This is a genomic window from Allobosea sp. 05T422_2, assembly GCF_056396265.1.
On sequence record NZ_JBFTLD010000018.1, the window covers coordinates 1 to 47,986 of the forward strand.

The window sequence follows — 47,986 nt, forward strand, 5'->3', positions numbered from 1 at the left end:
TGCTCGAACAGGGCAGCGGTGCCTTCATCGAGCCCATCGGCCCGCGCGCCACGCTCGGCAGGGCGACCGCGCCGTACGGGGAGGGCATCGGCCCTGAGCGCGATCGGCTCGCGTCCGAACAAGATGTCTTCGCCCTTCTCCGTCAGGCGGAAACCGCCATGTTCGGTGCTGGCTTCCGCGAGCGCGCCGGCGGCGAAGAGCTTGCGGGTCAGGGCTGCCCAGGCGGCCTTGGGCTTGTCGTTGCCGACGCCGAAGGTCTTCAGCCCGTCATGGTTCTGGCGGCGGACCGCTTCGCTCATCGTGCCGGTCAGGATATCGGCGAGATGCCCGGCGCCAAAGCGCTGTCCCGAGCGCGCCACTGCCGAAAGCAGCTTTCGGGCATCCAGCGTGGCATCCTGGAGCGTCGCCTCTCCAGCACAGAGATCGCAGCGGAATTGTGCTTCCCGATGCCGGCAAGGCGGCGTCTCCTCGCCGAAATAGGCAAGCAGGGAAGAGCGCCGGCAGAGCGCCGACTCGCACAGGTCGGTCATCGCGCTGAGACGCCTATGCTCGATGCGCCGGCGCTCGTCGTCGATCGCTTTCTCGTCGATCTGGCGGCGGCGCAGCGCCATGTCCTCGACGCCGTAGAGGGTGAGCGTATCGGCCGGCAGTCCGTCGCGGCCGGCGCGGCCGATCTCCTGATAATAGCCCTCGATCGAGCCCGGCATGTCGGCATGGACGACGAAGCGGACATCGGGCTTGTTGATGCCCATGCCGAAGGCGATGGTGGCGCAGATCACCACACCATCCTCCTGCAGGAAGAGGTCCTGGTTGCGGTTGCGCTCCTGCTGCTCCATGCCGGCATGATAGGCAAAGGCCTTGTAGCCCTGCTCGCGCAGGCCTTCGGCGAGGCGCTCGGTCCGGCCTCGCGACGAACAATAGACGATGCCGCTGCCGCCGCGATGTCGCTTCAGGAAATCGGCGATCTGGCGCCGCGGCTGGTCCTTCGGGGCGAAGGCGAGCTTCAGATTCGGCCGATCGAAGGAATGAATGACGGTGACAGGCGGCTTCGGGAACAGCTGCTGGGCGATGTCATCGCGCGTCTGCCGATCCGCAGTGGCCGTCAGTGCCGTGACCGGGACGCCGCCGAGCGCCTCGCGAACCTTGGCAAGCAGGCGGTATTCCGGGCGGAAATCATGCCCCCATTGCGAGACGCAATGCGCCTCGTCGATGGCAAGCCGGGCAACGCCGAGCCTGCGCAGCCGAGCGACCAGTCCCTCCCCCGCCAATCGCTCCGGCGAGACGAAGAGCAGACGCAGGTCGCCGGCGTTGAGCTTCGCCCAGGCGTCCGCCGCCTCGCTCTCGCTGTTCATCGAGTTGAGCGAAGCCGCCGCGACACCGGCCCGCGTCAACTGCCCGACCTGATCCCGCATCAGCGCAATCAGCGGCGAGACCACGAGCGTCAGCCCGCCCGTGACCAGTGCGGGCAGCTGATAGCACATCGACTTGCCGGAGCCGGTCGGCATCACCGCGAAGACGTCGTTTCCCGCCAGCGCGGCCGCGATGACCTCCCATTGTCCCGGGCGGAAATCGTCATAGCCGAAGACGGATTTCAGCGTCGCGCGCGCCTGTGATTCGCGAGATTGCGGCATGCCGAAGGGTTTGCCCGAGGCTGGCGGCAATGGCCAGCCCCAAGCCGCGACCATCCTGGGGGCGATGGAGCTGGTTTTCAGCCCCTAGCGGCGATAGCAGCCGCCGCACCGGCCATGACGCCGCCAGTCAGGCGATTGATCCGACGCATCGCCGTCGGGCTCGCCACCAGCCGCCGAGCCCGATCCGCGGCATAGGCATAGGCGAGCATCGTCGAGCCTATGATCAGGGTCAGCAGCAACGCAACCTCGACGAAGGCGAGCATCGTCATCCGGCCGAGATCGACGACAAGAGGCAGGATCGACAGGAAGAACACCATGACCTTGGGATTGCCGAGCGTCAGCGCGATGCCGCCGAAGAACAGCCGCAAGCCCTCCCCGCGGGCACTCGGCGGCTGACGCGGCGCCTCGGCCGGGGCGGTCCAGAGTTTCCAGGCGAGATAGAGCAAATAGGCACAGCCGGCATATTTGATCGCGACGAAGAGTCCATGGAAGCCCTGCGTCAGCACCGCAAGGCCAAGCGCCGTGCAGGAGAACCAGATCAGATCGCCTGCGACGATTCCCGCCGCAAAGGGAAGCGAGCGGCGAAAGCCGGTGCCGAGCGAGCGCGCAACCAGGGCAGCGACCGCAGGACCAGGCGAAGCGACCGCCAGAAAATAGACGCCGGCAAATACCAGAAGGCCTGTAAGTTCCATGGGAGCAGCCTCTTCAGAGCAGCGGCAACCCTAATGCACCCGAGGCGTCTCATTGCGACGCGTGATCTGACCGATCAGCCCAGCTCAAGCACGTCAGCCGATGGCCTCGACCTGCCCGGATGTCACGGTGAAACACTGCGCCCCTGCCGGCAGATCGGTGAACAACGCCGGATCGGCACCCGTCATCCAGACCTGCGAGCCCAGCTCGCCGAGTTCGGCGTAGAGCGCCGCGCGCCGACGCGGATCGAGATGGGCGGCGACTTCGTCGAGCAAGACCAGTGGCGGAAGCCCGCTCATGCTCCGGACCAGCCTCGCATGCGCAAGCACGAGCCCGATCAGCAGGGCCTTCTGCTCGCCGGTCGAGCCCTGCTCGGCCGGGATATCCTTGGCGGCATGGCGAACGAGGAGGTCCGACGCCTGCGGGCCGACAAGGGTGCGCCCGGCCGCGCGGTCGCGCTGGCGCCCCTGCCTCAGGATGTCGCGATAGCGATCCTCGGCATCGAGTGCCGGCAGCCCCGCCACAAGCCGGTCGATCTCGCCTTCAAGGCCGAGCGCGGCACGGGGGAAGGGAGATGCGTCGTCGCCATTGGCCGCGATGATCATCGCCAGTCGGCCAACCGTCTCGGCCCTCGCGGCAGCCACGGCCACGCCGAGTTCGGCGATCTCCCGCTCGATCGCTTCAAGCCAGGACGACTCTTGCGGAGTGTCCTCGAGGATCCGGTTGCGCGAGCGCAAAGCCCGTTCTAGCGCGTTCGAGCGTGTCGCATGGCCTGGATCGACCGCAAGCACGAGCCGGTCGAGGAAGCGGCGGCGGTCGCCGGCCGAGCCACGGAACAAGCCGTCGAGATCCGGCGTCAGCCAGACCACGCGGAGATAGTCGCTGAAAGCCAGCGCCGAGCCGACCTGGACCCCGTCGATGCGGGCAAGCCTTGCACGCCGCCCGTCGCTTTCGCTGCCAAGCCCGATGCCGAGGCGCGGCCCATCCTCCGCGAGCGCAATCGATACGGCGAAGGAGCCCGGGCCCGCCTGGCGCGCCATGTCGGAGAGATCGGCGCGGCGCAGCCCCCGGCCCGGCGCGAACAGAGACACGGCTTCGAGCAGATTGGTCTTGCCGGCGCCATTCTCACCGACAAGCGCAACGATTTGGCCCCCGATCGCGAGATCGAGGGCCTCATAGGAGCGGAAATCCTGAAGGATCAGGCGCGCGACCGTGGTCAAGATGCGAGCGCGGCCTAAACCCGCATCGGCATCAGCACATAGAGCGCAGACGCACCTTCGCGATCCTGGATCACGGTCGGCGAACCGGGATCGGCAAGCTTGAGGAGGGCCGTGTCGCCATCGAGCTGGGCGGCGATATCCATCAGGTAGCGGGCGTTGAAGCCGATATCGAGCGGGCTCGCATCATAATCGACCTCGACCTCCTCGGTCGCCGATCCGGAATCGGGATTGGTGACCGACAGGGTCAGGCGGCCATCGGCGATGGACAGCTTCACCGCGCGACCGCGCTCGGAGGAGATCGTCGAGACACGATCGACCGAGGCAGCGAAATCGCCCTTGTCGACGGTCAGGCGCTTGTCGTTTCCGCTTGGGATCACCCGCTGGTAATCCGGGAAGGTGCCGTCGATCAGCTTCGAGGTCAGCACCACCGCCTGCGTCGCGATACGGATCTTGGTGGCGGAGAGCTCGACCGAGACCTCGGTGTCGCCATCCTCCAGCAGCTTCTGGATCTCCGCCACGGCCTTGCGCGGCACGATCACGCCCGGCATGCCGGCAGCCCCGCTCGGAGCCGCGGTATCCACGCGGGCAAGCCTGTGCCCGTCCGTCGCAACGGCGCGCAGCAGGCTGCGGCCTTCGACTTCGATGGTGTGGAGATAGATGCCGTTCAAATAGTAGCGCGTCTCCTCGGTGGAGATCGCGAACTGGGTCTTGTCGATCAGGCGCTTGAGCTCACCCGCGGCGAGCGTGAAGCGATGCGCCATCTCGCCCGCGGTGATGTCGGGGAAATCGCCCTCGGGCAGGGTTTGCAGCATGAAACGCGAGCGGCCGGAGCGGAGCGTCAGCCCCGCTTCACCCGTCGTCTCGAGCGAGACCTGGGCGCCGTCGGGCAGCTTGCGCACGATATCGTAGAGCGTATGTGCCGGCACGGTCGTCGCGCCCGGCTCCGGGACATCGGCGGGCACCGTCTCGACGACCTCGATATCGAGATCGGTCGCCTTCAGTTTGAGGCCGGCACCGTCCGCGCTCAGCAAAAGGTTCGACAGGATCGGGATCGTGTTGCGGCGTTCCACCACGCGGTGGACATGACCCAGCGACTTCAACAGCGTAGAACGTTCGACCGTGACCTTCATCGTCTGTCTTCTGGCGTGCTAGCGCCCGAGCAGCGGCTGCACGGGCGACGGAATGGCCCGCGACATTGCAGGACGCGCGCCGGTGGCGCAAGGGCGCTCTCACAACCGGCCACAGCCAAAGCCGCGCTCGCCTTCAGGGCATAGCGCGGCAGGCAGCTCACTCCTGCAGCATCCGCTTCAGGAGATCGACCTCGTCATGCAGCAGGCGATCTTCGGCGATCGCCTTTTCGATCTTGCGCACGGCGTGCAGCACGGTGGTGTGATCGCGGCCACCGAAGCGGCGGCCGATCTCCGGCAGCGAGCGCGGAGTCAGCGCCTTGGACAGATACATGGCGATCTGGCGCGGCTTCACGACTGCCGCGGTGCGGCGCTCGGAGAGGATGTCGGCCCGGCTGACATTGTAGCGGGTGGCGACCAGCTTCTGGATGTCCTCGATCTTGACGCGGCGCGGCTCGCGGGTCCGGACCAGGTCACGGATCGCCGCCTCGGCCGTTTCCAGCGTCACCGCATTGCCGGACAAGGTGGCATGGGCCAGCAGCCGATTGGCGGCGCCGTCGAGATCGCGGCCATTGGCGGTGATGACGCGGGCAACATAGGCGATCACGTCGGAATTGACGTGGAAGCTCGAATGCGCCGCCTGCAGCGACTCGAGCCGGCTTCCGAGAATCTTCACGCGCAGCGCCTCGTCAAGCTCGCCGACCTCGACGACAAGCCCGCCGGCCAGCCGCGAACGGATGCGCTCGTCGAGCGCTTCGAGATCATTGGCAAGCCGATCGGCCGCGACCACGATCTGCTTGCCGGCATCGATCAAGGCGTTGATCGTGTGGCCGAACTCCTGCTGGATCGAGCGCCCCTGGATGAACTGTACGTCGTCGACGATCAGCAGGTCGATGCCGCGCAGCTTTTCCTTGAAGGCGAGCGCCGTCTGCGACTTCAGGGCCGCGACGAAACCGTACATGAAGCGATCGGCCGTGAAATAGGCCACGCGTTTGCCATGATTGCGCGCATCCTGAGCAATCGCCTGCAGGAGATGCGTCTTGCCGAGCCCGACCCCAGCATGAAGGTAGAGCGGATTATAGGGGGTCGATCCGGCCGGGGCCGCGGCAATTCGCTCGGCCGCTGCAAAGGCCAGCTGGTTCGACTTGCCGACGATGAAGCTCTGGAAGTTGAGGCGCCGGTCGAGCATGGTGCCGCAGGCGTCAACAAGCTCCTGCTCACAGGGCAGGGATCCGGCCTCCGCCGAGCGAAGGGCCATGACGGGCTCGGGTGCCGCCGCACGCGGGGCAGCCATGGCAGCCTCGCGGACMGCGGCCGGAATGGCATCCCGGGCAGCCTGGCGCACCGAAAGCAGGATGCCATTGGCAGCAGGCAACTCGGCCAGGCAATGCGCCCGCAGGCGCTCGGCATAATGCGCCTCCAGCCAGCTCTTCAGGAAACGGGTCGGCACGGTGAGATAGGCCACGCCATCGACGAGGCCGCCGATCTCGACACGCGCAAACCAGCTGGAGAAAACATCCTCGCCGAGTTCGGCACGCAGGCGGCGGCGCACGCGGTCCCAGGCTTCAGTCAGGGAAAGCGCTGCTCCCTCCCCCTGGATGCTCGCAGTCGTGGTCGCGATCACAGACGCCGGCACAGCCTTCGCATCGGTAATCTCGTCCATGGCTTGCCGCTCGAACATTTCGTGCCCCATTTCAATATCAAGAGATGCGCTATCGGCGGCGGCTCTTGGTGGACCGCCTGCCGGAGCTGTTGTTTGGACAAAGAGAATGACGCCCACTCGACGGCATGCGCCGGCGGGTGACAGGCTCTCGATCCATTTCTGATTACGCTTAGAAGGCTCGCCGAAGGACGGAGCCGCTACTTCATCTCAACTCAAACAGACAAAGAGCCGCATCCTCTCCCCTCTGGGGCGTGAGCCAAAAACGCCGTTAATCTTTGGAAACCACCGGAGGTCATTGCTGTCCGCCCGGCGATGAAGGGACCTTACAGGGGCGCCTCGAACGGGGGCAATATCCCAGTCAGCCGGCTTCGGAGACTCAAGCCCTTTCAGAGCCCCCATGACCTATGGGCAAGGCAGGCCCAATAGGTTGGGGAACTTAACGTTTTTTTTACGGCGGAGGCTGCGCGCGGAGCGCGAATCTTTTTTTCGGGAAGCGACGGAGACGCAGGTAGAAGCTCCGGCGATTCCCGACAACAGATTCCTTTGCCCGCTAACGTCATGAAAAATATGGGATTTATTTGCGCGGCCAAAAGGCGAAAAAAGCACCTTTTGGCGCCCTGAAACCACAACCGAAGTCAACCCCATAACGCAGCGGAAAGATTACTGAATCGGCCCCGCAGATGAGATTTTTCTCGTCTGCGGCAGTCAGGCTTGCCTAACGGTCGGTTAACACAGCAAACAAAAAGCCCGACCTGACGGCCGGGCTTTTCTTAGTCCGAAACTGCTCTGCAGAACGCCGCTCAGGAAGCGAGAGCGCTGATCCGATGCGCCAGGCGCGAGACCCTGCGCGAAGCGGTGTTCTTGTGAACGACGCCCTTCTGAGCGGCGCGCATGATCTCCGGCTGAGCGGCCTTGAGCGCCTCCGCAGCGGCACCCTTGTCGCCCGAGGCAATTGCCTCCTCGACCTTGCGCAGGAAGGTGCGCATACGGCTGCGGCGCGCCTTGTTCACCTCGGTGCGCCGCGCGATCTTGCGCGTGGCCTTCTTGGCCGACGTCGTATTGGCCATCGATCGTCCTCGTCTTCATTGCGACCGAACACCCGGCGGATTTGCCTGGCGGGTTCGGGCCGCTACCTTGATTGAAATGCATGTGCGGCGGCGGTTGCTTGCGCTAGCCGTCGCGAGACGCTGGCCTATAGTATCTTGTGCGGGCCGCGTCAACGCCGGAATGGCCGTATCACGCCAGGAGCGCCAGATCAGCCCCTTCGGACCGCCACAGCCTCGATCTCGATCAGGTAGCCATGATGCAGCTCGGGCACCGGCACGACCGAGCGCGCAGGGCGGTGATCGCCGAAGGCCTCAGCGTAGATCCGGTTGAACTCGGGCCAGTTGCCCACCCCGACCAGATAGGCCGTAACCTTGACGACATCGGACGGCGCACAGCCAGCCGCCGTGAGGATCGCGAGCATGTTGGCCAGCGCCTGATGCGCCTGGACGGCGAAGGGCTCGGCCGAGCTATGGCTGCCGTCAGGGCGGGGAGCGAGCTGGCCGGAGACGAAGACGAGGTCCTTATAGGCCACGGCATGCGCATAATGCCCCGCCGGGGCCGGCACCTCGGGCGAGGCGATGGTCTCGATCCTGCTCATGCCGAAGGCCCTACGAAGCGTGCGAAGGCAGCAAGATCGACATTGCCGCCGCTGATGATGACGCCGACACGCTTGCCCGTGACCGGAACCGCCCCGGTGAAGGCCGCTGCAGCCGCAAGGCAACCGGTGGGCTCGACCACGAGCTTCATGCGCTCGGCGAAGAAGCGCATCGTCTCGATCAGCGCCGCATCCGGCACCGTGACGATATCCTCGACGAGGTTCTGGATGATCGGGAAGGTGTATTGACCGAGGAAGGCGGTCTGGGCGCCGTCGGCAATGGTCTTGGGCACGTCGATCTTGACGATCTTGCCGCTGCGCAGGGATTGCTGGCCGTCATTGCCGGCCTCCGGTTCGACGCCGAAGACGCGGATGCCGGGGTTGAGCGCCTTGGCCGCGAGAGCCGCGCCGGAAATCAAACCGCCGCCGCCGAGGGGGACCAGCAGGATATCGAGCGGGCCAGCCTCCTCGATCAGCTCCTTGGCGGCGGTGCCCTGGCCGGCAATGACATCGGGATGGTCATAGGGCGGAATCAGGGAGAGGCCGCGGGTCTCGGCCAGCTCGCGGCCGAGCGCATCGCGGTCCTGGCTGTAACGGTCGAAGAGCACGACCTCGGCGCCATAGCCACGGGTCGCCGCAACCTTCGCGGCAGGCGCATCCTGCGGCATCAGGATGACGGTCGGCACGCCGAGCAATTTGCCCGACAGGGCGATCGCCTGAGCGTGATTGCCCGAGGAGAAGGTGACGACACCAGCACGCTTCTGTTCGGCGCTCAGCGCCGAGATCGCGTTGAAGGCGCCACGGAACTTGAAGGCGCCCATGCGCTGCAGGTTCTCGGCCTTGAAGACCAGCGAGGMCTCGGTGCGGGCATTGGCCGTGCGCGAGGTCAGTGCCGGCGTCCGGTGTGCGATGCCTTGGAGGCGACCCGCCGCCGTCACGACATCCTCATAGGTCGGCAGGACGAGCCCGCCCGTGGCGGAAGGAGCGGCAGCGTTCATCTGGTATCCCTAAGCTTCGAAGAGAACCCCCATCGTGTCAGCAAGCGGGGCTGAGCCGCAAATCAAAGATCGTCGGCCCCGGCATTCGCCCCGCTCATGACTGGGTTCAGCGGTTCTTGAAATCCGGCGGCCGCTTCTCGGAGAAGGCGGCCATCCCTTCCTTCTGATCCTGCGTGGCGAAGAGCGAGGAGAACACGCGCCGCTCGAAGCGCAGCCCCTCGTTCAGGGTGACCTCGAAGGCCCGGTTGACGGATTCCTTGACCATCATCACCGAKGGCAGCGACTTCGCCGCGATCGCCTCGGCCGCCTTCAGCGCTTCCGTCATCAGGTCGGCCAGCGGAACGATACGGGCGACGAGGCCGGAGCGCTCCGCCTCGTTCACGTCCATCATGCGGCCGGTGAGGCAGAGATCCATGGCCTTGGCCTTGCCGATCGCCTTGGTCAGGCGCTGCGTGCCGCCGGCGCCGGGAATGACCCCGAGATTGATCTCCGGCTGGCCGAAGCGGGCATTGTCCGCGGCGATGATGAAATCGCACATCATGGCGAGTTCGCAGCCGCCGCCGAGCGCAAAGCCCGCGACCGCCGCGATGATCGGCTTGCGGCGCTGGCCAATGCGGTCCCACGGCTCGAACTTGTCGTCGAGATAGGTCTCGGGGAAGGTGCGGGACTGCATTTCCTTGATGTCCGCGCCGGCGGCAAAGGCCTTCTCCGAGCCGGTGATGACGATGCAGCCGATGCCGGCATCCTTCTCGAAACCATCGATCGCCGTGTTGACCTCGCCAATCAGCTGGCCGTTGAGCGCATTCAGCGCCTGCGGGCGGTTCAGCGTGATGACGCCCACCTTGCCCTTCACCTCGACGAGAATGGTCTCATAAGCCATGGCGGCCTCCCGGATGATGCTTCGCCTGCAGCATTAGCGGCGGCCGCGGGCGCGGTCCATGCGCGGCCGCGCAAAGGCGGCTTTCGAACCCTGCGGAAGCCGTGCCGCCGACACCGCTCCGCGCGCGATATGACGTTGGCTCAGCGCTTCGGTTGGCAGCGCTCGCAATAGAAAGTCGAGCGACCGGACTGGACGAGCCGCTTCACCAGGCCGCCGCAGCCGGGCGTGACACATGGGTCGCCCTCGCGGTCATAGACCTTGAAGCGGTGCTGGAAATAGCCGAGCGAGCCGTCGGCATGGGCGAAATCGCGCAAGGTCGAGCCGCCAGCGGCCACCGCCTCCTCGAGAACCTCGCGAATAATCTGTGCGAGCGCATGGGCTGCCTCGCGGGGCCGACCGGTTGGCGTCGTGATCGTACCGGCCGCCGCTTCCGGGTGAAGCCCCGCCCGGAACAGCGCCTCGCAGACATAGATATTCCCAAGGCCTGCCACGAGCCGCTGGTCGAGCAGCGCCGCCTTCAGCGGCGCGAGCTTGCCGGCAAAGAGCTTTGCCAGGACTTCGCCGGAGAGCTCGTTGCCGAGAGGTTCGATTCCCATTGCCGCGAAATGCTTCGAGCTCTCCAGCTCGGCCCGCGGCAGGAGATCCATGAAGCCGAAGCGACGGACATCATTATAGGTGACGCGCGCTCCCGATCCGAGATGGAAGACGACATGATCGTGCTGCAGGTGCCGGCCGATCTCGTTGTAATAGGCGCCAGGTTCGGTGGGTGGCGTGCCCGACGCCTCGACCACGAAGCGGCCGCTCATGCCGAGATGCATGATCAGCGCCTCGCCATCGTCTAGATCGGCGATCAGGTACTTGGCGCGGCGCGACAGGCCCTCGACCCGCCGCCCGGTCAGGCGCTCGACGAAATGCTCAGGCAATGGAAAGCGCAGATCAGGCCGGCGCTGCTCGACCCGGGCCAGCACCTGGCCGAGCATGGCGGGCTCCAGCCCACGGCGGACGGTTTCGACCTCGGGAAGCTCGGGCATTGCACTTCGCTCTTCAGCATGCGTCGAGACGGGCCGCGACAAGGCTCGCTCGTTTCGCTATTCATCCGGCTCTAGTTACCGCCTCACCAGAACACAAGCTCCGGGCCAAGCCGTGACAGCAGCCTCCGATACCACCCATTTCGGCTTCGAGACCGTGCCGCTCGCCGAGAAACAGGCCAAGGTCGACGACGTCTTCCACAAGGTCGCCGGCCGCTACGACCTGATGAACGACCTGATGTCGGCGGGTCTGCACCGGCTTTGGAAGGATGCCCTGATCTCGACGCTGAAGCCGCCGCGCGACCGGGCTTTCCACCATCTCGACGTGGCCGGCGGCACAGGCGATGTCGCCTTCCAGGTCCTGGAAGCCGGCGGCCCGGCAACCGATGTGACGGTGCTCGACATCAATGGCGAGATGCTGAGCGTCGGGCGCGAACGCGCGCAGAAGCGCTTTCCAGGCGATGGCCGCATCCGCTTCGTCCAGGGCAATGCCGAGGAGCTCGGCCTGCCGGACAACAGTTTCGACGCCTATACGATCGCCTTCGGCATTCGCAACGTGCCACGCATCGACAAGGCGCTGACGGAGGCGCATCGCGTCCTGAAGCGCGGCGGGCGCTTCCTTTGCCTCGAATTCAGCCATGTCGACGTGCCGGTGCTCGACAAGATCTACGAGACCTATTCCTTCAACCTGATCCCACCGATGGGCAGGCTCGTGACGGGAGATGCGGAGCCCTATCGCTATCTGGTCGAATCGATCCGCAAATTCCCGAAACCACAGGTTTTCGCCGACATGATCGCAGCAGCCGGCTTCCGGCGGGCGCGCTTCACGCCCATGACCGGTGGGGTCGTGGCACTGCATTCCGGCTGGAAGCTGTGACGGCCCGCCTTCCAGCATGATCTCCTCAATCGCCCATTTCACCCGCATGGCGCGGGTTGGTTTCGTTCTGGCTCGCGAAGGCGCGCTCGCGCTGGTGGATCCGTCGGTTCTGCCGCCCGCGGCACGTGCGCTGATCAGGGTCGGCCGGCTGATCGAGCGCCGGGGCGCCGGCTCCTCGGCCACGCGCCTTGCCGCTGCGATGACCCGGCTTGGTCCGTCCTATGTCAAGTTCGGCCAGTTTCTGGCGACGCGGCCAGATGTGGTCGGGATGAAGATCGCCGAAGACCTGTCGGCGCTTCAGGACAGGATGGCGCCGTTCCCGATGGAACAGGCCCGCGCCGCGATCGAAGCCGCGCATGGCGAGCCAGTCGAGGCGCTGTTCTCCGAATTCGGCGAGCCCGTCGCGGCCGCCTCGATCGCCCAGGTCCATCGCGCACGGTTGAAGGATGGCTCGGAGGTCGCGGTCAAGGTGCTTAGGCCCGGCATCCGTGACCGTTTCAACCGCGACCTGGCGGCGATGCGCTTCGGCGCCGAACTCGCCGAGAGCCGCTCGCACGAGGCGCGGCGCCTGCGTTTCTCCGGCGTGGTCGAGACGCTGGCGCGCTCCGTCACCATGGAGATGGACCTTCGCCTCGAGGCCGCAGCGCTCTCGGAATTCGCCGAGAACACCAGGGACGATGCCGATTTCCGCGTCCCGAAGCCGGACTGGCAGCTGACGGCGCGCGAGGTGCTCGTCGACGAATGGATCGACGGCATTCGCCTCTCCGATGTCGAAGCGCTGCGTACTGCCGGCCATGACCTCGTGGCGCTCGGCCGCACCGTCATCCAGTCCTTCCTGAAGCACGCGATCCGCGACGGCTTCTTCCATGCCGATATGCATCCGGGGAACCTGTTCGTCGATGCGCAGGGCCGGCTGGTTGCAGTCGATGGCGGCATCATGGGCCGGCTCGGCCTCAAGGAACGGCGGTTCCTCGCCGAAATCCTGCTCGGCTTCATCACGCGCGACTACGCCCGCGTGGCCCGGGTCCATTTCGAGGCCGGCTATGTTCCGGCCCATCACGATGTCGCTGACTTCGCCCAGGCGATCCGGGCCGTCGGCGAGCCGATCCATGACCGGCGTGCCGACGAGATCTCGATGGCGAAGGTTCTGACCCTTCTCTTCGAGATCACCGGGCTGTTCGATATGGCGACCCGGACCGAACTCGTCATGCTGCAGAAGACCATGGTCGTGGTCGAAGGTGTAGCGCGCTCGCTCGATCCGCAGCTCGATATGTGGAAGACGGCCGAGCCGGTGGTGCGCGAGTGGATCACCCGCAATCTCGGCCCTCTCGGCAAGATCGAGGAAGTCAGCCGAGGCGCCCAGTCCATGCTCTCGACGCTCGCCAGCCTTCCTGAAACGGCCGCTCGGGCCGAGCGTGTGCTGGGCCAACTCGAGGACGCCTCGCGCCAGGGCTTTGTCCTGGACGAACGCAGCATCCAGGAGATTGGCCGGGCCGAAGCCCGGCGCAACCGCTGGGGCAACTGGGCATTGTGGCTGATCGCGGGCCTGCTGGCCTACAGCATCTTCAGCTGACGCCCCTCAGCCGGCGACCGCCCGATAGGCCAGGACCTGGAATTCCTGGCCGAGGGCGGCGTCTTCCGGACCCTGCATCAGTCTCTGGCTCAGGAAGACCGTGACGAGGTTCCGATGCGGGTCGATATTGAGACTGGTGCCGAACCCGCCTTCCCAGCCATAGCGCCCGGGAACCGCCGAGATCGGATCGGGCTGCGTCGCGATCCCAAGACCGAAGCCCCAGCCCGTGCTCTCCCAGAAGCCCGGGAAGAACGGTGAAACCGCCTTCTGCTCCGGCGTGATCTGATCCCGCGTCATCTGCTCGACCATCCCTGGCGAGAGGATGCCCTGCCCGCCGTATTGCCCGCGCGCCAGGAGCACGCGCGCAAATCTCAGGACATCGTCGGCCGTCGAGACAAGCTCGCAGGGAAAGGCGGGCGCGCGGGCAAACGCGCTTCCGGCGCCGCGATCGAACAGGACGAGCCGGCCCGCGTCCGAATCGAGACGATAGGCGCTGGCCAGTCGTCCGGCCTGGCCCGCCGGCACGCTGAAGCCGGTATCGACCATGCCCAGCGGTCGAAACAGACGTTCCTGCATGAGATCATCAAGCGGCTTGCCGGAAACCCTGGCCAAGAGCACCGAGAGCACGTCGAAGCCGGTATGATACATCCAGACGTCCCCGGGTTGGTGGATCAACGGCAGGGAGCCGAGCCGTTTCATCCAGGCGTCGGGCGACATCTCGGGGCTCATTGGACCGGGCGCGACGCCGGCATCGGCCATTGCCTGCTGGATCGGGTAACGGCCCGGCGGCGCCATGATCGCGCCGATGCCGAGCCTGAGCGTCAGCAGATCGCGCAACGTGATTGATCGGCGGGYCGGCACGGTGTCGTCGAGCGGGCCAGCGATGCTGCGCAGGACCCGGCGGTCCGCCAGCTCCGGCAACCAAGGCTCGACGGCGTCATCGAGCCCGATCGCTCCATCCTCGACGAGCGACAGAGCCACCACCGCCAGCATCGGCTTGGTCATCGAGGCGATGCGGACGATCGCATCGCGACGCATCGGCGCAGCACTGTCGAAATCGGCCAGGCCGAAGGTCTCGACATGCACGTCATCCGCCCGGGCGATCAGCGTGACGATCCCGGCGACGGCACCGCGCGTGACATGGCCGCGCATCGCGGCGGCCGTGTCGGCGAGGGCCTTTTCGGAGAAGCCAGCGCTCATCCGTTCTTGAACTCGGCATTGACCATCCAATGCGTGCCGAAGCGGTCGGTCAGCATGCCGAAGCTCTTGGACCAGAAGGTCTCCCCGATCGGCATCTGGATCTGGCCGCCCTCCGAGAGCCCCTTGAAGATGCGCTCGGCCTCGGCGACCTCCTTAACCATGACGTTGACATAGACGCTGCGCATCGGGCCGCTGCTGCGGTCCGGCGGCGCATCGGACGCCATCAGCATCTGGCCGTCGAGCTCCAGGCAGGCATGGATGATCTTCTTGCGCCATTCCGGCGAGACGTCGTTCTCCGCCGGCGTGCCTTCATGGCTCATCATCGCGGTGATCTTGCCGCCAAGCACCTTCTGGTAGGTCGTGAACGCTTCTTCGCAATTGCCGTTGAACATCAGATAAGTCGAGAGCTTCATTGGGCTGTTCCCTTGAGAAATGGCCGGTCGCGCCGGCCTTGGATGGCTTGGTGGATCAGATTCTCTGGTAGCGAGCTCTCATGAACTCGCTCCAGTTGCCATCGGCACCGAGAACCTTCGAATAGAACAACCGCTCGGTCGGGCTGCCGATCTCGATGATGTCCCGATATTTCGACGTCGTGCCATCGCCGGAGAAGCTGGGCCCTTYGGATTCGAGCGTCAGKATCTTGCCGCTGTCGTCGAGAGAACCTTCATAGGTCCAGATCATCGCCATCATCGAGCCCAGCCAGGTTCCGACGAAACGGCCCTTTTGGGGGTCAAAGCCGAGCGTGATCTGCATGGTCGCGGGATTTCCGTCGGGCAGCTCGCTCTTGCTCTCCCCGACGATCCAGAGATCGCCGATGGAGCGAACGGTCTCCGAGCCCTTGAAGATCTCCTCCGGCTTGTCGGGCGAGCAGTTCGATTCATAAGCCCAGTTGCCGACGAGCTGCTGAAGCCAGCGATGTTCGTCCTGCGGTTCGACAGTCTGCATGGGTATAGCCTCCTCCTTGCTGGTTCTTCGGGAACTGAGATGGGTCTAGCGCTCGGCCGCCACTTTCAGATTGGCGAGTCCGGTCTCGAAATCGCGCCCCACCATGCGATCGACGTTGAAGAAGACATGCATGATCCGGGTGAGGAACGGCGCTGGGCCGGTCATGGTCCAGATCACCTCGGTGGCGCCGCCGCGAGGCTCGAGCGCGAATGTGACGTCGTTATGAGCCTCGAAGGGCTTGATGAAATCGAGCCTCAATCCAACCTTGCGGGGAGCCGAGGCCTCGACGATCTCCGTGCGGCCCTGCCCGACATTCTTGTCGCCGTCCCAGGCATAGACCGCACCGAGGCCGCTTTCCGCGCCGCTGAAGCTGCGCTTCATCGCCGGGTCCTTCTTCTCCCAGGGCGACCAGTCACCCCAGCTCCGGAACCCGTTGATCAGCGGAAAGACGTGCTCCGGCGGTGCGTTGATGGCGAGCGAACGCTGGACGCGAAAGCTGTCGGGCTTCATCGCGGCCAGGACGAGCACGACGACGATGGCGAGGGCGAGAATGGCGACAATGGCCCAAAGAAGGGTGCTGAGCACGGAACGCTCCTGTGACGGATCGAGAGGGAGTGGCGAAAGCTGCTAGGCGCTTCGCAGCGGGATGAGTGCGCGCAGCCTCGGATCGCGCAGGTAGAGTCCGCCCCAGGCCATGAGGCCGAGATAGAGCCCAAAGAAGAGGTGGCTGAAGAGCGGGCTGCCGACGCGCAGATGCGTCGCCATGGCGCCGCCAAGCAGCCCCGTAAGCAGCACGGCGCCAAGAATGGAGGTGCGGGGATAGGCATAGAGCAGCGCAATGATCAGCGTCATGGCGCCGAGCCCCCGGGCCAGCTCATTGCTTCCCGAATATCCCAGCTGCTGCAGGGTATCGTTGACCACCTGCAGGGGCGCCAGCTTGATACCGCCGTCGAACAGCAGGAACGCGACGACGACACCGCTCAGCACCCGTCCCGTCCAGAGCTTGGCTCTTGGCTCTGCGAAGGCGGGCTCGGTAATCGATAGAGACATGATGCTCTCCAAAGTTGTTTGATTGGGATCTAAGATCTCATTGCGAGCAGACAAGACCGCCTGGCGAGCAGGCAAAACCGCCTGGATTCCGGGGCGATGACGGGCCGCGATCATTGTCCGTCCGTCCCCTTCGAAGGCGGGCTCAACGACAGCGCCGCATTCTGGTCCTCAGTCCTCAGCTCCAGAATCATGCTCTCCAGCCTGTCCAGGCTCTGGTCCCAGAAGACCCGGTAGTGCTCGAGCCAGGCAGCCACATCGCGCAGCGGGCCGGGATCGAGCCGGCAGGGCCGCCACTGCGCCTCGCGGCCACGGGAGATCAGGCCGGCCTTCTCGAGCACCTTCAGATGTTTCGAGACGGCCGGGAGGCTCATCGCGAAAGGTTCCGCCAACTCCTTGACCGAGGTTTCCCCCAGCGCGAGGCGCGCCAGGATGGCCCGCCGGGTGGGATCGGCGAGGGCAGAGAGCGTGGCGCTGAGGTGGTCCGGCGACATCAACTAAACCGATCGGTTAATTAACTGACCGGCTTACTAATGCACCAAAGCCGTAACGTCAAGCGCCCGTTGCGAGACCGCTGAACGCCCGGCCTGCCGACCATCGGCCGGTGCGATGCCGGTTGTTGTCAGGAGCGCCCGCAGCCGGCTAGAGTCAGCCATGAGCTTCGAGATCGCCGCCACGCCGCATGACGCCATCAACCGGTTGGAGGCGCTTTATGCCGAAGCGAAGGACGCGCTCCGCGCCGATCTCCAACGCTTCTTCGATACGAGACAGCCGCCGACGCCGGAGGAGCGCGCCCGCTATCGCTACCCGATGCTGCGCGTCACCTATGAGCCGTCGAAGCTGCCCGCAGCGACACGCCGCGGCTTCGCCAAATTTGCGGCGCCCGGCATCTACTCGACCACGGTGACCCAGCCGGCCGAGTTCCGGACCTATCTGCTCGACCAGCTCGACCCCCTGGTGACGGAATACGGCGCCACCATCGAGACGGGCATCAGCACCCAGGAAATTCCCTACCCCTATGCAATCGAGGGCGGCGACGAACTGGGCGGCGGCCGGATCTCGCCCGCGGAGCTTGCGCGGCATTTCCCGACGCCGCTGCTCTCGCTGGTCGGCGACGAGATCGCCGACGGCACCTTCGAGATCATCGAGGGCGAGCCACGCCCGCTCTCGCTCTTCGATGCGGTGCGCGTCGATTATTCGCTGCGGCGGCTGGTCCACTATACCGGCACCGACTGGCGGATGGTGCAGCCCTGGGTGCTGCTGACCAACTACCATCGCTATGTCGACCAGTTCGTGCGGCTGGCATTGGCCGAGATCGAGGCCGGCACCGCCGAGGCGCTCGTCGCGCCGGGCGGGATCCGGATCGACCGCGAAGGCATCGATGTCAGCGCCGCCGAGCGCGTGATGTCCGCGCCCTGGCATCGCTTCCAGATGCCGGCTTATCACCTCATCCGCGCTGGAGGCGAAGGCGTCACGCTGGTCAATATCGGCGTCGGCCCGTCCAATGCGAAGAACATCACCGACCATCTCGCGGTGCTCAGGCCGAATTGCTGGTTGATGGTCGGCCATTGCGGTGGCCTCCGGCAGACGCAGATCATCGGCGACTACGTGCTGGCCCACGCCTATCTCCGCCAGGACGGCATCCTGGATGACCATGTGCCGCCGGACATTCCGATTCCGGCGCTCGCCGAGGTCCAGGTCGCCTTGCAGCAGGCTGCGGCCGAGGTCACTGGCGAGAAGGGCGACCGGCTGAAGCAGAGGCTGCGCACCGGTACCGTCGTGACGCAGGACGATCGCAACTGGGAGCTGCGCTGGACCAAGGAGCGCCGCCGTATCAACCTGTCGCGCGCCATCGCGGTCGACATGGAATCCGGGACCATCGCAGCACAGGGCTACCGGCTACGCGTGCCCTACGGCACCTTGCTCTGCGTCTCCGACAAGCCGCTGCATGGCGAGATCAAGCTGCCGGGCGCCGCCAACGCCTTCTATGAGCGCGCTGTCGGCGAGCACCTGAAAATTGGACTTGCAGCGCTGGAGAAGCTCAAGGAAGCCGGCAGCACGATCCATTCACGCAAGCTGCGTTCCTTCGACGAGCCGCCCTTCCGCTAGAGGCCCCTGCACGTCCGCCCCATGACAGCCGCGCCTCCGCGATGCTAGGTGAAGGGCTTCTTGCCTCGGGAGCCCGCCCTTGTCCGCATCTCGCTCCGTCCTGCTGATCATCGGCGGGGGTATCGCCGCCTACAAGGTGCTGGAGCTGATCCGGCGCCTGAAGGACCACGGCATCACCTCGCGCTGCATCCTGACCAAAGCCGGCGAAGAGTTCGTGACGCCGCTCGCCGTATCGTCGCTGGCGGGCGAACGCTGCTTCACCGATTTGTTCTCGCTGACCGACGAAGCCGATATCGGCCATATCGCGCTGTCGCGCTCGACCGATCTGGTCGTCGTCGCTCCCGCGACCGCCGACCTGATCGCCAAGATGGCGACGGGCCTTGCCAATGACCTTGCCTCGACGGCCCTGCTCGCCACCGACAAGCGCATCCTGATCGCGCCCGCGATGAACCCGCGCATGTGGGAGCATCCGGCGACACGGCGCAACATGGCGCAGCTCGAGAAGGACGGGGTGCTCGTCGTCGGGCCGAACTCCGGTGCCATGGCCGAGCGAGGCGAGAACGGACCCGGCCGCATGGCCGAGCCTCATGAGCTGCTGGCGGCGATCGAACAGGCGCTGGCCGGCGAAACCCGGCTCTCCCCGGGTGGAACGATCGGCTTCCTCGGTCGCAGTCCGGGCGGCGCGTCCGGTKCCCCCAAGCTGCTCGCCGGCAAGCGCGTGCTGATCACCTCCGGGCCGACGCATGAACCGATCGACCCCGTGCGCTACATCGCCAACCGCTCCTCCGGAAAGCAGGGTCACGCGATCGCAGCCGCCGCCGCGGCCGCGGGCGCCAGCGTGACATTGGTGTCCGGCCCGGTCGCGATCGCMGATCCGGAGGGGGTGACCACGATCCATGTCGAATCCGCCCGCGATATGTTGGCCGCAGTCGAAGGCGCGCTGCCGGCGGATATCGCGATCTTCGCCGCCGCGGTCGCCGACTGGCGCGTTGCGGAAGAGGCGCCCGGCAAGCTCAAGAAGCAGGCCGGCGCGAGCGCGCCTGCCCTCGCCCTCGTCGAGAACCCGGACATCCTGGCGACGATCGCCGCACGCGAGATCGATCGCCCCGCCCTCGTCGTCGGCTTCGCCGCCGAGACCGACCGCGTGATCGACTATGCCCGCGCCAAGCTGGCAAAGAAGGGCTGCGACCTGATCGTCGCAAACGATGTCGGCGGCACCGGAGTGATGGGCGGCGACGCCAACACCGTGCATCTCGTCACCTCCGACAATGTCGAAACCTGGCCGACCCTGCCCAAGGGCGAGGTCGCGAGCCGGTTGATTGCGCATCTGGCGCGMATGCCGCAGGCCAGCAAGACGGACCGCTGAGCGCCATGGTCACGCTTCCCATCAAGCGCCTGCCCCATGGCGCCGACCTGCCGCTGCCGGCCTATGAGAGCAGCGGCGCCGCCGGCATGGACCTCCGTGCCGCCCTGGCCGCCGATGAGCCCTGCGTTCTGGCGCCGGGCGGACGCGGTCTCATCCCGACGGGGATCGTGCTGCAATTGCCGCAGGGTTTCGAGGCGCAGGTCCGGCCGCGCTCGGGCCTCGCCTTCAAGCATGGCGTCACGGTGCTGAATTCGCCCGGCACCGTCGACAGCGACTATCGTGGGGAGATCAAGGTGATCCTGATCAATCTCGGCGCAGAAGACTTCGTGATCCGGCACGGCGACCGCATCGCCCAACTCGTGGTMGCCCCGGTCTCACAGGCGGCCTTGGTCGAGGCTGCCACACTCGACGAGACCGCGCGCGGGGACGGCGGCTTCKGCTCGACCGGCATCGCTGGGAGCAAGGCGACGGCGCAAGGTGGCGGCCAATGATGCCGCTCTCGCACCGCAGCCTCCTCGCCGTCGCCGCAGTCGTCGATATCGCGCTGCATGCTCGCCCGTCGCCCGTCGCCGCCAAATTCCTGGCTGCACGCCACGACCTGCCGCCGCGCCATCTCGAAACCATGCTGCAGGCGCTCGTGCGCGCCGGCATCCTGAAGGGCGTGCGCGGTCCGCGCGGCGGCTATGAGCTCGCTCGCGAACGCCGCCGCATCACCGCCGGCGATATCGCGCGTGCGGCCATGCAGGAAACGAGCGATGAAACCACGCCCCTGCCGCAGTCCCGCCTTATCGACGAGGTGGTCGGCCCGGCGCTGAGGCGGGCGACCGATGCCTTCCTGGCCGAGCTCGACAGCGTCACCGTCGAAGATCTCTGTCGCCAGTCCGAGCAGAAGTCGGTCTTCGGAGAGATCGCCCAGAGAGCCGATTTCACAATATAATTATGTTATTAAACTAATTATTCGACATAAGATGTGAAATACGTTAGCCCTTCCATCCTGACCATATGACGCAAKGGAGGCCGCTATGGCCGAAGCAGCACAGAAGCTCAATCCCGCACAGGACAAGGCGCCCGGTCGAGGCCGGGTCTATGAGTCGATCACCGATACGATCGGTGACACTCCGCTGGTGCGGCTGAACCGTCTCCCGGCAGAACGCGGCGTCAAGGCGACGATCCTTGCCAAGCTCGAATTCTTCAACCCGATCTCCAGCGTCAAGGATCGTATCGGCGTAAACATGGTCGATGCGCTCGAAGCCTCAGGCGTTCTGAAGCCGGGCGGCACGCTGATCGAGCCGACCTCGGGCAATACCGGCATCGCGCTCGCCTTCGTCGCTGCCGCGCGCGGCTACCGCCTGATCTTGGTCATGCCGGAGACGATGTCGCTGGAGCGTCGCAAGATGCTGGCCCTGCTCGGCGCCGAACTCGTGCTGACGCCCGGCCCGGGCGGCATGCGCGGTGCCGTGGCCAAGGCCGAAGAGCTCAAGGCCGAGATCCCGGGTGCGATCATTCCGCAGCAGTTCGAGAATCCGGCCAACCCCGAGATTCACCGCAGGACGACCGCCGAAGAGATCTGGAACGACACCAACGGCGAAATCKACATCTTCGTCTCCGGTGTCGGCACCGGCGGCACGATCACCGGTGTCGGCCAGGTGCTGAAGCCCCGCCGGCCCGGGCTGAAGGTCATCGCGGTCGAGCCTGAAGACTCCCCGGTTCTCTCCGGCGGCCAACCCGGTCCGCACAAGATCCAGGGCATCGGCGCCGGTTTCGTTCCCGGCGTGCTCGATCGCTCGGTGATCGATGAGGTGGTGACTGTCGGCAACCAGACCTCCTTCGACACGGCTCGCGCGCTGGCCCGCCTCGAAGGCATTCCGGCCGGCATCTCCTCGGGCGCGGCAGTCGCTGCCGCGCTGGAAATCGGCGCGCGTCCCGGCAACGAAGGCAAGACCATCGTCGTGATCATCCCCTCCTTCGCCGAGCGCTATATTTCGAGCGCTCTCTTCGAAGGCCTGTGATCTCCAGCGCGCTTCAGGTCGTCCGGCTCAGCGAAACGCTGCCGGACGATTTTTCTGCCCTGCAGGACGAAGCGGCGGCCGAAGGCTACCGCTTCGTCGACGGTTTGCGGGACGAGTGGCAATCCGGCCGTTATCGTGACGCCGACGAGCGGAATGCCCTGTTTGCGGTGTTTCGCGATGGGGTGCTCGCCGCGATCGGCGCGGTGACGCCGGACCCTTATGACCCAGCGCCCGACCTCCTGCGCATTCGCCATGTCTATGTCCGGCCGACCGGCCGGCGCCGAGGCGTCGGCCGCCTGCTGGCGAGCGCACTCGTGCAACAAGGGCTGTCGCTGGCGCCGAGGCTCTCGCTCAACGCTGCGGATTCCGGCGCGGCCGCTTTCTGGGAAGCCATGGGCTTCAAGCCCGATGGCGGCGGTACACGCCGCAGCCATCTGCTCACGCGCTAGGATCGAAGCCTGGATCGGCGTCCCGAAAACCGCACCCCACCTTTCGGGCCGAGGCTTTCGTGTTTGCATCGGCTTTCCCGAAAACCGCGCCCCACTTTTCGGGCCGATCCGTTAGCGACGCAGGATCAGACGGTTATTCCAGGGGTCGGCAACGGTGACGGTGCCTCCCTGATCACGACCGCCGGCAGCGATCATCCGCGTCCGCATCGCCGCGAAGGCCGGGTCGTCGGCGGCGACGAGCTCGAAGCTCGCGAGCCCCGCATCGCTGTCAGCCCGCAGGCCTGCCCCCCGGCTGCCCCAGACATTGACGGCGATATGGTGATGGTAGCCACCGGTCGCGAGGAAGCTGGCGCCGGGATAATGCACCATCACGTCAAAACCGAGCCCATCGCGGTAGAAGCCCTCGGCCTGCGCGGTGTCGCCGACGCGCAAATGAACATGCCCCATGCCCGTGCCAGTCGGCATGCCGGGATAGGCGGCTCCGTCCGACTCACGCAGGAGCAGGTCGAGATCGAGCCGATCGGTCGACATCTTGATGGCGCCGCCATCAAGTCGCGGCCATTCCGGCCGGCTGCGATCACGATAGATTTCGATGCCGTTGCCTTCCGGATCGGAGAGGTAGAGCGCCTCGCTGACGAGATGGTTCGAGGCGCCTTCCAGCGGCACTCGGGTCCTGGCCGCATGCGCCAGCCAGTTGGCGAGGTCACGGCGCGATGGCAGCAGGATCGCGAGATGGAAGAGGCCGGCGGCCGATACCGGTGCGCTCGCCCCCCCTTCGAGCCGCACCAGCGGCACGCCGTCGACACCGAGCACGGAGAGGCCGGGCTCTTCCGAGATCAGCGTCAGCCCGATCGCGTCGCGATAGAAGGCCGTCAGGCGCGGCAGATCGCGCACCCGCAAGGAGACCGCGCCAATGTGAAGGGGCGCGTCATAGGCCTCAAGCCGTACCGGTGACGAAACCTTGTCCTTAACCGTGAGCATCGCCGCCTCCGAAAATGATGCGGCCCGACGTCCGCCGCAGTCTTCAAATGGCAAGAAACCGAGCCATTGTCGCCCCTTGGCATGGCAAGACCAAGATTGCAGCCGCGCAATATCGCGGGGCCGTCAGACCGGGCTCGGCCGGTCGATCGCAAAATCAGAGAACCAGGCCTCCTCCCTGCCCTCTAGCAGGGCGCCGAGGAGACGAGACGCGAGGAAGCTGAAGGTGATGCCGTTGCCGCCATAGCCATAGGCCGCCAGCAGGCGTGGCTGGCCAGGGACCCGCCCGATCAGCGGCAACCCGTCCCCGGTCTGGCCGAAGGCCCCGGACCAGGTGTGAGCAAGCGAGAGCCGCGCAGCCGGCACAAGGGCCGCGAGCTTGCCGAGCAGCGCCTCTGTCTTCTCCGGCCCGAGACGCTCGCGCAGATCGGCGTCATCGCTCCCCTCGTCCTCGCCTCCGATGACGATGCCTCCATCGGCCGTGGTCCGGCAGTAGACATAGTCCGTCGAAGCCTCCCAGACGAGCGCACGCCGAGGCCAGAGCGCCTGTGCGGGCTGCGGCTGCGTCGCCAATGCCCAACTCGAGGCGATGCGATGCAGATCGCTCCGGACGCAATCTGGCATGACATAGCCGGCTGCCAGGACGACATGACCGGCTTCGATCGTGTGGCCAGCGCCGAGCTGGACCATGGCGGAGCGACCCTGGCCATCGAATGCCACCGCCTCGTCGCGGATAAGACGCGCGCCCCGCGCTGCCGCCACGCCGAGCAGGGCATGGCACAGGCTGAGGGGGTCTGCTTCCGCCGATCCGGGCGAGACGATGGCTGCCGCCCGGTCGAACCCGAACTCGCGCAGCAGCAGGTCATGGCCGAGCAGGGAGCCGGGCAGGCCAGCGCGCTCCCGCAGGAGATGCTCGTCCAGCAATTCACGCGCCCCGGTCTCGCCAGCTGCGAGATAGACCGTGTCACGGGGATGGAAGGCGCAGCGCAGTTGTTGGCCCAGGACCAGCTCACGAAGCCCCGCCACGGCCCGAAGGCTGCGCCGATAGATATCCGCCGCCCGTTCGAAGTCGTAGAGCGCCGAAAGCCGCCGCAAGGGCTGGTCGATCTCCCATTGCAGCATCGCAGTGCTGGCCACCGTGCTGCCGAAGCCTGGTCTTTCACGATCGACGAGCACGACCTGCCGCCCACGCGCGGTCAGATGTTCCACCAGCATCGCCCCCGTGATGCCGCCGCCGATGATCGCCACGTCGCAGCGAATATCCGCTTCGAGCGTCTCGCCTCGCGGATGTCCGGCATCTGTGCGCCAGGGGCTCGAACCGCTGCGCAGGTCGCTCTGGCGCGTGTCGTCGGGATCCAGCATCGCCTACTCGTCCGCCATGGCAGCACCGACCCTGTCCGCCATGGTCGCGCCCCTGCGGCCGAGAGGCTTGGGTCGCCCGATCGTGGTGTCGCGCTCGGTCTGATGCTCRAGTTCGGCATTGAGTTCGGCACCGGCGAGCACGATCATCGCCGACAGCCAGAGCCAGGTCATGAAGACCACCACCGTCGAGAGCGAGCCATAGGTCGCCGTGTAATTGCCGAGCGTGCCGACATACCAGGAGAAGGCCCATGACGCGGCCGCCCAGAGCAGCGAGGCGGCGATCGCGCCTGGCATGACCCAGGCGAAGCGCGGCCGCCGCCTGCTCGGTCCGATCCAGTAGAGGCAGGCGATCGCCAGCGTCGCCATCACGACGAAGGTCGGCCAGCGCACCAGCCGGACCAGTTGCTCGAGTTCGTAGTGGAACGGGAAGAACGCGGAGATGACCGGCAGGATGGCGATCGCGATCAGCGCCGCCATCAGCAGCACGACCCCGCTCAGCGTGGTCAGCAGCGAGATCAGGTTCAGCTTGAAGAAGCTGCGCTTCTCCCGTTCGCGATAGATGATGTTGAGCGCATCGAAGACCGCCTTCACCGCGGCGTTCGCACTCCAGGCCGCCACGAGCAGGCTGACAAGGACAGCAAGGGACAGGCCGGTGCTGGATTGTGTCGCAAGCCGCATCGCTTGCTCGCGGATCAACTCGCGTGCGGCAGTTGGAAAGACCGTGGTGAGGCTGTCGAGCTGGCCGGCGATGGTCAGCGGGTCGGTGAAATAGCGGTACAGCGCGACAAGGAGCGAGAGCGCCGGGACAAGCGAAAGCAAGGTGAAGAAGGCGACCGCACCAGCCAGAGAACTGAGACGGTTATCGGCAACATTGCCGGCAAAGCGCAGCAGGACATCCTTCCAGCCAAGCCAGGTCATCTCGAGCGGCGAAGCCGCGTCGCGGCCGCGTGCAACCTCCTCTCGCGAAGGCCGCGCACGCCAGCGCGAGATCGCCTCGGCCACGTAGCCCAGCGCCACCCCCGCGCCCGCTGCGCCCGTGATGCGTTTCAAGAAGGCCATGAAAAGTCTCCGCCGCCGCGGTGGGTCGACACGCGGCCTGGCACCAGCCTAGGGCAAACCGGGCGGACGACGAGTTTGTTCCCTGCGCGGCGGGCCACCCCAGGCCGCTTATCCGTTTGTTAACCTTAACAGTTCCTAATCAGAGCCAGAAAACGCGCGCTTCACATGCGTCAGCAAAGGCTTGCGACCTCCTCGTCCCGGATGACGGGAGGCACCGCATCTGGCCACCCGATCGGCGAACGACATACAGAGACCTGCGATGAAGATGTTCCTGAAAGCCGGCCTTGCGAGCCTCGCACTTCTGGCTGGCGGCGCGGCCTCCGCGGCGGACATGCCCTATCGCAAGGGCACGCTGCCGCCGGCTCCTGCACTGCCGGAATTCTTTTCCTGGACCGGGTTCTACGCCGGCGGCCAGATCGGTTATTCCTGGGGCTCGGAGCGCACCCGCTTCATCGCCGCCAACGGCATCGGCGCGGCTTTCACCTCCGATACCGATTCGGTGCTCGGCGGCGGACATGCCGGCTTCAATTACCAGTTCGGCTCCTATGTCCTCGGCATCGAAGGCGATATCGAGGCCCTGAATAGCGATGGGCGCTTCCGTCATGCCCTCGGCATCGGTGAGGTKAAACGCGACTGGCAGGCTTCGGTGCGCGGTCGCCTGGGCTTTGCGATGGACCGCTTCATGATCTATGCCACGGGTGGCGCGACTTTCACCGAGTTCGACCAGCAGCTCTTCGATCCGGCTTCGGGAGCACGTGACAGCGCCCAGACATCGCGCTCGGGCTGGAGCGTGGGCGGCGGTCTTTCCTTTGCGCTGACCGACCACCTGATCGCCGGCGTCGAATACCGCTACACCGATTTCGGCCGGTTCAACCGCCTGGCGCGCGGCGCCTTCCTTGGCGTGACGACCGATCAGGATTCGACGCTGCATAGCGTCCGCACGAGCCTGAGCTACAAGTTCTGACGKGACGAAGCCCGGATCAGAAGCCCGTGCGCTGGCGAATGGCGGCAGCGAGCGTGCCGTCGTCGAGATAGTCGAGCTCGCCGCCGACCGGCACGCCATGGGCGAGCTTCGTCACCTTGACCGGCAAATGGGCAAGCAGATCGGTGATGAAATGCGCCGTGGTCTGCCCGTCGACCGTGGCGTTGAGCGCCAGGATGACCTCCTTCACGGCCGGGTCGGAGGCACGGGCCACCAGCGCATCGAGCGTCAGGTGCTCGGGCCGGATGCCGTCGAGCGCCGAGAGCACGCCGCCCAGAACATGATAGCGCCCTGAAACAGCGCCCGAGCGCTCGAGCGCCCATAGGTCGGAGACGTCCGCGACGACGACGATCACCCCATCGTCGCGGCGGGCGTCGCGACAGACCGAGCAGGGATTGCTGGTATCGATATTGCCGCAGGTCGTGCAGACGACGATGCGTTCGCGCGCGGTCGCCATGGCCTCGGCGAGCGGGCCCAGAAGCTGCTCGCGCTTCTTGACGAGATGCAGGGCAGCGCGCCGGGCCGAACGCGGCCCGAGGCCCGGCAGCTTGGCGAGAAGCTGAATCAGCCGCTCGATCTCGGGGCCGGCAATGGCGCGTGACATGCGGGCCTGCAGCTCAGAACAGTTTCATGCCGGGCGGGATCGGCAGGCCCTTGGTGATCTCAGCCATGCGCTCCTGCATCACCCGCTCGGCGCGGGCGCGGGCGTCGGTGCTGGCCGCGACGATCAGATCCTCGAGTATCTCGCGCTCGTCGGCCATCATCAGGCTCGGGTCGATCCGGACCGACTTGAGCGCGCCCTTGGCGGTCATCGTCACGGTGACCATGCCGCCGCCGGAGGCGCCCTCGACCTCGATCGTGTCGAGCTCGGCCTGAACATCGGCCATCTTCTGCTGCATCTGCTGCGCCTGCTTCATCAGGCCCATCATGTCGCGCATGGTGTCTCTCCGTATGCGAAAGTGTCAGAAATCGACGCCGTCGAAATCCGGCTCGCTGTCGTCGAACAGCGGCTCGGCATCAGACATGTAATCATCGTCGGCCGAGCCCGAGGATTGCGCCTCGGCAGCTTCAGCCGCGCGCGGATCGCGCACGTTGACAATGCGGGCGCCGGGAAAGCGCTCCAGGACAGCCTTCACCGCTGGATGAGCGGCAGCGTCGCTCTCGCGCTGGTCTTTGGCGGCAACGGCCTGCTCGCGCAGCGTCGCGCCCCCCTCCGTATTGACGATGACGACCATCCAGGTCTGTCCCGTCCATTCCTTGAGGCGGCGCGACAGATCATTGGCGAGCGTGCGTGAACCACCTTCGACCAGGGCGAACTCGATCCGCCCCTGTTCGAAGCGAACGGGCCGCACATCGCGCTCGAGCGCAATCTTCAAGGTGATGTCGCGATTCTGCGAGGCGAGCGCGACGATATCTTCGATCGAAGCGACGAGCACGGCCKGGGCCGCAACCGCACGAGGGGCGGCAGCGGGCGCGGGGTTCGCGCTGGCGAGCACAGGCCGTGCCGCGAGCGCCGTGTTGCCGCCACCGGAGGGAGGGCGGGGCGCTGCGCCCCCCCCGCCATTGCCCGATCCGGCGGGAGAGCCATTGCCGTCGCGCAGCATCCGCATGGCCTCGTCGGGCGTCGGCAGGTCGGCCGCATGGGTGAGACGGACCAGCACCATCTCGGCCGCCATCACCGGCCTGTCGGCCTGTTTCACCTCAGCCATGCCGCGCAACAGCATCTGCCAGGCGCGGGCCAGCACGCGCACCGACAGTCGGGCCGCGAAATCACTGCCGCGCACGCGCTCGGCCTGGCTCAGGCCGTTATCCCGGGCGGCTTCGGGCACGAGCTTCAGACGCGTCACCAGATGGGTGAACTCGGCGAGATCGGTCAGCACCACGACCGGATCGGCACCGGCATCATATTGCGCCMTGAGTTCACCGAGCGCCGCCGCGATATCGCCCTTCATCACCGACTCGAACAGGTCGATGACGCGGGCCCGGTCGGCGAGKCCGAGCATGGAGCGCACATCCTCGAGCGTGATTCGGCCGGCCGCATGGGCGATGGCCTGGTCGAGGATCGAGAGAGAATCGCGAACCGAGCCTTCGGCGGCGCGGGCGACGGCACCGAGCGCCTCCTCTTCGGCGTCGACCCCTTCGGCCTTGCAGATGTTCGAGAGATGGCCGACGAGCAGGCTGCCATCGACCCGGCGCAGATCGAAACGCTGGCAGCGCGACAGCACCGTCACCGGCACCTTGCGGATCTCGGTGGTGGCGAAGATGAACTTTGCGTGCGGCGGCGGCTCTTCCAGGGTCTTGAGGAAGGCATTGAACGCCGCCCCGGTCATCATGTGCACTTCGTCGATGATGTAGACCTTGTAGCGTGCGGAGACCGGCGCATAGCGCACGCTGTCGTTGATCTGGCGGATATTGTCGACGCCATTGTTCGAGGCGGCATCGATCTCCATCACGTCGATATGCCTGCCCTCGATGATTTCGCGGCAATGCAAGCCGAAACGCGAGAGATCGGTGGTCGGCCCACCCGCCCCATCCGCGCTCTGGAAATTCAGGGCACGCGCCAGGATGCGGGCCGTGGTCGTCTTGCCGACACCGCGGACGCCCGTCAGCATCCATGCCTGCGGGATGCGGCCGGCGGCGAAGGCGTTGGTCAGAGTACGCACCATGGCGTCCTGGCCGATCAGGTCGCCGAAATGGGCCGGACGGTATTTGCGCGCAAGCACCCGGTAAGGCGCCGCGGTCGCGACGGGCGCTGGCGCGAGGCCGGGAAAACCCAGCTCTTCAACGGAATCGGCAGCGGCGGTCTCGTCGGTCATCCGCATGCTTTCGCCAATCGGGAGGCGACGGTCAACGCCGGACTTGCAATACTCCGGCCGGGACGAGGCAGGAGCGGCCCCGATCCAAGGCTTGGATCGAAGACCTGGCAAGCGGGAGCAGCGCGCAAGGCAGCCGCAAAGTGGGAGGCTGGACGAAGACCCGTTCGGTCTCGTTAGGGCTGCTTCCTTCCGGACCTGACCCGGTTGGCGAGTGAGACGTCCCTCGCCAACCTCCCGGGCGCTATATCGTGCATGTCGATCGAGAGCGCAAGCGCGAGCTACGCCTTGTCGCGCAGTTCGCCCGGGCGCTTCCCCTCCTACCGCGCGAAGAGATTTTGCCGCGCGAAGAGATGATTTTGCCGCGCGAAGAGATGTTGCGCATGGGCATCAAGGATCGCATCTGACCGAAACCAGCCGCTCGGCCGCCTCCCCAGCGCCGGCGCGAGCCGCTCTATGACAGAGCCGGCCCGATGAACCTCGGCGTCGTCAGCCTTGCCGCACGGGCGGCCCCTGGCGACGCCCTGCCTCTTTTCACGATCGAAGGCCCTCTGCACGCCGACTGCGTCGCGGCTCCTGATGATCAACGTCTTCAAGGCACGGGCGGGCCGAGGAGCCGGGCCTGTCGATCCGCGCGGCATCGTCGCAGGATGCGCCTTCGGCATTGACTCGCCCCCGCCCTTCCGCCATAAGCCCGCGACCTGCGCAGCCTTTCGGGCGGCGCCGCCCCTTTTGCATGACAGGCTTGGCCGGCCGATTTTCCCCAGCGGGAACCCGGTCGCCATGCCGGAACAAGGCCCCGGAGACGGACCGTGAAGAGAACCTATCAACCCAGCAAGCTGGTTCGCAAGCGCCGCCACGGTTACCGCGCCCGTATGGCGACAAAGGGTGGCCGCAAGGTCATCGCCGCCCGCCGGGCGCATGGCCGCAAGCGCCTGTCGGCCTGAGCGACCGGCGCGTGACCTGCGCGCCGTTTCCGGAAGACAGGCCCATCGCCATGCGCCACGCCCGTCTGACCGAACGCAAACAGTTTCTGGCGGCGGCCGAGCATGGCCGCCGTTTTCGTTCGCCTGCCTTCACGGCGCAGGTGCGCGATGCCGCGGGTGAAGAAGGCCGTCACGGCCTGCGCCTCGGCCTGACCGCTTCCCGCAAGGTCGGCGATGCCGTTGAGCGCAACCGCATCCGGCGCCGTCTGCGCGCCGCCGCGAAACAAGCCCTTGCCGCCCAGGCCGACCGGCCCTGCGATCTCGTGATCGTCGCGCGGCGCGAGGTGCTGACAGCTCCGTTTTCCGCGCTGATCGCCGATCTTTCCGTCGCACTCGATCGCGCCAGACCCGCAAAACCCGGCCGCAGGCCGACCGACAAGCGCCCCACCAGTGGTGGCACCCGTCCCCAGCCTTAGGCCAAAAGCCCTTCGGGGCATTCAGCGAGATCCGTTTCCGGTCATGATGAAAGAAGACAATCGCAACCTGCTTCTGGCGATCACCCTGTCGGTGGTCGTGCTGCTCGGCTGGCAGTTCTTCTACGGCGTGCCGCAGATGGAAAAGCAGAAGCAKGCCGCGCAGCAGAGCCAGCAGGCGCAGACCCAGACGGCCCAGCCGGGCTCGTCGGCTACTCCGGCTCCGGCGACCGTTCCAGGCCAGCCGGCAGCGACCGCCGCTCCCGGCACGGCCCAGGCCGTCGCTGCTGTCGAGACCCGCGAGCAGGCGCTCGCACGCGGTCCGCGCGTCAAGATCGACACGCCCAAGATCGCCGGCTCGATCTCGCTCACCGGCGCGCGCATCGATGACGTCTCGCTCAGGGCCTATCACGAGACCGTAGACCGCAGCAGCCCGAACATCGTGCTGCTCTCGCCGCTCGGCGGACCCAACGCCTATTATTCCGATTTCGGCTGGGTCGCCGCACCCGGCGCCAATGTGGTGCTGCCGAATGCGACGACCGTCTGGACCGCGGACGCCCAAGTGCTGCGCCCCGGTACGCCGCTGACGCTGACCTGGGACAATGGCCAGGGCCTGTTGTTCAAGCGGATGATCTCGGTCGATGACAACGCCATGTTCTCGATCCGCGACGAGGTCGAGAACAAGGGCGGTGCGCCGGTCACGCTGTATCCGTTCGGCCAGGTGGTTCGCCACGGCAAGCCGCATACGCTTGGCTACTACGTGCTGCACGAAGGCCTCGTCGGCAATCTCGGCGAGCAGGGCCTGCAGGAATACACCTACGACAAGATCGACAAGGAGCCGACGCTCTCGCCCGGCACCACCGGCAAGGTCTGGAAGGACGCCGTCGGCGGCTTCCTCGGCATCACCGACAAGTACTGGGCGGCCGCGGTCATCCCCGATCAGCAGCGCAAGTATGACGGGCGCTATTCCTCGGTCCAGACCGGCAATTCGCACACCTACCAGGCCGATTTCCTGGGCGAGGCCGTCACGGTCGCGCCGGGCGCCAGCGCGACCGCCAATGCCCGGCTCTTCGCCGGCGCCAAGGAAGTCGCGGCCATCGACGGCTACGAGAAGAATCTCGGCATCAAGCGCTTCGAGCTGATGATCGACTGGGGCTGGTTCTATTTCATCACCAAGCCGCTCTTCTTCGTGATGGACTGGGTCTACAAGCACGTCGGCAATTTCGGCGTCTCGATCCTGATCGTCACCGTGCTGCTCAAGGCCCTGTTCTTCCCGCTCGCCAACAAGTCCTACGCCTCGATGGCGAAGATGAAGGCGGTGCAGCCGGAGATGCTCGCCATTCGCGAGCGCTACGCCGACGACAAGATGAAGCAGCAGCAGGCTCTGATGGAGCTGTACAAGACCCAGAAGATCAACCCGCTCGCCGGCTGCTGGCCGGTACTGGTGCAGATCCCGGTCTTCTTTGCGCTCTACAAGATCCTGTTCATCACCATCGAGATGCGGCACGCGCCGTTCTTCGGCTGGATCAAGGATCTTGCCGCGCCCGATCCGACCTCGGTCTTCAACCTGTTCGGGCTGCTGCCCTTCGCGGTCCCCGCGATGCTGATGATTGGCGCTTGGCCGATCTTCATGGGCATCACCATGTTCATCCAGATGAAGATGAACCCGGAGCCGCCCGATCCGGTGCAGAAGATGATGTTCACCTGGATGCCGGTGTTCTTCACCTTCCTGCTCGGCTCTTTCCCGGCCGGTCTGGTGATCTACTGGAGCTGGAACAACCTGCTCTCGATCGTCCAGCAGGGCTTCATCATGCGCAAGCACGGTGTGAAGATCGAACTGTTCGACAATCTGAAGAGCATGTTCGGCAAGAAGCCGGCTGCGGCGGCAGCAACGGCGACGCCGGCGCCCGGAAAGCCGGCGAACAGCAACAAGGCGAAGTAAGCCTCCGGGCTGCGACGCGACGCCCCTCTCCCTCGGGAGGGGGGCTTTTTGCTTTTTTTTCGGACCTTGTTCACGCTGCCTTCGAAAGGGAGCCTCCATGCCGCTTCCCGATCCGCGGACCCTTCACCCGATCCCGGGCTGGAAGGGCACGGCCTTCCTGAAGGCCGTCGTCGACCACCCGCTGATCGAGGTCGGCGACTACAGCTATTATGACGACTCGCGCGGGCCGGAGCACTTCGTCGGCCGCTGCGTGCGCTATCACTTCGACTTCATCGGCGACCGGCTGATCATCGGAAAATTCGTCGCCATCGCCCAGGCGGCACAGTTCATCATGAATGGCGCGAACCACCCGATGGGCGGCTTCTCGACCTATCCATTCCAGATGTTCGGATTCGAGGGCGCTCCCGAGATGACGCCGGACAGGCTTGGCCTGCGTGGCGACACGGTGATCGGCAATGATGTCTGGATCGGCCGCGAGGCGGTGATCATGCCCGGCGTGACGATTGGCGACGGCGCCATCATCGGGACACGGGCCCAGGTCTCGCGCGATGTGCCAGCCTATGCGGTGGTTGTCGGCAATCCCGGTCAGATCGTAAAGATGCGCTTCCCGGCCGAGACGATCGCGGAACTCCTCGCCATTCGTTGGTGGGATTGGGATGCAGAGACAATCTCCCGCAATCTCGGTGCAATCGCCGGCGCCAACATCGACGCCTTGCGCGCCGCCGTGTAGGCAGGACCCATGACAGCAAGCACGACAACCCCCTTCACTCCGGACGAGATCGAGAGCGCTCGCAAGCTCTTCGAAGGTCCCTGGGATTTCGTCTGGGCCTCGACCAAGATCGACGACCTGCCCCCCATGGTMGGCCAGGAGATCGCCTTTGCCGGGCGCTCCAATGTCGGCAAGTCGAGCCTGATCAATGCCCTGACGCGGCGCAATGCGCTGGCCCGGACATCGCATACGCCGGGCCGTACCCAGCAGCTCAATTTCTTCCGTCAGGTCGGGCATGATGAGCGCCTGACCATCGTCGACATGCCCGGCTACGGCTATGCCGCCGTCGGGCGCGACAAGGTCGCAGCCTGGACCAATCTGATCCACGAATATCTGCGCGGCCGCTCCAACCTGATGCGGGTCTATGTGCTGATCGACGCCCGCCATGGCATCAAGGATGTCGACGGCGCGGTGCTGGAGACGCTCGACAAGGCCGCCGTCTCCTATCAGGTCGTGCTGACCAAGGGCGACGCGATCAAGAAGGCCGACCAGCAGTTCATGCAGGAAGCGACCTTCGACGAGATCAAGCGCCGGCCGGCCGCCTTCCCCGAGGTGCTGCTCACCTCGAGCGAAAAGGGCCTCGGCATTCCGGAGCTGCGCGCAGCGATCGCGCGCGTATTGGCAGAGCGGGCATAAGCCTCGCGGCTGCCGTGATGGCGAGGGAGGCGAGGCAATCCGGCCAGGCCTCCTCGCGAGGCCCCGCACGCCAGCATTTCGGTCCGGTCCAGAGAAAGTGATCCTGCCATGAGCGCCGCAAAGATTCATCTCACGCTGGCCGCGCTGATGGGCCTTGCGGGCGTGACGCTCCTGGCTGCGGCAGCGCATGGGCCAGGCACGAGCGGCCTCCAGACCGCCGGCCAGATGCTGCTGACCCACGCTCCCGTGATCCTGGGCGCAACGGCCGCACGCAAGGCCGGCCTGCTCTCCGATCTGCTGGCACGGGTCGCGCTCTCCGTCATCATCATCGGCGTCGCGCTCTTTGCCGCCGATCTCACCCGGCGTGGCTTCTATGACGAGCGGCTCTTTGCGGGCGCCGCACCTGCTGGCGGCTTCCTGATGCTGGCCGGCTGGCTCGCGCTGGCCTTCTCCGCCCTGTTCGCGCGGCGTAGCTGAACCGCGCCCGCCGGCTTCCGCCCCGGCCATTCTTCGGCTAGAAGGCCCGGCGCGCGATCCTCGCGTCCCGCGGAGCCTGCCGATGATCAATCCCGCCGTCCACCTGACGCCGTCGCAATCGGCAGAACTGCTGGTTCAGGCGCTGCCGCATATGCAGCGCTACGATCAGGAAATCATCGTGATCAAATATGGCGGCAACGCCATGGGCGATGCCGCGACCGCCGAGGATTTTGCCGAGGATATCGTCCTGCTCGAGCAGTCCGGCCTGAAGCCGGTCGTCTGCCATGGCGGCGGCCCGCAGATCGCCCGCATGCTCGACAAGCTCGGCATCAAGTCGGAGTTCAAGCAGGGCCTGCGGGTCACCGACCGCGCAACCGTCGATGTCGTCGAGATGGTTCTGGCCGGCTCGGTCAACAAGGAGATCGTCGGCTACATCTCGCGCGAGGGTGGCAAGGCGATCGGACTCTGCGGCAAGGACGGCAATATGGTGACCGCCCGCAAGGTGACCCGCACCGTCGTCGATCCCGATTCCAAGATCGAGCAGGTGCTCGATCTTGGCTTTGTCGGCGAGCCTGAAGCGGTGAACATCAGCGTGCTGGAGGCCGTGCTGAAGGCGGAGCTGATCCCCGTGCTGGCACCGGTCTGTGCCGCCGCCGACGGCCAGACCTACAACGTCAATGCCGATACCTTTGCGGGCGCGATCGCCGGTGCACTCAACGCCAAGCGCCTGCTGCTGCTGACCGATGTGCCCGGCGTGCTCGACAAGGACAAGAACCTGATTCCGGAGCTCACGGTGGAGCAATGCCGCCGCCTGATCGCGGACGGCACCATCTCCGGCGGCATGATCCCGAAGATCGAGACCTGCATCTACGCGCTCGAAAAGGGCGTCGAGGCGGTCGTCATCCTTGACGGAAAGATCCCGCACGCGGCGCTGATCGAGCTTTTCACCGATACCGGCTCGGGCACCATCATCAGAAGGTGATCCACCTTTGCCGGTGATGCGTGCCGGCAACGACAGGTTCATCATCCTCCCGGGGGGCGTCTCGGGAGGAGCGATCATGGATTACTCGATCACCATCGCGCTCGGCCTCGGCCTCTCGCTGGCCATGGTCGGTCTTGCACTCGTCCGCACCACATCACGACGGCGAGAGGATATCGCGCGTGTCCCGGCGCGAAGCGCCAGGTCGTTTCGGGACGAAAGGTAGGGAGACGGGCCGCATGAGTCTCAGGCGCGACCCGTTCACGCCACATGCGGCGCTTGAGAGAACGGCCTGATCATTGCTTTGATCGTGGGTCAGCAGCCTGACCGCCGATCGGCCGGTTTCGTCGCACGTCGGTAAACCTTTGCGGAAGACTTGCATGCTACGCTGACGTCGCCACATGACATAGCCCATGAATCAGAAACCGATCATATCCGCCGCTACGCCGCTCCTGCCAAATGCGGAAGCCTTTGCGCATGTCGAGCACTGGGTTTTCGATCTCGACAACACGCTCTATTCGCACGAGGCCAAAGTCTGGCCGCAGGTCGATGAGCGCATCACGCTGTTCCTCGGCGAACTGTTCGGGCTCGACGGGCTGTCGTCGCGGGCGCTGCAGAAATACTATTACCAGCGCTACGGCACGACCCTGAAGGGATTGATGGAGGAACACGGCGTCGATCCCGACGATTTCCTCGATTTCGCGCACCAGATCGACCTCTCCCTGCTCGATCCCAACCCCGCGCTTGGCGACGCCATCGCCGCCCTGCCGGGGCGCAAGCTCATCCTCACCAACGGCTCGCGCGGACATGCCGAGAATGTCGCGGGCAAGCTCGGTATCCTCCACCATTTCGAGGACATCTTCGACATCGTCGAGGCTGGCTTCCTGCCCAAGCCCGAGCGCGCGACCTATGAGCATTTCCTGGCGAAACATGCGGTCGATCCCAGCCGCGCCGCCATGTTCGAGGACATCGAGAGGAACCTGCTGGTCCCCAACGCGCTCGGCATGAAGACCGTGCTGATCCTGCCGCAGACGCCGGACCCATTCCGCGAAGCCTGGGAGCAGGCCGCGATTGAAGCCGGCCATGTCCACCACGTCACGACCGACCTCACCGGCTTCCTCACCCCGCTCGGGCGCCCGCCGAAACTGTCACGCTAAGGCGCAGATCTCGGGCGTTCCTTCCGGAGAATTTTTGTCCGTCTTTACGAACGATGGCTGAGCTGTTATTCCCCTTGTCCGTTATAACGAACGGCCGGAGTTCAGTTCATGTCAGGTCCAGACGCTGGCGCAAAGGCGCTGCATCCCGAAACGCGGCTGGTTCATGCCGGCACCCTGCGCTCGCAGTTCGGCGAGACGTCGGAAGCGCTCTTCCTGACGCAGGGCCATGTCTATGACAGCGCCGAGCAATGCGAGGCGCGCTTCCTGAACAAGGATCCGGGCTTCCAATATGCCCGTTTCTCGAACCCGACCGTGACCATGCTGGAACAGCGCATGGCCGCCTTCGAGGGTGCAGAAGCCTGCCGCGCTACGGCGACCGGCATGGCCGCCGTGACGGCAGCAGTGATGAGCCTGGTGCGTGCTGGCGACCACGTCGTCGCGGCGCAGGCCCTGTTCGGCTCCTGTCGCTATGTCGTCGAGGATCATCTGCCTCGCTACGGCGTGGAATCGACGCTGGTGAACGGCCCGGATATCGAGGCCTGGCGGAAGGCCGTGCAGCCCAACACCAAGGTCTTCTTCCTGGAAAGCCCCGCGAACCCGACACTCGAGGTCATCGACATCGCGGCCGTCGCCGCGCTGGCGAAGGAGGTCGGCGCCAAGCTCGTGGTCGACAATGTCTTCGCGACCCCGCTCTTCCAACGTCCGCTCGAACTCGGTGCCGACTGCGTCGTCTACTCGGCAACGAAACATATCGACGGGCAAGGCCGCTGCCTCGGCGGACTGGTCCTCGCCTCGGAGGAATTGATCCAGAGCGAGATCCAGACCTTTCTGCGCCAGACCGGGCCGGCGATGTCGCCCTTCAACGCCTGGGTGATGCTGAAGGCCCTGGAGACGCTGCCGCTGCGCGTCAACCGGCAGGCGCAGAGCGCCGCGATCCTTGCCGCCTGGCTGGCCAAGCAGCCCAAGCTGCCGAAAGTGATCTTTCCGGGCGACCCCAATCACCCGCAAGCCGAGATCATTGCGCGCCAGATGAGCGGTCCCTCGACCCTGATCGCCTTCGAGGTCAATGGGGGCAAGGAGGCCGTCTACCGCCTGCTCAATGCGCTCAAGCTGATCCGCATCTCCAACAATCTCGGCGACGCCAAGAGCCTGATCGTGCACCCCGCCACGACGACCCATCAGCGCTTCACGCCGGAGATTCGCGCCAGCATGGGCGTCACCGACGGGCTGGTGCGCTTCTCGGTCGGGCTCGAACATCCCGACGACCTGATCGCCGATTTCGAGCGTGCATTGGCGGCTGTCTGAGGGCCGCCCCTCAGCGAAGCGCAGAGCCGGGACCCAGGGCATTCCGGAATGGGTTCCGGAGCTCCCGTTCGGGAGAGGTCGGCGCGGCTATGCCGCGCGCTTCAGTCCCACCCTGCTCCAKATCTCGGTCAGCGCCACCACGAGCTGATCGATATCCGCATCGCTGTGCAGCGGCGACGGCGTGATGCGCAGCCGCTCGGTGCCGCGCGGCACCGTCGGATAGTTGATGGGCTGGACATAGATGTCGAAGCGCGCCAGCAGCTCGTCGCTGATCGCCTTGCACAGCCCCGCGTCGCCGACCATCACCGGGACGATATGACTGGGATTGGCGAGATGCGCGATGCCGACCGCGTCGAGCCGGCTCCTCAACGCCATGACCCTGTCGGCCTGGCGCTCGCGCTCGACTGAGCTCGTCTTGAGATGACGGATCGCGGCGAGCGCCCCCGCCGCAAGGTTCGGCGGCAGGGAGCTCGAGAAGATGAAGCCCGAGGCAAAGCTGCGGACATAGTCGCAGAGCGCGGCCGAGCCAGCGATATAGCCGCCCATCACGCCGAAGGATTTGGCCAGCGTGCCCTCGATCAGGGTCAGGCGATCGCTGAGGCCGTCGCGCTCGCTGATGCCGCCGCCACGCGGCCCGTAGAGGCCAACAGCGTGGACCTCGTCGATATAGGTCATGGCACCGAACTCGTCGGCAATGTCGCAGAAGGCGGCGACCGGGGCGATATCGCCGTCCATCGAATAAACCGACTCGAAGGCGATCAGCTTGGGCCGGGCCGGATCGATGCTCTGCAGCTTGCGGCGCAGATCGTCGGGATCATTATGGGCGAAGATCAGCTTCTCCGCGCGCGAATGCCGGATGCCCTCGATCATCGAGGCATGGTTCAGCGCATCGGTCAGGACGACGCAGCCCGGGAGCCGGGAGGCCAGTGTCGAGAGCGAGGCCCAGTTCGACATGTAACCGGAGTTGAAGAGAAGCGCTGCCTCCTTGCCGTGCAGGTCGGCCAGTTCCCGCTCAAGCAGCACATGGTAGTGGTTGGTGCCGCTGATATTGCGGGTGCCGCCGGCACCAGCGCCGCAACCGGCAAGAGCCTCCTGCATCGCGGCCAGCACGTCGGGATGCTGGCCCATGCCGAGATAGTCGTTGGAACACCAGACCGTGATCTCGCGGGGCCCGTCCGCGCCGTAGTAGCGCGCACGCGGAAAGCGCCCGACGATGCGCTCCAGATCGGCGAAGACCCGGTAGCGTCCCTCCTTGCGAAGCGCGTCGAGCTCCGTGCGGAAGAAGTGTTCGTAGTCCATCGGTGGCCTCCTGCGACGGGCCTCTCCTACGAGAGAGGAGCCTAACGCGAAATGGTGCGCGGTGTCGCGGGGGCCGTTACGGAACGACGGTTACGGCATGTACTGGCCGCCATTGACCTCGAGAATCTGGCCGGTGACGAAGCTGCCGAGTGTCTCGGAGGCGAGATAGAGGAACGCGCCGACGCATTCATCCGCCTTGCCGAGCCGGTCCATCGGGATGCCGGCCTGCATCGCGGCGAGTTGCTCGGGGGTCGAGTAGCGCTCGTGGAACGGTGTCATGATCACCCCGKGCGAAACGGCGTTGACCCGGATCCCGTGCTTGACCAGTTCGCGAGCCCAGCCGCGGGTCGCCGTCGAGATGAACCCCTTTGAGGCGGCGTAGAGCACGGAACCTGGGCCGCCACCAATGCGCGCCGCGACCGAGCTGACATTGACGATGCTGCCGCCCGTGCCCTGCGCGATCAGGGTCCTGGCCGCCTCGCGCATGAAATGCGCGACCTGGCGGATGTTGAGATCGATGATGTCGTCGATGATGCCATCGTCATAATCGGTGACCGGCACGCGCTTCACCAACCCGCCGGCATTGTTGATCAGCACATCGAGTCCGCCGAGGCCCGAAAGCGCCTCGGCCATGATGCGCGGAATCTCGCCGCTCTCCGTGACGTCGCCGCCAATCAGCACAGCCTTGCCACCGGCCGCCTCGATCTCGCGGGCCACCGCTTCCGCCTTGTCACGGCTGGCATTGTAGTGAACGCCGACGCGAGCGCCATTGGCACCGAAGGCCCGCGCAGCCGCCGCGCCAATGCCGGTGCTGGCACCGGTGATCAGTACTCTCTTGCCCCTGAGATCAGCCAATTGCGGCCAGTTCGGTGTCGAATGATCCTGTGTCATCGCGCTCGGCTCTCCCTTAATCGATTGAATTCTTGAGCACGCCTAGGAGGCGTTCCTGAACCATATCGCCTGGGGCACGGCATGCCAGCGCCTCGGTCGCAGGGCACCCGAGGCGTCGCGTCAGATCAGGCCTGCGAGAGCCTGATCAGGCTTGCGGGAGATAGGCAGCCCGCCCGCTCGCCAGAGCGGAGTCGAGGAGTTCGATACGGTCCTGGCCCCAGAAGACCTCGCCATCGAGCACATAGGAGGGCGCCCCGAAGACACCGGCGGCGATCGCGTCAACGCGATTGGCTTCATAGCGCTCAGAACTCGCCGCGCTCTCGGCGGCCGTCAGCAGGGCCTCGGCCGGAAGCCCCTCCGCGGTGGCCAGCCCGGCGATCACCGAGCGATCGCCCATGTCCCGCTCGTCCGACCAGATGGTGTGGAAGGCGCGGCGCAGGAACGCATCGGGATCATGGCCAGCCGCCACCACGGCGGTGACGAAGCGATCCGCCAGGGAAGGATCGAACGGCACATGCTTCGGCTGCAACACCAGCGGCAGGCCACGCCGTTCGCGCCAGCGCTGCAGCTCAACGAGACGATAGCGCTGGCGCGAGGGGTGGCGCTTCGGCAGCGGCAGTCCGCCCGTCTCGTCGAAAACCGCCCGCACCGGCATCGGCCGGTAGGTCACCGTCGCGCCATGGCGCTTGGCGGTCTCGAGGAAAGCCGCATGGCCGAGATAGGCCCAGGGCGAGGACAGCGTGAAGAAATAGTCGATCATGCGAGGCATTGGCAGGCGAATCCGTTGTCAGGAGCGCTCAAGATGAGGCGTTCGGCGCACAATGCGCTGCCGGGGGCTAAGCCACCAATTCCAAATCTTGACCTCGCCCATCAGTGCACGGCCTTTTTCATTGCTGYAGCCACGCCACAAGGACCGGCCGATTATTCACGAAACAGCAAAGCTGCTTGGTTTGAAACCTGAATCCGTCTTGGATCAAGGAGTTAGGGCGCAAAAACCGCCGGAAAGCCGGTTTCCCCTTTCGGATGCCATGCTCTAGACCAGAGGAAACAGAACGGACCACGCGGAAGGGACGAGCATGGCGGTTTCGATCGACGGGCGCACGCTCAAGGGCAAGCAGGTTCTCAAGGTCGCAAGGCCGGGCCCTTCCGGTCGCTACGAGAAGGCCGGCCTCGCCAAGGCGGCACGCGAGCGCATTGCGGCGACACGCGCCCATATCGATGCGCATTTCATGACCGACGATGCGCCGTTCATGTATTCCTTCAACACGGGTGTCGGCCTGTTCAAGGACCAGCGCGTGCTGATGTCGGAGATGACCGAATATCAGCGCAAGAGCGTCTACGCGCACGCGACCGGCATCGGAGAGCCATTCGCTGAAGACGTGACGCGCGCCACCATGCTGTTGCGCGCCAATGCCTTCGCCTCGAATTATTCCGGCCCCCAGGTCGAGCTCGTCGAGCGCCTGCTCGCCTGCCTCAATGCCGGCGTGCACCCGGTGATCCCGCAGAAGGGCTCGGTCGGCGCCTCCGGCGATCTCGCCCCGCTCGCCCATATGTCGGCGGCTGTCTGTGGCTTCGCCGAAGCCGAAGCGATCTACAAGGGCAAGCGCATGCCGGCGCGCGATGCGCTGGCGAAGGCTGGCCTCACACCGGATTTCCCGCTCGGCGCCAAGGATGCMTCTGCCCTGATCAACGGCTCGACGGTTTCGCTCGCGCTCGGCGTCCTGGCGAGCGAGGATGCCAAACGCCTGGTCAAGGCGGCCGATATCGGGCTCGCGCTTTCGCTGGAGGCGATGCGGGGCGAGCTTGCAGCCTTCGATCCGCGCGTCCACGCCGCGCGTCCCCATCCGGGCCAGGGGCTGGTGGCCCGCAATATCCTGAAACTGACGCAGGGCTCGAAGCGCTGCTCGGCTTCGGCCCGCGAGACGATCTACCCCGACGAGATCGGCCGCACCCCCGGCAAGCCGCCATCACCACGCGTACAGGATGTCTATTCGCTGCGCTGCGGCCCGCAGGTGCATGGTCCGGCACGCGAGGCGCTCGACTACGTGCTGCGCGTCATCGGCACCGAGACCAACTCGGCCACGGACAACCCGCTGATCTTCGAGGAAAGCGGCAGCTACACCGTGATCTCCGGCGGTCATTTCCACGGCCAATACGTCGCGCAGGCGATGGACCTACTCGCCATGGCCATGACCGATCTCGGCTCGATCTGCGAGCGTCGCCTCGCCCGGCTGATCGACCCGACGCTCAGCTACGGCCTGCCGCGCAACCTGCTCGCCGGCAAGCGCGGCCTGAATACCGGCTTCGCCACGGTGCAGTGCTCGATGTCGGCGCTGGTGATGGAGAACCGGACGCTGTCGTCGCCGGGATCCGTCGATTCGATCCCCGGCAAGTCGAATGCCGAGGACCATGTCTCGAATTCGACCTGGTGCGGCCGAAAGGCCCGCACCGTGGTCGAAAATGTCGAGATGATCATTGCCATGGAAATCCTGATGGCCTGCCAGGCGCTGACCCTGATCGCGGAGACCGCCAAGGGCCATCCGCTCGGCCGGGGCACGCAGGCGGCGCTCGACGCGTTGCGCGAGACGATCCCGCCCGCGCTCGACGGCGACCGCTGGTACGCTGCCGAGATGAATCAGGCGACGGCGCTGGTGCGCTCGGGCGCGATCGTCGAGGCGGTCGAGGCGGTGGTCGGGACGCTCGAGTAAGGCCAGCCGTCACGCGGTTTTTGCACGAAAATAGCTGCTCGGCGCGTACAGCCGAGCAGGACGAGGGGTTACCCCTCCTGCCGCGCCAGCTCCAGGACGGTCTCGAGCAGCACCCGGATCGCGATGCCGGCGTCGAGTTCGGTCATGTTCTCCAGCGGGGAATGGCTGATGCCCCTCTCGCAGCGGACGAAGAGCATGGCTGAGGGACAGAGCCGTGCCATCGCCATGGCGTCATGGCCCGCGCCGGACGGGAGACGGCGAGCACTGAGGTTCGAGCCCGTACGGGCGATGCCCGTCGCAAAGGCCTCCTGCAGCCGCTCCGCCATCGGCGTCGCATCTTCCTGCGAATAGGGCGTGATCTCCAACCCGACACCGCGCCGAGCCGCGATCGCGGCGAAGCGCTCGGCAATGGCCTTGTCCATGCTCGCCAGCGTCTCGTTGCGCGGCGAGCGGAAATCGACGGTGAAGTCGACCGCGCCGGGCACGACATTGGTGGCGCCCGGATCAGGCCTGAACACCCCTACCGTGCCGACCGCCTGCTCATGCGCAGCCGCAATATCCTCGAGCGCCAGCGCCATCTCCGCGGCAGCCGCAAGTGCATCCTTGCGCAGCTTCATCGGAACCGTCCCGGCATGGCCGGCCTCGCCGGTGACGCGGACCCGGGCCCGCTTCTGGGCGTTGATGGCCGTGACGATGCCGACGGCTTCGTTCTCGCTCTCCAGCACCGGACCCTGCTCGATATGGACTTCGAGATAAGCCTTTACGGAGCCGGGCTTGCGCTTCAGCGCAGCAATTCCCGATGGGTCCCCGCCGAAGGCGACGAGCGCATCACGCAGCACCACGCCATCCGCATCCCGGGAGTCGAGCCAAGCCGTATCATAGTGCCCGATCAAAGCCGACGAGGTCGAAAGGGAGGTCGGAAAACGCACCGTCTCCTCGTCCCCGAAACCGACCACCTCCAGTGCGAAGGGCAGGACGATGCCGGCATCGCGAAGCGCCTGCGCTGCAAGGATACCGGCGACGACGCCGAGATTGCCGTCAAACCGGCCGCCATCCTTCACCGTATCGATATGCGAGCCGATCAGCACGGCGGGAAGACCAGGCTTTGCGCCCTCGCGACGGCCCTGGACCGATCCGGCGGCATCGATGAAGGCGTCGAGCCCCGCCACTTCCATCGCGCCCTTCGTCCACTCGGCAGCCTGCCGATGCGAAGGGGAGAGGTAGAGACGGGTGATCTTGCCCGGCTCGTCGGTGAAGCGGTTCAGTCCATCGAGTGCGGCAAAGGCACGGGCACCAAGGACGGCGGCGGAGGGAAGTGAGGCGGTCATGGCGAAACCATAGCGCATCGGCCCTGCGGGGGAAGCAGCCAGAGGCGTCCMCAGGTCGAATTTCCATGACTGGCGCGACAGCCCATCCGCCTGCTAATCATCCAGCCGGAGCACCGTCTCTCTTCACCCCCTGGAAAGCACTCGTCCGCGCCGCACCGCCGGTACCGGGTGAAGCGGCTCCCCATCGCGAGACGTTGCCATGACCGACCCAATCGACCACGGAATCCGCTTCGGACGGATTGCCGCCATGTTGCCAGTACGCGACATGGACAAGGCCCACGACTTCTACACACGGGTGCTCGGCTTCCGAAAAACCTTCGAGAACGGTGTCCCCGTCGGCTTCATGATCCTGAAGCKCGATGAAGCCGAACTGCATCTCACCCTGCAGAAGACGCATCTCGCCGCGCCATTCAACGTCGCCCATCTGATGGTCGGCGATGCCGAGGCCCTGCACGCGATTTGCCAGCGCGAAGGGCTGCGTATCATCAAGGGGCTGCGGGACCAGGAATACGGGCTGCGGTCCTTCGTCTTCGCCGATCCGGACGGCAACCGGATCGATGTCGGCCAGCGCCTCTGACCGAAAAGGCAAACCGCGCCCCGCAGAACCGCGCGGCGCGGATCGGGATCAGTAAGTCGCGCGCCCACCCGACAGATCGAACACCGCGCCTGTGGTGAAGCTGTTCTCGGCGGAAGCCAGGAAACCGACCATCGAGGCGACCTCGTCAGGCTGCAGGAAACGGCCGCGCGGGATCTTKGCCAGCATGTAGCCGATATGCTCTTCGCTCATCTGGTCGAAGATGCGGGTCCGCGCCGCTGCGGGCGTGATGCAGTTGACCGCGATATCCTTGTCGGCGAGTTCCTTGCCGAGCGATTTGGTCAAGGCGATCACCGCCGCCTTCGAGGCGGAATAGGCCGAGGCGTTGGGGTTGCCTTCCTTGCCGGCGATCGACGCGACCAGCACCAGCCGGCCGTAATTGCGCTTCAGCATTCCGGGTATCACCGCCTGGCAGCAATGCAGCGTGCCATCGACATTCAGGCGCATGATCTTCGCCCATTCGTCGAGCGGGTATTCCCAGGTCTTCAGGTTGGGGCCCGCGATGCCGGCGCTGGTCACGAGGATATCGACGCTGCCGAGGCGAGCCTCGAGCGCGTCGGCCGCCCGCTTCACGGCGGCGGCATCGGTGACATCGATGGCGATCCCGGTCGCCCCCTTGCCGATCTCGCCCGCCGCCTTTGCTGCGAGCGCGCCATCGAGGTCCCAGATCTCGACCTTGGCGCCACTCGCCGCGAAGCGCTCGGCAACCGCACGGCCAATCCCCTGCGCTCCACCGGTCACAATGGCGACGCGACCGTCTAAATCGATTTGGTTCATGGCAAGCCCCCGGCTGAGAAGTCGGACTGCACGGTAGCGGCCTGATTTCCGCTAGGCCAGCGCGCTCGGTGCCATGCCGGTCTGCGCAAATCGGGGCAGATCAGCGCGTCGACTATTGGGCGTTGAGATAGGCCCGCGCGCTGAACACAGTGCGCAGGAGAATGCCGAGATCAAGCCAGAACGACCAATTGTCGATGTACCAGTGATCGAATGCGACCCGCTTGGCCATTTTCTCGTCCGTGTCGGTCTCACCGCGCAGGCCGTTGACCTGAGCCCAGCCGGTGATGCCCGGCTTCACATTGTGACGCCGGGCATAGAGGGCGATCTTGCGTTGGAACGCGTGATCATGGGCGAGCGCATGCGGGCGCGGCCCAACCAGCGACATCTGACCGGCGATGACATTCATGAGTTGCGGCAGCTCATCGAGATTGAAGCGGCGCAGCAAGCGGCCGATGCGCGTGATGCGCGGGTCGTTACGCGTCGCCTGACGAATGACGTCGCCGTCATCGGTCGCCGTCATCGTGCGGAACTTGAAGATCCGGAAGGGCTGCTGGTTGAAGCCGTAGCGTCGCTGCAGGAAGAACACCGGTCCGCGCGTGTCGAGCTTGATCAACCCCGCAATGATCAGCAGAACCGGCAACGCCAGAAGCAGGATGGTCGAAGCGGCGACGATGTCAAAGCCGCGCTTCGCGACGATCGCAGCGGTGGACAGCGCCGGGCGCGTCAGCCGCAGGCTGGCGAACGAGCCGATGCGCACGATATGGGGACTGTCGAACCGATCCATGATCCGCTCGGGCGCGAGGTGGATCGCGACCGGCAGGTTCATGAAGGCATCGATGCAGGCATCGATCGTCTCCTGATCCGACCAGGGCAAGGCGATGAAGACCGCGTCCGGCCGCATCTGCCGGCAGCGCCCTGCAGCGGTGACCAGATCGGCCTTGAGCGCGGCCATCGGATCATTGATGCGGCGCGCGTCGTTGCTGTGCAGGAAAGCGACGTCGACGATGGCGAAGCCCATGTTCCAGGGTTGATGGCGCGAGACGAAGGACATCACGTCGGGTTCACGGCCGATCAGGAACACCCGCTCCGTGGTGATGCGGCCGGTCTTGCTGGCCACTGAAATGATGCGGGCAATGCCGGCACGCGCCAGAGTGATCAGCGGAATGCCGGCCAGATAGGTCACGAGCACGACGGCGCGTGAATAATGATCGACGATCTTGGCGAGGAACGCGACGGCGATGAAGGCCACCATCGTAATGTTCCAGACCGTAAAGGCCGAGGCCATCTGCCCCTTCGCAGAGAGATAATGGCTGAGCTGGTAGCGACCGCGCATCACATTGGTGAAGACGAAGATCGCCGCGATCATCATCGCCAGCTCGCGCGTGATCCTGACATCGCCGAAATGGCCGTAGGCCAGGAGGTGGTAGACCACGGAGGCGAGGGACACGATCGTCAGCACCACGACCGCGTCTGTCAGCGCCGTGACGAGACCGATCCAGTGCCGCCAGGCATTGGCGCGTTCGTCGGCAGCCGCCGCCGCATAGTTCAGATCGTTGACGCTCATCATCGCGGCAGGCTCTCCGGAGCCACAACGGCCTGACGGCCGGCGGCGAGCGCTCCGGAACGGAACAGGACGCTCCCTTCCAACTGCTCTCACGGCTGCGAGCGGCAAGCGCCATGCCGCCCGGTCACGCGCCGGAATGAGACGCCGAGAGCGGAGTTCGGCCGCGACACGAAGGGGTCAGGGAATCCGGCTGCAACGACCGACATGACGGCGTCCCGTTATGAGACAGCGCCAATCCCGTTCCGCAACTCCTCGGCAGCCGGTCTGATGGTAGTCAGGGTCAAGGGCTGTTCACCGTCCATCGGGCTTGGCGTGATCCACCGCCGTGAGCGGCCAAGACAGGAACCGAAAACGCCTCGAAATGAACGAGATCGTGACTGCCATTTCATTCTTCGACATGTCATCGCACACGCAGCCAGCCGACCATCCCGACCATGCCCGCCGCGATATCGGCGGCATTGGTGTGGCTGTGCTCGATCGCGCGCAGGCGCTCGCGGTGCTCGACACGGCAC

At 65.8% G+C, this 47,986-nt stretch carries 50 protein-coding genes and 1 other RNA gene; 22 read left to right on the forward strand and 29 right to left on the reverse strand.

Annotation, left to right across the window (positions count from 1 at the left end; all coding sequences use genetic code 11):
- From AC1DJT_RS05470 to mutM, 10 genes are all read right to left on the reverse strand, one after another.
- On the reverse strand, positions 1–1,631 hold a 1,631-nt coding region (locus AC1DJT_RS05470), incomplete at its 3' end, for a RecQ family ATP-dependent DNA helicase (RefSeq protein ID WP_476833684.1).
- 77 nt (positions 1,632–1,708) lie between these two features.
- Entirely contained in the window at positions 1,709–2,323 is a 615-nt protein-coding gene (locus AC1DJT_RS05475; RefSeq protein ID WP_476833685.1) for a LysE family translocator, read from the reverse strand.
- A gap of 93 nt (positions 2,324–2,416) precedes the next feature.
- Positions 2,417–3,541 carry a DNA replication/repair protein RecF gene (gene recF / locus AC1DJT_RS05480; protein ID WP_441504979.1) on the reverse strand — a complete coding sequence of 375 codons (1,125 nt, stop codon included), beginning with the start codon at positions 3,539–3,541 and terminating at the stop codon, positions 2,417–2,419.
- A 14-nt stretch (positions 3,542–3,555) separates the two neighbouring features.
- Positions 3,556–4,671 (reverse strand): DNA polymerase III subunit beta, encoded by a 1,116-nt coding sequence (dnaN, locus tag AC1DJT_RS05485; protein ID WP_069878403.1) that lies wholly within the window; start codon positions 4,669–4,671, stop codon positions 3,556–3,558.
- Positions 4,672–4,828: 157 nt separating this feature from the next.
- Entirely contained in the window at positions 4,829–6,331 is a 1,503-nt protein-coding gene (dnaA, locus tag AC1DJT_RS05490) for a chromosomal replication initiator protein DnaA (protein WP_441504980.1), read from the reverse strand.
- 800 nt (positions 6,332–7,131) lie between these two features.
- A complete protein-coding gene (gene rpsT / locus AC1DJT_RS05495; protein ID WP_069878404.1) occupies positions 7,132–7,398 on the reverse strand; it encodes a 30S ribosomal protein S20 in 267 nt (88 codons plus the stop codon).
- Positions 7,399–7,586: 188 nt separating this feature from the next.
- The gene (locus tag AC1DJT_RS05500; RefSeq protein ID WP_441504981.1) at positions 7,587–7,976 is read right to left on the reverse strand and encodes a RidA family protein; all 390 of its coding nucleotides are present in this window, start codon (positions 7,974–7,976) and stop codon (positions 7,587–7,589) included.
- Positions 7,973–8,971, reverse strand: a complete 999-nt coding sequence (locus AC1DJT_RS05505) for a threo-3-hydroxy-L-aspartate ammonia-lyase (RefSeq protein ID WP_476833686.1) — start codon at positions 8,969–8,971, stop codon at positions 7,973–7,975. The genes AC1DJT_RS05500 and AC1DJT_RS05505 overlap by 4 nt, the downstream gene beginning before the upstream one ends.
- Positions 8,972–9,077: 106 nt before the next feature.
- Positions 9,078–9,851: an enoyl-CoA hydratase gene (locus tag AC1DJT_RS05510; RefSeq protein WP_069878406.1), complete on the reverse strand. Its 774-nt coding sequence runs from the start codon at positions 9,849–9,851 to the stop codon at positions 9,078–9,080.
- 140 nt (positions 9,852–9,991) lie between these two features.
- On the reverse strand, positions 9,992–10,882 hold the full coding sequence (gene mutM / locus AC1DJT_RS05515) for a bifunctional DNA-formamidopyrimidine glycosylase/DNA-(apurinic or apyrimidinic site) lyase (RefSeq protein ID WP_476767505.1): 891 nt from the start codon (positions 10,880–10,882) through the stop codon (positions 9,992–9,994).
- A 112-nt stretch (positions 10,883–10,994) separates the two neighbouring features.
- On the opposite strand from mutM, the gene ubiE reads away from it, so the two are divergent.
- Positions 10,995–11,756 carry a bifunctional demethylmenaquinone methyltransferase/2-methoxy-6-polyprenyl-1,4-benzoquinol methylase UbiE gene (ubiE, locus tag AC1DJT_RS05520; RefSeq protein WP_441490551.1) on the forward strand — a complete coding sequence of 254 codons (762 nt, stop codon included), beginning with the start codon at positions 10,995–10,997 and terminating at the stop codon, positions 11,754–11,756.
- A gap of 16 nt (positions 11,757–11,772) precedes the next feature.
- Positions 11,773–13,329, forward strand: a complete 1,557-nt coding sequence (ubiB, locus tag AC1DJT_RS05525) for a 2-polyprenylphenol 6-hydroxylase (protein WP_441490550.1) — start codon at positions 11,773–11,775, stop codon at positions 13,327–13,329.
- Between the two features lie 6 nt (positions 13,330–13,335).
- Here the strand turns inward: ubiB and AC1DJT_RS05530 are convergent, their stop codons facing one another.
- The 6 genes from AC1DJT_RS05530 to AC1DJT_RS05555 form a co-directional block, all read right to left on the reverse strand.
- Positions 13,336–14,529: a serine hydrolase domain-containing protein gene (locus tag AC1DJT_RS05530; protein ID WP_476833687.1), complete on the reverse strand. Its 1,194-nt coding sequence runs from the start codon at positions 14,527–14,529 to the stop codon at positions 13,336–13,338.
- The gene (locus AC1DJT_RS05535) at positions 14,526–14,942 is read right to left on the reverse strand and encodes a VOC family protein (RefSeq protein WP_441504986.1); all 417 of its coding nucleotides are present in this window, start codon (positions 14,940–14,942) and stop codon (positions 14,526–14,528) included. The genes AC1DJT_RS05530 and AC1DJT_RS05535 overlap by 4 nt, the downstream gene beginning before the upstream one ends.
- A gap of 55 nt (positions 14,943–14,997) precedes the next feature.
- Positions 14,998–15,474 (reverse strand): DUF1579 domain-containing protein, encoded by a 477-nt coding sequence (locus tag AC1DJT_RS05540; RefSeq protein WP_476833688.1) that lies wholly within the window; start codon positions 15,472–15,474, stop codon positions 14,998–15,000.
- Positions 15,475–15,519: 45 nt separating this feature from the next.
- A complete protein-coding gene (locus AC1DJT_RS05545; protein WP_476767501.1) occupies positions 15,520–16,059 on the reverse strand; it encodes an SRPBCC family protein in 540 nt (179 codons plus the stop codon).
- A 42-nt stretch (positions 16,060–16,101) separates the two neighbouring features.
- Positions 16,102–16,524 carry a DoxX family protein gene (locus tag AC1DJT_RS05550; RefSeq protein WP_113517055.1) on the reverse strand — a complete coding sequence of 141 codons (423 nt, stop codon included), beginning with the start codon at positions 16,522–16,524 and terminating at the stop codon, positions 16,102–16,104.
- 110 nt (positions 16,525–16,634) lie between these two features.
- Positions 16,635–17,015, reverse strand: a complete 381-nt coding sequence (locus AC1DJT_RS05555; protein WP_441490545.1) for an ArsR/SmtB family transcription factor — start codon at positions 17,013–17,015, stop codon at positions 16,635–16,637.
- A gap of 160 nt (positions 17,016–17,175) precedes the next feature.
- Between AC1DJT_RS05555 and AC1DJT_RS05560 the strand changes: the two genes are divergently transcribed.
- From AC1DJT_RS05560 to AC1DJT_RS05585, 6 genes are all read left to right on the forward strand, one after another.
- Positions 17,176–18,630 carry an AMP nucleosidase gene (locus tag AC1DJT_RS05560; protein WP_441504990.1) on the forward strand — a complete coding sequence of 485 codons (1,455 nt, stop codon included), beginning with the start codon at positions 17,176–17,178 and terminating at the stop codon, positions 18,628–18,630.
- A gap of 79 nt (positions 18,631–18,709) precedes the next feature.
- Entirely contained in the window at positions 18,710–19,996 is a 1,287-nt protein-coding gene (locus tag AC1DJT_RS05565) for a phosphopantothenoylcysteine decarboxylase domain-containing protein (protein ID WP_476833689.1), read from the forward strand.
- 5 nt (positions 19,997–20,001) lie between these two features.
- Positions 20,002–20,487, forward strand: coding sequence for a dUTP diphosphatase (dut, locus tag AC1DJT_RS05570; protein ID WP_476833690.1), 486 nt, complete (start codon positions 20,002–20,004; stop codon positions 20,485–20,487).
- Positions 20,484–20,933 (forward strand): RrF2 family transcriptional regulator, encoded by a 450-nt coding sequence (locus AC1DJT_RS05575; RefSeq protein WP_113516840.1) that lies wholly within the window; start codon positions 20,484–20,486, stop codon positions 20,931–20,933. Before dut ends, AC1DJT_RS05575 begins: the two co-directional genes overlap by 4 nt.
- A gap of 85 nt (positions 20,934–21,018) precedes the next feature.
- On the forward strand, positions 21,019–22,005 hold the full coding sequence (gene cysK / locus AC1DJT_RS05580; RefSeq protein ID WP_476833691.1) for a cysteine synthase A: 987 nt from the start codon (positions 21,019–21,021) through the stop codon (positions 22,003–22,005).
- The gene (locus AC1DJT_RS05585; protein ID WP_476767498.1) at positions 22,002–22,454 is read left to right on the forward strand and encodes a GNAT family N-acetyltransferase; all 453 of its coding nucleotides are present in this window, start codon (positions 22,002–22,004) and stop codon (positions 22,452–22,454) included. The genes cysK and AC1DJT_RS05585 overlap by 4 nt, the downstream gene beginning before the upstream one ends.
- Positions 22,455–22,565: 111 nt before the next feature.
- Here AC1DJT_RS05585 and AC1DJT_RS05590 read toward each other — a convergent pair whose 3' ends face one another.
- The 3 genes from AC1DJT_RS05590 to AC1DJT_RS05600 all read right to left on the reverse strand — a co-directional run bounded on the left by AC1DJT_RS05590 (position 22,566) and on the right by AC1DJT_RS05600 (position 25,853).
- Positions 22,566–23,435: a VOC family protein gene (locus tag AC1DJT_RS05590; protein ID WP_441504995.1), complete on the reverse strand. Its 870-nt coding sequence runs from the start codon at positions 23,433–23,435 to the stop codon at positions 22,566–22,568.
- A 123-nt stretch (positions 23,436–23,558) separates the two neighbouring features.
- Positions 23,559–24,794, reverse strand: coding sequence for an NAD(P)/FAD-dependent oxidoreductase (locus AC1DJT_RS05595; RefSeq protein ID WP_476767497.1), 1,236 nt, complete (start codon positions 24,792–24,794; stop codon positions 23,559–23,561).
- Between the two features lie 3 nt (positions 24,795–24,797).
- Positions 24,798–25,853, reverse strand: coding sequence for a YihY/virulence factor BrkB family protein (locus AC1DJT_RS05600; RefSeq protein ID WP_441504997.1), 1,056 nt, complete (start codon positions 25,851–25,853; stop codon positions 24,798–24,800).
- 259 nt (positions 25,854–26,112) lie between these two features.
- Here AC1DJT_RS05600 and AC1DJT_RS05605 point away from each other — a divergent pair, with 259 nt between their 5' ends.
- The gene (locus AC1DJT_RS05605; protein ID WP_441490535.1) at positions 26,113–26,817 is read left to right on the forward strand and encodes an outer membrane protein; all 705 of its coding nucleotides are present in this window, start codon (positions 26,113–26,115) and stop codon (positions 26,815–26,817) included.
- Positions 26,818–26,833: 16 nt separating this feature from the next.
- Here AC1DJT_RS05605 and recR read toward each other — a convergent pair whose 3' ends face one another.
- The 4 genes from recR to ffs all read right to left on the reverse strand — a co-directional run bounded on the left by recR (position 26,834) and on the right by ffs (position 29,887).
- Positions 26,834–27,439, reverse strand: a complete 606-nt coding sequence (recR, locus tag AC1DJT_RS05610) for a recombination mediator RecR (protein ID WP_441490534.1) — start codon at positions 27,437–27,439, stop codon at positions 26,834–26,836.
- Between the two features lie 13 nt (positions 27,440–27,452).
- Entirely contained in the window at positions 27,453–27,773 is a 321-nt protein-coding gene (locus AC1DJT_RS05615; protein ID WP_113516833.1) for a YbaB/EbfC family nucleoid-associated protein, read from the reverse strand.
- A 24-nt stretch (positions 27,774–27,797) separates the two neighbouring features.
- Positions 27,798–29,651: a DNA polymerase III subunit gamma/tau gene (locus tag AC1DJT_RS05620; RefSeq protein ID WP_476833692.1), complete on the reverse strand. Its 1,854-nt coding sequence runs from the start codon at positions 29,649–29,651 to the stop codon at positions 27,798–27,800.
- A 139-nt stretch (positions 29,652–29,790) separates the two neighbouring features.
- Positions 29,791–29,887, reverse strand: an RNA gene (gene ffs, locus AC1DJT_RS05625) — signal recognition particle sRNA small type.
- Positions 29,888–29,899: 12 nt separating this feature from the next.
- Between ffs and AC1DJT_RS05630 the strand changes: the two genes are divergently transcribed.
- From AC1DJT_RS05630 to AC1DJT_RS05680, 11 genes are all read left to right on the forward strand, one after another.
- Entirely contained in the window at positions 29,900–30,055 is a 156-nt protein-coding gene (locus AC1DJT_RS05630; RefSeq protein ID WP_441490531.1) for a hypothetical protein, read from the forward strand.
- Between the two features lie 405 nt (positions 30,056–30,460).
- The gene (gene rpmH / locus AC1DJT_RS05635; protein WP_038364779.1) at positions 30,461–30,595 is read left to right on the forward strand and encodes a 50S ribosomal protein L34; all 135 of its coding nucleotides are present in this window, start codon (positions 30,461–30,463) and stop codon (positions 30,593–30,595) included.
- Between the two features lie 50 nt (positions 30,596–30,645).
- Positions 30,646–31,050 (forward strand): ribonuclease P protein component, encoded by a 405-nt coding sequence (gene rnpA / locus AC1DJT_RS05640; RefSeq protein WP_476767495.1) that lies wholly within the window; start codon positions 30,646–30,648, stop codon positions 31,048–31,050.
- A gap of 46 nt (positions 31,051–31,096) precedes the next feature.
- Positions 31,097–32,989 (forward strand): membrane protein insertase YidC, encoded by a 1,893-nt coding sequence (yidC, locus tag AC1DJT_RS05645; RefSeq protein ID WP_476833696.1) that lies wholly within the window; start codon positions 31,097–31,099, stop codon positions 32,987–32,989.
- Between the two features lie 97 nt (positions 32,990–33,086).
- Positions 33,087–33,719, forward strand: a complete 633-nt coding sequence (locus AC1DJT_RS05650) for a CatB-related O-acetyltransferase (RefSeq protein ID WP_476767494.1) — start codon at positions 33,087–33,089, stop codon at positions 33,717–33,719.
- Positions 33,720–33,728: 9 nt separating this feature from the next.
- Positions 33,729–34,394 (forward strand): ribosome biogenesis GTP-binding protein YihA/YsxC, encoded by a 666-nt coding sequence (gene yihA / locus AC1DJT_RS05655; protein ID WP_441490528.1) that lies wholly within the window; start codon positions 33,729–33,731, stop codon positions 34,392–34,394.
- Between the two features lie 108 nt (positions 34,395–34,502).
- Entirely contained in the window at positions 34,503–34,871 is a 369-nt protein-coding gene (locus tag AC1DJT_RS05660) for a DUF423 domain-containing protein (protein ID WP_476767493.1), read from the forward strand.
- Positions 34,872–34,953: 82 nt separating this feature from the next.
- On the forward strand, positions 34,954–35,853 hold the full coding sequence (gene argB, locus AC1DJT_RS05665) for an acetylglutamate kinase (protein WP_043234901.1): 900 nt from the start codon (positions 34,954–34,956) through the stop codon (positions 35,851–35,853).
- Positions 35,854–35,929: 76 nt separating this feature from the next.
- Positions 35,930–36,076, forward strand: coding sequence for a hypothetical protein (locus tag AC1DJT_RS05670; RefSeq protein WP_476833693.1), 147 nt, complete (start codon positions 35,930–35,932; stop codon positions 36,074–36,076).
- Positions 36,077–36,263: 187 nt separating this feature from the next.
- Positions 36,264–37,007, forward strand: coding sequence for a pyrimidine 5'-nucleotidase (locus AC1DJT_RS05675; RefSeq protein ID WP_476831907.1), 744 nt, complete (start codon positions 36,264–36,266; stop codon positions 37,005–37,007).
- A gap of 108 nt (positions 37,008–37,115) precedes the next feature.
- On the forward strand, positions 37,116–38,312 hold the full coding sequence (locus AC1DJT_RS05680) for an O-succinylhomoserine sulfhydrylase (protein WP_476767490.1): 1,197 nt from the start codon (positions 37,116–37,118) through the stop codon (positions 38,310–38,312).
- Positions 38,313–38,399: 87 nt separating this feature from the next.
- Here the strand turns inward: AC1DJT_RS05680 and hemA are convergent, their stop codons facing one another.
- The 3 genes from hemA to AC1DJT_RS05695 all read right to left on the reverse strand — a co-directional run bounded on the left by hemA (position 38,400) and on the right by AC1DJT_RS05695 (position 41,271).
- A complete protein-coding gene (gene hemA / locus AC1DJT_RS05685) occupies positions 38,400–39,611 on the reverse strand; it encodes a 5-aminolevulinate synthase (protein WP_476767489.1) in 1,212 nt (403 codons plus the stop codon).
- 90 nt (positions 39,612–39,701) lie between these two features.
- The gene (locus AC1DJT_RS05690; protein ID WP_476833694.1) at positions 39,702–40,502 is read right to left on the reverse strand and encodes an SDR family NAD(P)-dependent oxidoreductase; all 801 of its coding nucleotides are present in this window, start codon (positions 40,500–40,502) and stop codon (positions 39,702–39,704) included.
- A gap of 145 nt (positions 40,503–40,647) precedes the next feature.
- Complete coding sequence (locus tag AC1DJT_RS05695) at positions 40,648–41,271, reverse strand: 2-hydroxychromene-2-carboxylate isomerase (protein ID WP_113516824.1); 624 nt, start codon at positions 41,269–41,271, stop codon at positions 40,648–40,650.
- 307 nt (positions 41,272–41,578) lie between these two features.
- On the opposite strand from AC1DJT_RS05695, the gene AC1DJT_RS05700 reads away from it, so the two are divergent.
- A complete protein-coding gene (locus AC1DJT_RS05700) occupies positions 41,579–43,210 on the forward strand; it encodes an HAL/PAL/TAL family ammonia-lyase (protein WP_476767487.1) in 1,632 nt (543 codons plus the stop codon).
- A 68-nt stretch (positions 43,211–43,278) separates the two neighbouring features.
- On the opposite strand, the gene AC1DJT_RS05705 is transcribed toward AC1DJT_RS05700, so the two are convergent.
- Positions 43,279–44,538, reverse strand: coding sequence for an allantoate amidohydrolase (locus tag AC1DJT_RS05705; RefSeq protein ID WP_441505007.1), 1,260 nt, complete (start codon positions 44,536–44,538; stop codon positions 43,279–43,281).
- 199 nt (positions 44,539–44,737) lie between these two features.
- On the opposite strand from AC1DJT_RS05705, the gene AC1DJT_RS05710 reads away from it, so the two are divergent.
- Positions 44,738–45,115, forward strand: coding sequence for a glyoxalase superfamily protein (locus tag AC1DJT_RS05710; protein WP_476833695.1), 378 nt, complete (start codon positions 44,738–44,740; stop codon positions 45,113–45,115).
- 48 nt (positions 45,116–45,163) lie between these two features.
- Here AC1DJT_RS05710 and AC1DJT_RS05715 read toward each other — a convergent pair whose 3' ends face one another.
- Together AC1DJT_RS05715 and AC1DJT_RS05720 are read right to left on the reverse strand one after the other, a co-directional pair.
- Entirely contained in the window at positions 45,164–45,910 is a 747-nt protein-coding gene (locus AC1DJT_RS05715; protein WP_069878438.1) for an SDR family NAD(P)-dependent oxidoreductase, read from the reverse strand.
- A gap of 112 nt (positions 45,911–46,022) precedes the next feature.
- A complete protein-coding gene (locus tag AC1DJT_RS05720) occupies positions 46,023–47,477 on the reverse strand; it encodes an undecaprenyl-phosphate glucose phosphotransferase (protein WP_441505009.1) in 1,455 nt (484 codons plus the stop codon).
- Between the last annotated feature and the right edge of the window lie 509 nt (positions 47,478–47,986).

What these genes read in the sequence shown, in the direction of transcription:
- AC1DJT_RS05475 (WP_476833685.1), bottom strand. Translation starts at nt 2,323, where the DNA reads ATGGAACTTACAGGCCTTCTGGTATTTGCCGGCGTCTATTTTCTGGCG.
- dnaN (WP_069878403.1), bottom strand. Translation starts at nt 4,671, where the DNA reads ATGAAGGTCACGGTCGAACGTTCTACGCTGTTGAAGTCGCTGGGTCAT.
- rpsT (WP_069878404.1), bottom strand. Translation starts at nt 7,398, where the DNA reads ATGGCCAATACGACGTCGGCCAAGAAGGCCACGCGCAAGATCGCGCGG.
- AC1DJT_RS05500 (WP_441504981.1), bottom strand. Translation starts at nt 7,976, where the DNA reads ATGAGCAGGATCGAGACCATCGCCTCGCCCGAGGTGCCGGCCCCGGCG.
- mutM (WP_476767505.1), bottom strand. Translation starts at nt 10,882, where the DNA reads ATGCCCGAGCTTCCCGAGGTCGAAACCGTCCGCCGTGGGCTGGAGCCC.
- ubiB (WP_441490550.1), top strand. Translation starts at nt 11,773, where the DNA reads ATGATCTCCTCAATCGCCCATTTCACCCGCATGGCGCGGGTTGGTTTC.
- AC1DJT_RS05535 (WP_441504986.1), bottom strand. Translation starts at nt 14,942, where the DNA reads ATGAAGCTCTCGACTTATCTGATGTTCAACGGCAATTGCGAAGAAGCG.
- AC1DJT_RS05550 (WP_113517055.1), bottom strand. Translation starts at nt 16,524, where the DNA reads ATGTCTCTATCGATTACCGAGCCCGCCTTCGCAGAGCCAAGAGCCAAG.
- AC1DJT_RS05555 (WP_441490545.1), bottom strand. Translation starts at nt 17,015, where the DNA reads ATGTCGCCGGACCACCTCAGCGCCACGCTCTCTGCCCTCGCCGATCCC.
- AC1DJT_RS05560 (WP_441504990.1), top strand. Translation starts at nt 17,176, where the DNA reads ATGAGCTTCGAGATCGCCGCCACGCCGCATGACGCCATCAACCGGTTG.
- AC1DJT_RS05575 (WP_113516840.1), top strand. Translation starts at nt 20,484, where the DNA reads ATGATGCCGCTCTCGCACCGCAGCCTCCTCGCCGTCGCCGCAGTCGTC.
- AC1DJT_RS05590 (WP_441504995.1), bottom strand. Translation starts at nt 23,435, where the DNA reads ATGCTCACGGTTAAGGACAAGGTTTCGTCACCGGTACGGCTTGAGGCC.
- AC1DJT_RS05595 (WP_476767497.1), bottom strand. Translation starts at nt 24,794, where the DNA reads ATGCTGGATCCCGACGACACGCGCCAGAGCGACCTGCGCAGCGGTTCG.
- recR (WP_441490534.1), bottom strand. Translation starts at nt 27,439, where the DNA reads ATGTCACGCGCCATTGCCGGCCCCGAGATCGAGCGGCTGATTCAGCTT.
- AC1DJT_RS05615 (WP_113516833.1), bottom strand. Translation starts at nt 27,773, where the DNA reads ATGCGCGACATGATGGGCCTGATGAAGCAGGCGCAGCAGATGCAGCAG.
- rnpA (WP_476767495.1), top strand. Translation starts at nt 30,646, where the DNA reads ATGCGCCACGCCCGTCTGACCGAACGCAAACAGTTTCTGGCGGCGGCC.
- AC1DJT_RS05650 (WP_476767494.1), top strand. Translation starts at nt 33,087, where the DNA reads ATGCCGCTTCCCGATCCGCGGACCCTTCACCCGATCCCGGGCTGGAAG.
- AC1DJT_RS05660 (WP_476767493.1), top strand. Translation starts at nt 34,503, where the DNA reads ATGAGCGCCGCAAAGATTCATCTCACGCTGGCCGCGCTGATGGGCCTT.
- argB (WP_043234901.1), top strand. Translation starts at nt 34,954, where the DNA reads ATGATCAATCCCGCCGTCCACCTGACGCCGTCGCAATCGGCAGAACTG.
- AC1DJT_RS05670 (WP_476833693.1), top strand. Translation starts at nt 35,930, where the DNA reads ATGGATTACTCGATCACCATCGCGCTCGGCCTCGGCCTCTCGCTGGCC.
- AC1DJT_RS05675 (WP_476831907.1), top strand. Translation starts at nt 36,264, where the DNA reads ATGAATCAGAAACCGATCATATCCGCCGCTACGCCGCTCCTGCCAAAT.
- AC1DJT_RS05680 (WP_476767490.1), top strand. Translation starts at nt 37,116, where the DNA reads ATGTCAGGTCCAGACGCTGGCGCAAAGGCGCTGCATCCCGAAACGCGG.
- AC1DJT_RS05695 (WP_113516824.1), bottom strand. Translation starts at nt 41,271, where the DNA reads ATGCCTCGCATGATCGACTATTTCTTCACGCTGTCCTCGCCCTGGGCC.
- AC1DJT_RS05705 (WP_441505007.1), bottom strand. Translation starts at nt 44,538, where the DNA reads ATGACCGCCTCACTTCCCTCCGCCGCCGTCCTTGGTGCCCGTGCCTTT.
- AC1DJT_RS05720 (WP_441505009.1), bottom strand. Translation starts at nt 47,477, where the DNA reads ATGATGAGCGTCAACGATCTGAACTATGCGGCGGCGGCTGCCGACGAA.